The sequence below is a fragment of the Neobacillus sedimentimangrovi genome (genome assembly GCF_010614825.1).
In the GTDB taxonomy this organism is placed as follows: Bacteria; Bacillota; Bacilli; order Bacillales; family Cytobacillaceae; genus Neobacillus; species Neobacillus thermocopriae.
On record NZ_JAAFZF010000011.1, the window covers coordinates 1 to 57,671 of the forward strand.

The window sequence follows — 57,671 nt, forward strand, 5'->3', positions numbered from 1 at the left end:
TGAATGGAAAGCTTATGAATGGGGGAACAGTCGTAAAGGTTATTGGCGAATCTCAAAAAGTCCCATATTACACAGAACCCTTGGAAACTCCTATTGGAGTAACCAAGGGCTTAAAAGTCTACAGAAACGTTATGAATTCTTGCGTCATTTATCTTGATTGAACCGCCGTATACGGAACCGTACGTACGGTGGTGTGAGAGGACGGGGGTTAATCACCCCCTCCTACTCGATTTTTTAATGATGGCGATGATCCCCATTGTTCGATTTATCTTCTCTCGAATTTAAAATATTGAAAACAACCACTGTTTTATCCATTCACTTCATTAATGAATGCCTTTGAATTCCTTAGATACATTCTCTATTGGTTTCGTTTCCGCTTCGTTTTCACGAGTTGATAACTAATAAAGGCGACATAAAGCGGGATGGCGACGTAAATAAAATAAGGAAATCTTTGCGGTTCTTTTTTAATCACGAAGTAAATGGCTGTTGCTAAAAATATAGTAACAATGATTCCATATTTCGGAAGAGGAATTTCCTTTAAACTTGGTATTTTTAATGTACTGACCATTAAAAAACAAATGACAAAAAAGGCGATTGGCAAAATAATTTCAGGCATTTTTCCTTGAAATAACGTTAATAAGGTCAATAGCCCGCCACCCGCTGTAATCGGAACTCCAGTAAAATACTTGAGGGATGATTTAATGGCATTAATATTAAATCTGGCTAATCGATATGCCCCAAACAATGGAAACAATCCAGCCATTCCCATTCCAATAAGGCCGAATTGCGAGAAGTAAGAGTAATAAGCCATCATCGCTGGTGCCACTCCAAAGGTAACTATATCAGCAAGTGAATCTAGTTCTTTTCCCAGTTCACTTTCTACTTGAAGCATTCTTGCGATCCGACCATCCATACTATCCAGCATCATACCGATTAGAATCAGAATAGCCGCATTTCGATAATCCCCCTGGGCAGAATACATCACTGACAAAAAGCCAAAAAATAAATTTAAAAGTGTAAGTAAATTTGGTATCGCTTGTATAAAAATATGTATCACTCCAAAAATGACAAATTTTAGGAATAGAATTCCAGCAATCTTTATTTTAATACGAATAAGGAAGTTTGTCTTTTATTTTAGCGTATTTCCTTACAAAAAGTAGTAACAAATATAATATGGCCCAATGATATTGGGTCATTCTTCAAAGATGAATGTAATATAAAACAGACTGCCTATCATAAGCAGTCTGTGCAAAATTTCTTTCTCTTGTTTTAGGAAGCCATTGTATTTTTACTTGCTCCTTTTGATTTTTTATCCTTAGAGAAAATCCAACTCGCTGCTGCAATCCCTGCTAAAACCACATAGAAGATTACTTTCCAAGCGGTAGAATGAGCAAATTCTTCACTTAAGATTCCTAAAGAAGGATGGGAAAGAGTATAAACCGCAAGCTTGACACCAACCCAGCCGACTATCGCAAAGGCAGCAACTTCCATTCCCGGTTTCTTCTCTAATAGAGTAACAAAAAGGTTGGCTGCAAAACGCATAATGATTAAACCGATCATCCCACCAGCGAAGATGACTAAAAACTTCCCACCATCAAGTCCGCCAATGTTTGGAAGTGGAGTATCAGGAAGGACCACTGCCATTGCTACTGCTGCTAAAATCGAATCAACAGCAAAGGCAATATCTGCTAATTCCACCTTAAAAACCGTACGCCAAAACCCACCACTATTTTTAATTTTTACTTTTTCTTTCTCGCCTTTTCCTTTAACGATCTTCCGGAAAATATGGTTACCTGACATCCATAACAAATAGATGGCTCCAATGGCTTGAACTTGCCACACATCGACAAGATACGAAATGGCGAATAGTGAGGCAAAACGGAAAGCAAAGGCACCAGCTAATCCATAAAACAATGCCTTCTTTCTTTTCTCTACTGGAAGATGTTTCACCATGATCGCTAGAACTAAGGCATTGTCTGCAGCAAGTAATCCCTCTAATACGACTAATACAACCAAAACCCAAGCATACTCCATCAAAATTGATAATTCCATAGCCAATTCCCCCTATTATAAATAGTTTTTTAAAACTATTTCCTTGGGCTAGACCATTTTCAAAATCAAAAAGGCCTTTACCCATGATGGTAAAGGCCTTGATAAACAATAAAGACCTTTACCGTAAAAGTAAAGGTCTTGCTAACAACGTTGGATGTTGCCAATAAAGCCGGAGAATGAACTTCCCGAAATGACGACTTTATTGTAGCAGCTACTCCCCTTTATAAAGGAAATATTTTATTACTATTATTATATGTAAATCGATCCAAAATGGCAATACTCTTTTATCCTTTTTTCACTTACAAAACATTTCGGTTTCAGACAAAACTATAGACTGTAAACATCATCAAAGCTATATCTTTGTCACATTGATGGCCAATATTCTTAAACTATTCATCTTTCATTCATAAAATGGTCATATTTTCCCGTTATTCTATCATTAGGTTCATAAAAGAACCCTTCGACCTCCACCCCCTTTTATATAGATATTCGTTTAATTGCCCGGCATAAATGCCGGGTAAATTTTTTATGGAAAAAAATGAGTATACTTCCTTTCATCCATGTCAATAACAGTACTAATAAGGGATAAAGGGTGGTAGATACATGAAGGGAATTTATTTTATCAATGATCGAATTCAGTTGAATGGACTATCAATAGAAGAAAGCATTGCATTACAGGAAAACTCCATCAAACAATATATGACCAGCCGAAAAATCCAGAGCGTAAAATTAAACCCATATCAGTTAAACGATTATTATACCATTCCTCATGCACTATTATATGATTTAAAAAAAGATAAAATGATTTTCGATTGTTTCATCTATTATTCAGAACAAGTAATGGAAAAATTTATTTATACATATCCCGCAAAATGGCTTATTTTAAAAAGCTTTTTCAAAGAGATGATCTCCATTGAGAAACAAAATGATTTGAACATACAAAAAGTCATTTAATGAAGAGGTTGGAAATGAAAATCCGCTTATAGGAGGCGGATTTTCTGTATTTAAGGGGCTACTTGATCGATAAGACGTCCAAATCATACATTTTGTTTACGGCATGTGATTTTGTAAAAATCCCTTCCAACCCGCTGAGTGCTCAGTAAAACCATTGAAACCAAGACATTCATAGATTTTTTCCACATTAAAGCAAATGGTAAAGGTGTTGAACAATGATAAACTTTATCGGGATTACAGAAGCAAATACAATTGAAAAACATGATTCCATTGACCGAATAAATATCGAAAACTATCAATGGTTTTGGGTTGATTTTAATGAACCGACAATGGAAGAGACAACCCATTTAAGCAATACATTTCGATTTCACGTCCTTGCTATCGAGGATTGTTTAAATCAAACACTGCAAAGACCAAAACTTGATTATTACGATAATTACACATTTTTTATTACTCATACGGTTCGTGGTGGAGAATCAGAGGTTATTAAAGAAGAATTAGATTTTTTTATAAGTGAAAAATTTATGGTTACGTTTCATCTTCATCCATCCATTGAAGTTACAGAAGTATTTTCGAGACTAGCTATGCAAAAAGATGTTCAAAATATTACAACACAACATGTTTTTTATGAACTGCTAGATAAAATCGTCGACAATTATTTTCCCGTCATATACAAAATTGAGGATAAGCTTGATGAAATTGAAAACAATACCCTTAATAGACGAATGGATAATTTATTAAATGAACTATTTGAAACCAGATATTTATTATTAACTTTAATGCACTCCGTTCATCCAATGCGTGACCTATTATATCGAATGCTCAACTCCCAACATTTGAAAAGTATTATTAAAAAGAAAGAGTATTTCTCTGACATTTATGATCACTTGTTAAAATTATCGGACATGGTGATGTCAAATAGAGAAATTACTGCAGATATCAGAGATAATTATCTCTCACTTAATTCACACCAAACAAATAATGTCATGAAAGTTCTTACGATCATGACTTCTATTTTCGCCCCCTTAACTTTTGTGGCAGGGATCTTTGGTATGAATTTTCACAATATGCCTGAATTGGAATGGGAGTACGGATATCCATTTTCCCTTGTCTTGATGGGGTTAATTGGCTTAGGCATGCTCATTTGGTTTAAAAAGAAGAAGTGGTTTTAGACATTTCTCATTTTGGTAAAATCCTAGGAAATGAAAACCGTTTTTTCTTTACCAGTTTTGTCTAGCGATCCTAGTGACAAAAAGCTATAATAGACATGTCCGTTCAGTCATTGAAAGGAGATGTGTAGATGTTATCAAATATTGGTGTACCCGGATTAATATTAATCCTTGTGCTTGCTCTTATTATTTTTGGACCAAATAAACTTCCAGAAATCGGGCGTGCTTTTGGTAGATCCATTCGTGAATTTAAAAATGCAGCTGATGGAATTACCAATGATATTAAAAATGAGATCAAAGAAGAGATCAAAGAAGGTCACAAGGAAAAAGTGGAGTTAAAAAAATGAGGAATGAACAGAGCTGTTCAATAACAAAGGTTTCTGAACAGCTCCGTAGTTTTTCATCGTCTTGACTTATTCGCTAAAGCTTGAAATTGATTCTTTAATTTTTTACGTGCATCCTCATTGCGGAGCAAATAAGCGGCTCCAAGTGCCAAAGTGGCCATCATTAAATTTTTTCTAGCCATAAACAAATCCCCCCTTAACAGTTTCATCTCTATCTTACCCTTCTTTCATCTGTTTCACTCCATAAAAAAAAGCCAAGTCCCCAGTTTGAAAAGGGTATTCTTGGCAAAGTTCGTTCGATTCAAAGAGATTTTCTTTCATTTAATAAGATGAGTGAAAAGTCTAAAAAGTCTAGATAACCTGCGGAATCGTAGTCGATGGAGGAGTGCAAGCACTTAAAAAGCACTGCTCCTTTTTCAGAAAACAACTGAAAAGTTTCCCCAAAAAAACTTTTGGGCAACCTCCTATTGTTGAACCTCCTGATTATTTTCCAACATTTTTTTCAATTGTTGATTATGATCTTTAAACTGACCTAATAACTGATTTAAAAGAACTGGAACTTGTTTCTCATCTTTATTCTCTACGGCATTTTTTAAATCATGATACGTTTTCCAATGACCTGTCTTCTTCCCTTCATGAAGCTTATTAAAGAACTCCTCTTTGGTGATTTTCCCTTTTTCTAATTGTTTCTTTAATTGCTTCATTTTTTCAAATTTCTCTTTTCTCCATTTTTCACGTTTCTCCGCGTTTTCCGGGCTCATCCATTGTTCACGAAGGCCCTTGCTCTCTTTTAATACTTGCTGCCACTCTGCTTTCTTCTCAGGCGTATATTGATCAACCAAAGATAGAAGCTTTTGTTCCCTTTCCTCCATCTTTATTTTCCAATCTTTATGTCTTTCACCATGATGTTTACAAGGTTTTCCCTCACAATCAAAATGATTTTCCATCTTTTCCTTTTGACTGTCAGGCACTCCCTGGTTTGCAGCAGCGAAAATGGGTGTTGCTAAAAGGAATCCAATGGATAGAAGAAATATTTTTAGTTTCATGTTGATCTCCTTTCTTTTTGTTGTTAAATAAATCCAATTGCTTGATGAAGTTAGATTACCCAGTTTTTAAAAAATCATTTATCCATATTGTTATTATTTTCAAAAAAGCGCTATAGGCGGTCATATAATGGATAAAAGTTATCTTTTTTGGTGAAAATTAAGAGAAAACAGCTTCTACCTATATCCAATTGCAGTTATGATGGAAAAATAATTCACTTGTTTATTTTTGGCTAAATTAAAGTAAAAAAATTAGAACTTCCATTTTTCCGGAAGTTCTAATTAGTAATATTATCCCATTAAACCGCCCGTTACTGTAATTGTACCTATTCACAAATGAATATTGTAAATCCTACAATCAAATGCCACTTTTTTGAAATTCTTGTTTCGGTCGTAAACTCAATGCCACTTTTTAAGCCTATTTATACCAGAACACCAATTATGCTAAAAATACAACTAATTCCTAAAAAAGTTATTGCAAACTTCATTTTTTTCCTACTTTCATGTACTAATTCGTTTAAAAGCTTATCACCAATTTTTAGTTTCTTAAAATTATTCCATAACTGATAAAATGTGATAAGAGAAAGTATGACGAAAACAAACGATAAAATTGCTAAAAATATAGACCACTCCAATAAATACCCCTCCTAAAAGGTATTTCTTTTCGCCGATAAGTTGAATAAGCATTAGTGTTAATACTGCAAATTTAGGTTAACCTAAATGTATCATAAAGTTTCTGAATTCTGTAATAATTCTCCTCTAATAATCAAATCATTCATTGTTACTACACTTTCTTGGTGTTGGATATTTTTCAATGGCTGCAACACCATGAAGCGTTGTATCCATCCTTTTAGACGTCCATTCACGGCAGATTTTGGTAAAGCCAAATATTATGAATTTTACCATCTAGCTTGAAAGATAAAGATCAACAACTAACTTTCAGAGAGGCCATTTATTTAAACGGCGATGATACTTGAGAAGTTTCATACTTATGGGAATTGAATGGCAAAAAAATCGTCCAAAAGCGATGCTCTTGGACTTTTCATCTATTTTCTAAATCATATTCTCTTTTTCTATCATTGTATTTGAATGAAATTCTGCGATACTTTCCTTATTCACCGTCTTAGGTAGGAAAATAATAGCCGTAATTGCCATTAACGCTGTTCCCATTAAGAAGAAAGCTGGCATTAGTTTATTGCCCGTTGCGGTCTGTAGTGAAGTAATAATAAATGGTGCCCCGCCACCAAAAATCGCAGTTGAAATATTATAAGAAATACCATAAGCACTATTTCTTACTCGATCCGGAAACAGCAGTGGAAGTGTAGAAGGGAATACGCCAATGAATATGGAGACAATAATTCCTAAGGCAAAATATCCAACTAATGGACCTTCTTTAATTCCACTTGAAACGAAACCTATAATTGGAATGGCCGTTATGAGCGCTAATAGTGCTGACAATAACAGAAATGGCTTTTTCCCATATCGGTCACTCAGCTTCCCAAAAGTAGGAATAAGAATTAGCATGAAAACCATTCCCAATGTGGTAACGATTAATGAGTGAAGATTTGATAGTCCCACTTGTGTTTCAAAATAGGAAGGTAAATAGGTCAACAACGTATAATAAGCACCATTAGCAAAGGCAATACACAAAAATGAGAGCACTAACGGTTTCCGTGCCGTAGTGAACATTTCAAGCAACGGCTTTTCTGGCAAGTCATTTTCTTTTTTCATCTTAATAAATGTTGGTGTATCGTCCACTTTTGATCTAACATATATTCCTACTAATGCCAATGGTAATGAACAAATAAATGGAATCCTCCAACCCCATTCGTGCATCGCTTCTGGGCTTAATGTTACGGTTAGGATTACAACAAAGACAGAACCAATAATATACCCAAGTAGGGATCCAGCTTCTAGTAAACTCGTTAATAACCCACGGCGGGAATCGGGTGCAGCCTCGTTCATAAATACGGACGCTCCCACATATTCCCCTCCAGCCGCCAGTCCTTGAGCCATGCGCATAATAATCAATAAAATAGGAGCCGTGACACCAATGGATTCATAATTCGGAATGAACCCAATAATGGCTGTTGAACAGGACATTAATAGAATGGTAATTACCAAGATCTTTTTTCGGCCGAAACGATCACCGATTGAACCAAAAATCATGCCTCCCAACGGTCTGAAAAAGAACGAAATGGCGAAAACCGCAAAAGCATAGAGTAATGCTGCTGTACTGCTCCCATGTTCAAAAAACTGTGCACCGATAATTCCAGCAGTATAACTATAAATGCCGTACTCATACCATTCGACCAGATTGCCAATTGCCGTTGCTGAAGTAGCCTTCTTCATATATGCACCATCCCTTAATAGATTTCCCTAAACATATTCCTTCAAAATCAAGTCTCTTGGCATGCTTGCTAGTGTTTCACATCCATTTTCCGTAATTCTGATAGACTCGCTGACCTCAAAGCCGTAATTATCGAGCCACAGTCCTGGAATCAGATGAAAGGTCATATTTGGCTTTAAAATCGTTTTATCTCCTTTTCGAATGCTGACAGTGTGTTCACCCCAATCAGGCGGATAATTTAATCCCATGGAATAGCCAAGGCGGGATTCTTTCACAAAACCGCTTTTTGCGATCGTTTTCCTCCATGTCTCTTCAATTTCTTCACATGCAATACCGGGTGCAATCATATCCAAACAAGCATTAATCCCTTCAACAGCCACACTTGCAAGGGTTTTCAATTTTTCTGAAGGCTTTCCAATTTGAACGGTTCTTGCTAGTGGTGCATGATACCTTTTATAACAGCCTGCGAGTTCTAAAATGACCGCGTCTCCATCTTTATATCGCTCATCTGTCCAAGTTAAATGAGGAGTCGATGTCTTTTCTCCAGATGGAAGTAATGGAACGATGGAAGGATAATCTCCTCCAAATTCTTCTGTGCCGCTAATTTGTGTGTGAAAAATTTTGGCTGCCACATCACATTCACGGACTCCCTCATTAATCATCTCAATCCCCGCCTTCATTGCCTTCTCAGCAATGACAGCAGCACGTTTCATATATTCAATTTCTGTTTCTGATTTAATAAGGCGAACCCAGTTAACGAGCAATGTGGCATCCTTAAATACTGAATTCGGCATTGCTTTTTTTAATCGCTCCAAACATTTGGCTGTAAAATAATAGTTTTCCATTTCCACTCCAATGGAACGGTTATCTTGCCCGATCTCTTTTAGAAAAGCGGCTACAAAATCCATTGGATGCTTCGTTTCCGAATGAACATAATCATCTGGATATGGAATAATATTATCTCGGTAAATCCAAGTGGTAACCTTTGCGGCATTGGCATCCATCTCTCGTCCAATCCACATTGGTTGATCTTCATCAATGATCAGAATTAACATTTGATGAACATAAAACGACCAACCATTATATCCCGACAAGTAGTAAATATTGCCGGGATCTGTGATGAGTAGGACTTCGATTCCTTTCTCCATCATACGTTCTTTCGTTTTACGAATTCTTTCTTTGTATTCTAATGTGGAAAATGTCATATGCTATATCCTCCTTACCTTCCACCCATCACAAATTTACAATATAAACTTAATATTCAGAAAAATGATTTTATATTTATTGATTGGTTAGCTTGAAGCAGACCACCTTCGGTTCTGTCATTTCCTGAATCGCAAACTTAATTCCTTCTCTTCCTAATCCTGATTTTTTCACTCCGCCAAATGGCATTGCATCAATGCGATAGTCACTACTGTCATTAATCATAATGCCACCAACATCCAATTGCGATATGGCTTTCTGTGCTTTATCGATATCTTTCGTAAAAATGCCTGCTTGCAAACCATACTCTACACTGTTTGCTTTTTGAATGGCTTCGTCAAGATCGGAAATCGGATAAAGTAGGACAACTGGCCCAAAAATTTCTTCCTTCGCTAATTTGCATTCATCTGGTACATTGGTGAGAACGGTTGGTGAATAAAATGCCCCGTTTCGTTTACCGCCTGTTAGCAAAACGGCACCTTTTTCGATTGCTTCATTCACCATTTTTTCAACTCGTTTGGCTTCTTTTTCATTAATTAATGGCCCCATATCCGTTTCTCTCAATTGTTTGTCCCCAACGCGGTATTCTTGCGTTCGAGTTACAAAGGCATCCCGAAAATCGTCCCAAATTTTTTCTTGCACATAAATTCGCTGTACACCTAAACAATTCTGGCCTGCTGCCCAAAAAGCTCCAGAAATGCTTGATTCCACTGCATCCTCTAAATCTGCATCATCTAAAACAATAACCGGAGAATTAGAACCAAGTTCCATACTTATTTTCTTCAAACCAGCTTTACGAATAATGTTTTCTCCAGCTTCTACGCCACCTGTAAAAGAAATCATCCGAATGGCAGGATGGGTGACAAGAATATCACCAATTTCACTTCCGTGTCCTGTAATAACCGATAAAACTTTTGGAGGGAGACCAGCTTGTTCAAATGCTTCTGCTAACATCAAGGCACTTAAAGGTGTCACACTAGCCGGTTTTACGATAATGGCGTTTCCAGAAGCAATAGCAGGTCCTACCTTATGAGCAACAAGATTTAATGGATCGTTAAAAGGAGTAATGGCTGCAATAATGCCAATTGGAAAACGATAATAATAACCAACTCGGTTCTCGCTTCCAGGCATTTGATCAAATGAAATCGTTTCGCCTTGGATTCTTCTTGCTTCTTCGGCGCTAATTCGTAAAGTTTGAATACACCTTGCTGTTTCCTTTTCTGCCTCCCGGATGGTTTTACTGCCTTCCCTTGAAATCATATAAGCAAATTTCTCTTTATTTTCTTCAATATAATTTGCTGCAGATTGGATGATTCGAATTCTTTCATGCACTGGTATTGAAGCAGCAATCTTTGCCCCTTCTTTTGCTTCTTCAATGCACAAAATAGCGTCATCCTTTGAAGCAGCTGGAACAGTATCAATTAGACTATTATCTTGAGGATCGCGTACTTCTATTACCTCGTCACGTCCTACCCACTGGCCACCGAGCAGCATTTTTTGTCCTCTCATTTGAACTGTCATGCAAACTCCCACCCTTCATCATTAAACAGTAATTAGTTTTTGTTTACGGTTAATATGAATCAAGTCTATTAATAAAGAAAAACCTGTTTCTTTTTTTCCAGCTCCTGCACCACTTAATGTAACTGGACCAAGCAAATCACACTCATAAGTGATTGCATTGACCGCCCCGTCTATCGATGCAAGAGGATCGACTAAATCTACTTTTTCAGGCGCTACGGAAGCAACGATACGGTCATTTTCTTTTTTAATTTTCGCTAATAACTTCCATCTTTTCCCTTCGTCTTTCGCTTCTTTTATCTCTTTAAGTGTAATGTCAGTAATACCTTTACATGGTACATCTTCTACTTTTAGAGGAACACCCATGATATAGTTTGCTAGAATGACCACTTTATATCTAGCATCATATCCTTCTACATCACTCGTCGGATCAGCTTCGGCATATCCAAGCTGTTGTGCCTCTTTTAATGCCTCTTCATAAGAAATCCCTTCCTTCTCCATTTTCGTTAATATGTAATTGGTTGTTCCATTGAAAATCCCACGAATTTCATTAATTTCATTTCCTGCCAATGCTTCTACCGGCATTCTTAATGAAGGAGTTCCACTCATGACCGTCCCTTCAAATCCCCAATAAACTCCATGTTTTTTCGCAAGTTCTGATAGTTCCTTGCAAGCAAGTGCCACTGGGCCTTTATTTGTCATCACCACATTTTTTCTACTTTCAAATGCGGCTTTACAATGGTCAATCGCTGGTTGACCTGTTTTTACATCCGTATAAGAAACCTCAATGATTGTATCAGCATTCGTCTCTTTAATCGTTTTAAAACTGTCCCAACCAGTCACTAAACCAGGGACTTTAGGATAATTTTCTAAATTTCCGGTATCTTTTAATGTTTTTAATACGAGTTCTATATCAAGTCCATTCGGATGATAGATCGATCCTTTCATTAAATCAGAAATGGCTACCACAGTGGCTTCAAAACCTTCTTTTTGTTTCAATTCCTCTTTTTTCTCTAACAAGATCTCTGCCAATCCCTGTCCGACTACACCGAATCCGATAAATGCTAATTTATGAGACATTTGTATGTTCCTCCATCTTGTTATTATTCGTTGAGCGAGATTCGCTCTTAATGAAATTCACTGCCGTTTGTACCAAGATTGCCGATCCCATTGCCAGACAGTCTTCATCAATATCAAATATAGGTGTATGAAGACCCCGTTGTATTCCATCTTTTGGACCGCATCCAAGAAAGAACATAGCGCCTGGTATTTCTTGTGTTACATATCCAAAATCTTCTCCACCCATGCCAAATGGACGCTTAACGATTTGAAAACCAGAAAACATTTCTTCCATCGATTGAATGAAATAGTTATTGATCCTTGGGGCATTCTTTAATGCAGGTTCGCCTCTTTCCACCTCGAGCGAGTACTTTCCTCCCAATGGCTCAACAACAGATAGTGCATTTTTTAATTCTTGGCTTAATAAATCACGCATTTCAGGGGTATAGCTCCGGATCGTGCCTGAAATAAATACTTCATTTGGAATAATATTGCTGGCAGTTCCAGCGTGTATTTGCCCAATACTGATGACCCCTGCCTCTAGAGCTGGAATTTTCCGGGAAACAATTCCATTCAGAGCCTGCATAACAAGACCTAACATCCATATCGGATCTGTACCAAGCTCAGGATAAGCTCCATGTCCTCCTGTCCCAAAAATTTTGGCAGTAAAAACATCAACATTTGCCATGCTATAGCCATCGTTCACTTGTGCCTTTCCGACAGGTAGCCAAGGACAAACATGGAGGGCAATAGCAGCATCTACATGGTCATAGGCTCCAGCTTTTACCATGTAAGGGGAACCGGAAAGACCGTGTTCATCTGTACTTTCCTCCGCCGGTTGAAAAATGAATTTAACTGTTCCTTTTAACTCTCCTGATTGAAACTTTTCTGCCAAAACATGAGCGGCTCCCAATAAAATGGCTGTATGAGCATCATGGCCGCAGGCATGCATGATTCCTTCATTTTTCGATTTATATTCAACATTGTTTTCTTCTTTGATCGGAAGTGCATCCATATCGGCACGTAAAGCAATGACTGGACCTTCTCCGGAGGTTAAGGTAGCAACAACACTTGTTTCGACCCCAATGCCTGTTTCAACCTTTAACCCATCAATATTTTTTAATGTTTCGGCAACAAATTGGGAGGTCCCGAACTCTTGAAAACTGAGTTCGGGATGCTCGTGGAACCTGCGCCTCCATTCAACTAATTTTCCGGCGATTTTATTGGTTTGAATGATTGTAGGATGTTCGTTGTGTTCCTGCATCCGACCTAAACCTCCTTCACACAATAACTGGAGTTTATTTCACTTTTATGGCATCCTCAGCATGTTTAAATGCTTGCTCAAAATCTGCGATGATGTCTTCGATTTCCTCAATACCGCAAGAAACACGGATTAAACCTTCAGGAATTCCCATTGCAGCACGTTCTTCAGGAGTACATTCTACATGACTTGTTGTACGAGCTGGACCTACCGTTGTTTCGACTGCACCTAAATTCGCTGCACGATTGACAAACTGCAGTTTTGGAAGAAGATGACGAACGGTATCCATTCCACCCTTAACAGAGAAACTTAACATTCCACCAAAATTTTTCATTTGTTTTTTAGCAATTTCATGGTTCGGATGAGTTTCAAGTCCCGGATAATAAATGCCTTCTACGATATCTTTTGTTTGCAAATACTTAGCTAAAGCAAGCGCATTTTTACATTGCTGGCGAATACGAAGATGAAGCGTTTTCATTCCACGTAAGATTAAATAAGCGGCCATTGGATCCATTGTGGCTCCATTAATTTCACGATAATGATAAATTTTTTCTACCAATTCTTTGGAACCACATACGACACCGCCTAAAGCGTCCGCATGGCCTCCTAAAAATTTAGTTGCACTGTGAATAACCAAATCTGCTCCTAAGGCTAGCGGATTTTGATTCATTGGTGTAGCAAATGTGTTATCAACTACCACGAGAGCTCCTGCAGCATGGCCGGCCTTTGCCATTCGTTCAATGTCTGTAATTTTTACAGTAGGGTTTGTTGGAGTTTCCAAATATAAAATTTTGCAGCCTTTTGCTACTTCTCTTTCAATTTCCTCGTGATTGCCCGTCTCACATAAAACAACTTCAACTTCTTGGCGTGGTAAAAATTCTGTGAAAATTTTATTGGTTCCGCCATACGTATCTTTAATTGAAACAATTCGATCACCAGGCACTAAAAATGTAGATAGAGTATTGCTGATTGCTGCCATTCCTGTAGAAAAACTTGTTGCGGCTTCCGCACCCTCAAGGGTTTTGACTTTATCTTCAAATGCCTGAACGGTTGGATTCGTATTTCTTCCATAGATATGGCCTTTCTTATTTCCAATTGCCACTTCATACCATTCATCCATATCTTCATAGCCATAAGCCACACTCAATACTACTGGAACTTGGGTTGCCCCATGCACCAAATATTCTTTTTCTCCTGCCCAAACTGCTTTTGTTCCCATTTTTACTTGCGTCATCCTACTACACTCCTTGTTTAGTTATTTAGTAAAATAGGGCGATTTTCAATGATCAACCCTTTATTTCTTTTTTTCATTTCTTGATAAGCAAACAGCGCAATGGCTGTATCTTGGACGCCCGTCCCAGTCAAGTCGCAAACCGTTATTTGCTCATCATTTTGTCGACCTACAACTTTCTTTGAGGTCAGTTCTCCTAATTCAATGATGGGATATTGTTCTGTTAACAATCCTAATGCCATTGCATGTTGAAGTTCGCCTAAGCGGGCGCATTGAGAAATTTTGTCACATACTAAAATGTCTGCTTTTGCCAATACTTCCGCTTCCAATTCCTGCTTATGTTCCGCATCTGACCCCATTGCCGTAATATGAAGGCCAGGGTGTAGCCATTCAGCTTTAATAATAGGTTCTTTAGCAGGAGTGGTGGTAATGACGCTATCGCTATTTCTAACAACTGCTTCCGCGGTTTCCACCGGTTGGACTTCGACTCCCAATTCGTTTGCCATTTCAATAGCAAATGTTTTGGCATGATTAGAGGTTCTGCTGTAAACGAGTACCTTTTTAAACTCCCTTACAAGACGGAGAGCACGAAGTTGATATTTTGCCTGACTACCAGCACCAATTACACCAACCGTCTCAATATTTTCTTTGGAAAGGTATTTGGCAGCTACTGCACCTGCTGCTGCGGTACGGACATCGGTTAAATATCCATTATCCAAGAGAATCGCTTCTGGAATCCCTGTTTGAGTGCTGATTAAAATCATCATCCCGTTTCCACTTGGCAAACCTAGCTTATAATTATTGAAAAAGCCGGATGAGATTTTTATAGTAAACATCTCTTTCTTTTGTATGTAGGCTGTTTTTACATCGACTTCCCCATTTTGGTCCTCAATGTCCACTCTCATGATCGGCGGCATGACGACTTCATTTTTTGCTAATTGACTGAAAGCATTTTCTACCATATTTACAGCTTCTTCATTGAGTCCTACATATTGCCTTAATTCTTTTTCAGTAAAAAGGAGCATCATGTTCACCTCGCAAGGAAAAATTTTGTGATAAACGGATTCGTTTTCGTTTGCTAAGTCTTTTTATTTAATTTTTAGAATTTTTAATCTGTTTTCATTATAAAAAATGAATCTTCGCCTTTTCATCTGACATACTGTATGAAAGAAATAAAACATCTCTAGTCAATTTCATCAAAAGACTTTATGTACACAAAGAAAAAACCTGCTAAAGAAAAGGCTTTAGCAGGCTTTAAAACGTTTTTCATACTCTCAGACTAAGTTAATTTCCCATTTTCCAAGTTTTGATACATAAATCTAGTAAAAAAAGGTCGTCAGGATCAACAAGGGACAGCCCTGTTAATTCTTCAATTTTTCTTAAGCGGTAAAGCAAGGATTGTCTATGTAAAAACAAGGCCCTTGCTGTTTGGCTCACGTTTCCTTGATACCTCGTATATGTACTTATTGTATTAATTAAATCCAAATTCCGTTGTTCATTATATTCTACAAGCGGCTCAATGACTGACTTAATAATATCTTGCATCTCCGGATTTTGATATAGACTTAATAAAACACGGTCAATCCGAGTATTTTCATACATGACTCGATTTCCGATACCTTTTTTATTTCTGCTGATATTTAAGGCGATTTTTGCATTTTGATAACTTTCTTTAAATCCTGTAATATCCTCATTATAATTGCCGATTCCCCATGAAATGACTACTTTTGGAAGTAAGTTTCGTAATCGGCGATCGACGAGATCTAAGAAATTTGTAACGCTTTCATTTTTGCTATCTAACAAAATTTCGAGATAAATAAGTAGTTGATCGTCTTGTGAGGTAATCATTATTTGTTTATTTAAAGATTGGGCAGCATAGAAAATTTCTTCTTTTATGTAATGAATCATACTTTCATGCCATTGTTTATAAGTTTTCTCTTCCAATTTTCTTTTTTGGAAAAGCTCTCGCAAATTTTCTGGTGCCCCGATAATACAAATATAGGGAAGTGACAGATCATAACCAACGATTTCAGCCCTCGAATTTGCCTGCTCCCAAGATGTAAATTCCCCATTAATTAATTCATTAATAAACGAATCATGGACGATTTCTCTTGTTTCTTCCACGGCATTTTTCCTAGAAAACCAAAGGGCGATGGTTGTTGCGGCATGTTCCAAAACATTCACGATATAAGGTGTTAAAAAAGATTCCGTTGAAATATTGGCGGGTAAAATGACAAATAAATAGTCTTGTGTATCTGCAGAAACTTGAATCACTGGTAGCTGCAATATACAATATTCATCCATTTTAATCGTTTGGATTTTTTGGATCATTGGGTCATGGGAAGATATTGGAACTTTTTTTCTAGATGGGATCATCCCTTGAACGACATATTTCTTCCAATTTTCAAGAAGGTTAGGGGCCTCTATACTTTGCGCTTGGATCGTACCAATTTGGTCTGTGATGATAACGGGATAGCCTATTTTTTCAGTTAAATAGTTGGCAATACAAGTAAGCTCTGTTTCTTTTAAAATTAAATTTATGAGCTCTTGTTGTACTTTTTCCGATTTTCTACTGACTTTATGATAGAGATCATTTAACTTTAACATGACCTCTTCGATTACCGTTGAAAATCGAACTTCCCATGGTATTTCTATTAATATGAAATCATTCTTTTCTGCTCTTTCAATCACTTCTCGCGGGATATCAAATATATGGCGCCCCGTGGCGATAGCAAGGGCTGAGGCTTCGGAATCAATAATTTCTTGTACAAATTTTTCAAATTCCTCCAGATTCTGACCACAACCAATAGCAGTCGTTAAGACCAACTCATTTTTTCGAACAAAGTTTTCGACCGGTATTTCAATGACCGAAACCCATTCAACCTGCTTCTTCGTCACTAATTCTGCCCCTGCTAGTACTTTTGCTTCCTTCATGAGATCGAATTGTAAAATGTCCTGTATTAGTAAACTCATAGTGCCTCCCACGCCGGAAAAAATTTTTCTATTATTCTACCAAAATTAAATTATTCTGTAAAATAACCGATAATTACTGACCCATTTTTTATTTCAATTTTTTCAATTCTCCAAAATGTACAAATGTAATGACACAAAATTCCTACAATTTGTAGGATGAATATCTCAGTTTTGTTCAGTATGATTATGAAATAAATGAGGTTGGAGGGATAGCGATGCTACCGTTTGATGTAATAGAATACAAAGAACGGGTGAGAAAAGTTAAAGCAAGTATGGAAGAACAAGGATTGGAAGTATTATTAATTACAGATCCAGCAAATATGAATTATGTTTCAGGTTATGATGCATTGTCCTATTATGTGCCTCAAGGAGTCATTATTTCAACAGAACTGGAAGAACCAGTATGTATTGTTCGATTACAAGATTTATACTGTGCAACCGAAACAACATGGATGACACAAGAAAACGTTATCCCTTATCCGGATAAATATTTATGGGAACCTAAGAACCTTCATGTAATGGATTTTATAGGCGACTTTTTGAAAGAAAAAGGGTTACATAATAAAAAAATTGGCCTAGAAATGGATGCTTATTATTTTACGGCCCACTGGTATCATCGATTGGAAAAATGTTTGCCGGACGCCACTTTTATTGACGCAACCTCACTTGTCAATTGGGTAAGAGGGCAAAAATCCGTCCGTGAATTGGAATACATGCAGATTGCGGCTAGAATCGTGGAAAAGACAATGTATAATGCCATTGAAAAAATCATTCCTGGAGTACGGGAACGTGATGTGGCGGCTGGAGTTTATCATGACTTAGTCGAAGGTACAGGCGTGTATGGAGGTGAATATCCTTCCCTATCACCAATCATGCCTGCAGGGGAACGGACAGCAGGTGCCCACTTTTCGTGGACAACTGAAGGAAAATATCAAAGTAATCAGCTAGTTTATATGGAATTGTCCGGATGTTATAAACGATATCACGCACCTTTAACAAGAACCATTTATATTGGTGAACCTCCGGAAAAAGTGTTAGAAACAACAAAAATCGTTGTTGAGGGACTTAATACCGCACTAGCAGCAGTAAAACCCGGGGTAACATGTGAAGAGGTGGAACGAGCATGGCAAACAACCATCAATAAATATGGATTAGAAAAAGAATCAAGGATGGGGTACACAGTCGGTTTAAGCTATCCACCTGTATGGTCTGAAGACACGGCCTATTTCAAACCTGGTGAAAAGACTGTCTTAAAACCAAATTTGACCTTCCATATGATGCCTGGTATGTGGCTGGATGGATATGGTGTTGCCATCACTGAAACAATTAGAGTAACAGAAACTGGTTGTGAAACCATTACTCGATTCCCTCGAGAGTTATTTATAAAATAATGAACTTTAATAGAAAACCAGATACCCATCTTTTAGTAGGGTTTCTGGTTTTTTCGTTTTACCGATTGATTAAGTATTTTTGGATTAAATTCGAGAGTACGGATAGATCTACATTTTGGCCACTAATAATCACTGCGACATCACCGTCTTGATGAGGAATTTTCTTACCTAACACGGCGGCAATTCCTGTTGCTGCTGCCCCTTCCATGATAATTCGGTGTTTGTCCATCATAAATGCCATACTGTATCCGATCTCTTCTTCGGGAATAAGTAAACATTCGTCCATATATTTTTGGACCATCTGAAATGTGTATTGGTTATCAAGTCCGATTCCACCTAATAAACTATCCGCTAGTGTCTCACTTTCTTCCATCTCCACTGGTTTCCCAGCTTTTAAACTTTCATACATGACCGCTGAATTTTCCATTGAGACCCCTGTAACGCGAATCGCTTGATCATTGGATTTTAATGCCAATCCAATACCAGAGAGCAGTCCGCCACCTGAAAGTGGAACAATGACATCTGTCAGTTGAGGGAGATCTTCCAATAATTCCAATCCAATCGTCCCTTGCCCTGCAATGACATATGGATCATCAAATGGCTGAATGACGGTCAACCCTCTCTCCTTCTCAAGCTCATAACAGCGTATTCCAGCTTCATCTTGACTTTCTCCAACGATTTCAATTTTCGCACCTAACCTTTTTAATGAATCCACCTTTGCTTTAGGTACACGATTGGAGATACAAACTACTGCCTCAATCCCGAGCTTTTGGGCCACATAGGCTACAGCCATGCCATGGTTTCCTGTTGAAAAAGTAGCCACACCCAATCTTTTTTCTTCATCACTTAAACTAAGGATCTTATTGGCAGCCCCTCTTACTTTAAAAGCACCTATTTCATGAATGTTTTCAAGTTTCAAATACACATTACGTCCCAATTTTTCAGACAAAATAGAAGAATACAAGACAGGTGTTCGATTTACAATAGAATTGATTCTTTTTCTTGCATCCCAAACATCTCGTATCGTTACCTTTTTCTTTTGCAGTTTCGTTTGATACAAGAAACTCCCTCCTCCCTTTTAACGTTACCTATTTACATTTCATACTAAATTCTTACTCCAGTAAGATCAATTGCCAAAACTGTCTATAATAATTGGCCGCTTTTCATACAATTTTTGCAAGGAAGTCCGTACTACCTATCTCGTTTCTTTCTTCCTATCAAAATAATCAAACGCAAGTTGGCAAAACCATTGGGCTGCCTTAGGCAACACGCTTTCGTCAATTTGGAATCGAGGGTGGTGATGGGGATAGACAGGCTTGTTTGGAACTTGAGCACCTACAAAACAAAAAGCTCCTGGAATTTCCTTAAGATAATAAGAAAAATCCTCACCAGCCATGTTCGGTTTCATGATCCCTGTATTGTTACGTCCAAACACCTTTGCAGCCGTTTCTAAGATGAAATCGACTTCATTCTTGTGATTTTCGACTGGCGGATAGCCATATTGATAATCGAGATGAATTTTCGCTCCATATATGTTAGCAAAACCTGTTGTTAATTCTTTGAGCTTTTTATGCAGTGTTTCTCTTATCTCAGGTAAAAAACTGCGTACAGTTCCTTCTAAAACAGCTTTGTTCGCAATAATATTAAACGCCGTACCAGATGAAAATTTTCCAAAAGTAATGACCCCTGCTTCCAATGGATCGATTTGGCGGCTGATTATTTGCTGGGATGCCATCACGAGATGGGAGGCTAAGACAATTGAATCAATCGTTTTATGCGGCATCCCGCCATGTCCACCTTGCCCTTCTATTTCAATGATAAACCTATCTGCGGCAGCCATCATAGGACCGTAGCATGTTCGAAATGTCCCAGAAGGCAGCTCGGACCATAAATGTAATCCAAATATAGCCTCCACTCCTTCTAAGACACCTTCTTGAATCATCCCTTTGGCACCACCGGGATTTATTTCTTCTGCAGGCTGAAAAATGAATCGGACATTGCCTTTTAATCGTTCCCTCTGAAAAGATAATAATTTAGCTACTCCTAATAAAATGGCTGTATGTCCATCATGGCCACATGCATGCATAACCCCAGGAATTTTGGATGCAAAAGGCAAACCCGTTTCCTCTTGAATGGGCAATGCATCCATATCTGCTCGAAAGGCAATCATTGGTCCTGCTTCATCCACCATTAAATCGGCTGTCACTCCATACCCATTTACTTGTTCTCTCACCTTTAATCCACAAGCCCGTAAATATTCTGCCACTTTTTTGGATGTCTGCTCTTCCTTAAAAGAAAGTTCGGGATATTGGTGAAAATCCCGTCTAAGCTCAATCATTTCTTCTGTAACTTTTTTGTAAACACCATCCATCATCATTGAATTCACGTTGATCACCATCCATGATTGAAATTCGCTACTGAATCCTTTTAGGGGCTGGCACTAAATGCACCAGCCCCTACTCAATTTATTTATCCTGTAGCCACTTGATTCTCAGCCAATACTTTCTTAAATTCTTCGGTTAATAGTGGAACCACTTCAAATAAATCACCGACAATACCATAATCCGCAAATATATAGCGGTTTAATTCTTCATTTTCAACCAAAAATATACATGCATTAATTTCTCCACCGTTGGCAATTTTTCCTGCAACGGTTAATACTTCAATGAAACATTTCTGAGTTTTCCATTTTTTGTTTCAGCCAGCACCAGTACATTTTTCATCACTTCTCCTCCCTTTATATCACGTTCACTTCATGACGGAGCAGTTGGACTAATTCCTCTACCTGATTCGAAAGGTCCCCTTTAAGAATCCGACCTGATGGCTTTTTTTTTGGTAAATAGCAGTCAACTATTTTGGATAGTGCTTAATTTTAACTCCTAATGACCTTGCCGCATCTGCATAGGCCTGATTTGTAAGAACGGGATCGCTGTATCCACCTTCAGGCTCAAAGGCGAAAGCTCCAAACTGATCTGTATCTAGCTGTGTCCAAATTTCTTTCTTTACTTCTTCTTTTGAGACAATTCTCGTATTTACCCCGTTGCTTTACTGCATTTTCTACATTCTTTTTTAATGTTTTAATATATTCTTCAGTAACACCAAACATGTACCCTACTGGCTGATAGCCAACATCATTTCCCAAAATCTCTTTTGCATGTTTAAACGTTTCTAAACTTTGCACAGCCAACCTCGTTAAAATTAGATAACTATAGTGACCGCGAAGAACACCACTGGATTATCCCGTTGCTCCTGAACCTATTGCATTTTTCTCTAAAACTACAATGTTTTTTATTCCTCTTTTAGCAAGTTCATTGGTGTCTTTGCAGATATCTCAATGCCAAATAAAGGGAGAACAAAGTAAATCCAGAAAAATTGAACAAGTAAGGAAGTACCGCGGAAAATTTCGATATAAACTGTACTAATTCCTCGTATCACCATCCATTTTGATAGTTTTCCAAGTCCTGCGATAAATGCAATCAAAAACGTAAATAAAAGGGACCATACGAGAACTTGGATGGTTACCTTTGCTCCATCTAATAAAGATGGAATAAGTTCCAAATAGGTATTAATAGAAATCACATCCTTTTACAATAATTTGAATCTTTCAAATATTCTAATGTGAATATTTTAGTAAAACATGCCTAGATGAACAATGATTATTTTGTATAAAAATCTCAAAATTTTTTATCCATTTTGAACAAAAATATTTTCGGAAACCATAAAAAAACCCGATTCCTATTTGGAAATCGGGTTTCTACCTATTAAACTAAGCTTGCCATTGGTCCAAAGAATTCATAATGTATTTTATCTTCCGCTACACCAAGCTCTATTAAAAAGCTATTGATAGACTTCATGAATGGGACTGGGCCGCAGAAATAAAAATCGGCATCTTCGATTTCAACTTTCTCCTTCAGCCATTCACGAGTCACATAACCTTCCACATCAAATCGATTATTTTTTCGATCCTCTTCTGTTGGAGAATCATAGAAGAAATACGCAGTGACATTATCTAGTTTCGCCAATTCTTCTACTTCCTCCCTAAGTGCATGGACATTTCCATTTTGAGCAGCATGGATGAAAGTTACCTTTCTCTCAGGCTGGGTTTCTACGATCGTTTTTAACATACTCATCATCGGTGTTAATCCAACACCACCGCTTAGTAATACAACCGGTGTATCCTTCGACGTATCCAGTACAAAATCCCCTGCAGGTGCACTTACCTTTAAGATGTCACCCTCTTTTACATGGTCATGTAAATAATTAGATACAATACCGTCTGGAATATCAGAGCCTGTTTCTCGTTTTACACTGATTCGATAGTAATCTTTTCCTGGGGCATCTGATAAACTATATTGACGGATATGAGTATACTCTTCCCCATCGATGTCTAACATAATACTAATATACTGCCCTGGTTGGAAAGTAGCTATTTCCTTTTGATCCTCTGGTTTTAGATAGAAGGAAGTAATAACATCGCTTTCCACTACTTTTCGGTCGACGACGAAATTGCGGAATCCATCCCATCCACCTTTTTGATTGGCTGCTTGATCATACATTTCAGCTTCTACACTAATAAATACATCAGCAATAACTTGATAAGCTTTTTCCCAAGCATCGATGATTTCATCTGTTGCCGCATCACCTAATACATCCTTGATAGCTAAAAGCAAATGCTTTCCTACAATCGGATAATGTTCTGGCTTAATACCAAGGCTACGGTGTTTATGAGCAATTTGTTTGACAACTGGAAGAATGGCCTCAAGATTATCAATATACATAGCAGCAGCATATACCGTACTAGCTAATGCTTTTTGCTGTCTACCTTGTTTTTGGTTCACGTGGTTAAAAATATTTAATAATTCAGGATGGTTTCCAAACATGAGCTGATAGAATCTTGTCGTAATCGCTTCACCATGTTTTTCAAGTACAGGAACGGTAGATTTAATTATTTCAATTGTTTTTGGATCTAACATAATTGACACTCCTTGTGCTTTCTACTATTTTCATAGTGATTATATGATAAGAACCACAAATAATAAGTGATTTAAATCACACTTTGCTATTTTATCTGACTTTTAGTCTGATCAAATATTTGGTGTTAACTACCTCTCTAATTCCCTCTCTAAAAAAAATTTAAAGTAGCAAAAGAAAGGGGCTGTCTAAAAAGTCCATTTAAGAGAAAAATGAACCCAAATTAAAAACCCAAGAATGTTGATTTAACAGCATTCTTGGGTTTTGCTTTTATAAAGATTTCGGCTGAAATACCACTTTCCGGACAGCCCCTTTTTGTTCGTTTCGAAATTTTACTTCCTATTGTCTCTATTTTTTTAGCGTCAATGATTAGAAAAACTCTGGTTTATAGATGAATCCAATACCTTTTTAAGATCGTTCCATCTTCTTTCATAAAATCTGTATCTGGAATCCCCCCATTTTTCAAAATAGTTTTTTCTGAACCTATATTTTTGGCATCACAGACTAAAAGTACTTTTTCTAAAGCTAATTCTTTTGCTTTTTCCAAAGATAAAGATAAAAGTTTTGTCGCATATCCTTTTCGCCTCTCAGATGGGCGAATTCCATAACCAATATGTCCTCCAGAATTGAATAAGCTTTCTGTTAGTTGATGACGAATATTAACGACACCAATCACTTTTTTGTTTTCATTCACTAACCAGAAAGTAGAAGATGGAACCCAATTGGAAGGAATATTTTTTCCCTGTTCGGAATCAAGTAAAAACTGAATCATAGCTTGAAAATTGGAACGGTCTTCACTTATCACCCATGGAATCATCACCTCCCCACTTTCTTTCCATTCTTTATAAAATGCTAGATATTCAGATTCATAATCCATCGATGGTCGAATGAGAAATAATTGCTCCATTAAAGATCACCTTCTAAAATTTCATATAAAATATTGTTATTCGCTATGACGGAAAAAAATCCTGTACAAATTACCGAAATGAAAGGAACAACGAAAAAATGTCAGAAGAGTGATCAATATTTATTGGACGAGAAAATAGAGGTTGATTGTAAATAGAAAATGAGAGTATCTCCTATATTTACTCTAAACCTTATGTGTTGATTTTTTTAAAGACACTTCCCTTTCCAATGTCATAGTAAAATTCATCAATAATATCCAATTCAACGTCAAAAAAAATGCTGAGCCCTATTAGGTCATTTTTAGTACCTTTTGGGTCAGCATTTTTTCATTCATTACGCTAGTTATGCTCCTAGCCTTCGTCTATACAATTTTAATACGCTTTTGCCCAATAAACCATTTTGTCAGCGTCTTTTCCACAGCAGACACATTGGTCAGATAATTTTTCTTGTTCGAAAGGAATACAACGTGAAGTAGCTCCTGTTTCTTCCTTAATTTTTTCTTCACAAGCCAACTCGCCACACCACATAGCCTTAATGAAGCCTGGTTTTGATTCCAGTGTTTCCTTTAATTCATCTAGTGTGTAAGCAACCGAAGTTCTTTCTTCACGATGCTTAAGAGCCTTATTATACAAATTGGATTGAATCTCATCTAATAGAGAAACAAGCTGTTCTTCTAATTGATCCATTGGAACAACCACTTTTTCTAACGTATCCCTGCGAACCAATACCACTTGTTTGTTTTCAATATCTTTTGGTCCAACCTCTAAGCGAACTGGAATTCCCTTCATTTCATACTCATTAAATTTCCAGCCTGGCTTTTTGTCACTAGCATCGATATCAACACGTGCCACTTTCGCTAATGAATTTTTCAAATCATAAGCAAAATCAAGTACTCCTTCTTTATGTTGAGCAATTGGAACAATCATTACTTGAATTGGTGCTGCTTTTGGCGGAATCACTAAGCCTCGGTCGTCACCGTGAACCATGATTAAAGCACCGATTACGCGAGTTGTGAAGCCCCATGAAGTTTGATGTACATATTGAAGCTTCCCGTCTTTGTCTGTGTACTGGATACCAAACGCTTCAGCAAAACCTGTACCAAAATGGTGAGAAGTTCCGGACTGCAATGCTTTACCATCATGCATTAAGCTTTCAACTGTGAACGTCGCTTTTGCTCCAGCAAATTTTTCCTTTTCCGTTTTTTGTCCTTTTACTACTGGAATCGCCAGAACGTTTTCAAGTACATCGGCATAAACGTTTAGCATGCGAATCGTTTCTTCCATCGCCTCTTCGTCGGTCGCATGTGCCGTATGTCCTTCCTGCCATAAGAACTCCAATGTACGTAAGAATGGACGAGTTGTTTTCTCCCAACGGACAACATTGGCCCATTGATTATACAATTTAGGCAGGTCTCTATACGAATGGATAATATTTTTATAATGCTCACAGAATAAAACTTCTGAAGTTGGACGGACAACGAGTCGTTCAGCTAATGGTTCGGAACCACCTTGGGTTACCCATGCCACTTCAGGAGCAAATCCTTCCACATGGTCTTTTTCTTTTTGAAGTAAGCTTTCAGGAATAAATAATGGCATGTAGACATTTTCATGCCCTGTTTCTTTAATGCGGCGGTCTAATTCATTCTTAATATTTTCCCATAAAGCATAACCATATGGACGAATAATCATGGAACCGCGTACACTAGAATAATCAATTAAATCTGCTTTTGTGACAACATCTGTATACCACTGTGCGAAGTCTTCATCCATTGCTGTTATATCTTTTACAAATTCCTTAGCCATTTTGACACCTCATTTTTTGTTTCTTTTAGATTTAGCTCAAATTGCGTAGCGCTTCTGCTACAACATATAAAAAGACCTTGATCCTAAAAAGGGACCAAGGTCTGGCGGTACCACCCTAAATTCATAAAGCTTACACTTTACACACTTGGCATGATAACGGATTGGATCCGCTTGTATCTTCAAATTACTATCCGATACAGAACTCAGAGGCAGGTTCAAATGAGTATCTTAAGAAACCTCCCACCAAATGGTTTCCTCTCTTGGTAAGATGCCTTCATTTTACTAATCCTCGTCATTGTTTCAACATTATTTTTGAAAAAATTATATATTTCCCAATACGAAAAGTCAATTGCTATAGAGGAATATTTTTCTTTTACTACCATCATTATTATCCAAATAAGAAATGGTTCATACATCTTTCCTCCATCCAATCGATCAGATAAAATGCTTTTAATAATATTTCATGGGAGGGCTTGCATGAGCGAAAAAGAAAAAAACGATTTCGATAAGGAAGAAGAGAAACAAATTCTACTGGATTATTTGCGCATGCAAAATGAAGCCTTAAAACGCATCTACAAAAAGGTACTGGAAAAAGAGGAAGATAAATAAATGTTTTATTCAAAACCAATTAGCAAGCCTTCATCACTGGCTTGTTTTTTATTGGATAAAATTAGAATTTTGATAATTGACACTATTTTCACTTTGATTTATAGTTTAACAGGTGAATAGTTCAACAATTTAACTAATTTATTGAAAAGGGGTGTTCCATTGGATGTACAAACCATTCAAAAATTAATCGACCGCTATATTAGTCTCTCCTTTCAGGTTCATAAAAAAGCGGAGAATTTAATCAAATGTCAACTTGGGAATGAATTAACCAATGATCAACATTATGTATTAAGATACATTTTCCAGTCCGGAGAATGTACTTCCACCGAATTAGCGGAAGTATTTGAAGTGAATAAAAGCGCTATTACGGCCATCATTAACCGGATGACGGACAGAGGCCTGATCAAAAGAACACGGAATGAAAATGATCGGAGAGTCGTTTACTTAACATTAACAGTAGAAGGAAAAGAGCTTTATCAAAAGGCACAGGAAAAGATCCATCAACTAGTTGAGTCCATCATCACCCAATTTGACGAAGCCGAAATCACTCAATTTATCTATACTTATGAAAAATTAGCCCAAGTGTTAGAAGACAAGAAAAACGAGGAACTGGAGGAATAAACTCATGAGAGCGATAATTAGAGGCAAATGGTTCGTTCTTATCGCATGGATTGTTGTGATTGTGGGGTTATTCATGGCAGCTCCTAATATGGAAACGCTTGTCCGGGAAAAGGGACAGATTTCGGTACCAGATGGATATTCTTCCACCCTAGCTGAAAAAATTCTGAAAGATGTCCAATCATCTGAAAATAAGGGCAGTAACCTTCAAACCGCGCTCGTTTTCCATAGTGACAAAAAGCTGACAGAGAATGATTATGACAAGGCAGAAAAAGCGGTAAAAGAACTGGAAAAACAAAAAGATAAACTAGGAATTACAGAGATCCTCACCCATTTTCAACAGGAAGAATTAAAGGATCAACTTGTATCAAAGGATGGCAAAACGATCCTTGTCTCTCTTCAGGTAACCTCCAATGGGCGAGAAGCAAAAGAAATAGTCAAAGACCTAAATGAGGCCATTAAAGATTACGACATTGATCATTATTTTACTGGAAGCTGGATCATTAGCGAAGATCTCGTTACGAACTCTCAAGAAGGAGTAAAAAAGACGGAAGGGATTACCATCATATTCATTCTGTTCGTTTTATTGCTTGTCTTCCGCTCAGTTATTGCTCCCATTATTCCATTAATTACCGTCGGTTTTAGTTATTTAGCGGCCCAATCCATTGTTGCGATTTTAGTAGATAAAGTCGATTTCCCTCTTTCGACTTTTACTCAAATTTTTTTAGTCGCTGTCCTCTTCGGGATCGGAACCGATTATTGTATTTTGCTGTTAAGCCGATTTAAAGAAGAGCTCTCGAAAAATGAAAGTATAACGGAAGCGATCATCACAACCTACCGAACTGCTGGAAAAACTGTATTTTTTAGTGGTATTGCCGTTTTAATCGGATTTGCTTCTATTGGCTTTTCTACCTTCCAGTTATTCAAATCTGCGGCAGCGGTTGCAGTTGGAGTAGCACTTCTATTACTTGCACTCGTTACCATCGTTCCGTTTTTCATGGCCGTTCTCGGTCAAAAATTGTTCTTTCCATCTAAAGGAAAATTAGAACATGCAGATAATAAACTTTGGGGATATATAGGCAATTTCTCGCTCAAACGACCTTTAATTGCGTTTCTATTAGTTGCGGCTGTTTCGGTCCCCTTCTTAGTAACCTATAAAGGCCAATTATCATTTAACTCACTAGAAGAAATTGGGGATGAATATTCTTCCATCAAAGGATTTAACATCATTTCGGATTCATTTGGACCTGGCGATTCCATGCCAACACAAATTGTCATTAAAAATGATGATGAAATGAATACTTCTGAATACATGGCCATCACTGAAAATATTAGTCAAGAATTGGAAAAAATTGATAGCGTGAAAACCGTTCGTTCCCTTACCCGCCCTACTGGCGACCCGATTGATGAAATGTATATTTCCAAACAGGTTGAATCCTTAAATGATGGTTTAGACCAAGGAAATGAAGGGATTAAACAGATACGTGATGGCTTGGCTGAAGCAAGCAATCAAATGAAAGCTAATCAGCCAAAAATGAAAGAAGCCACAAACGGGATAAACCAATTAATTTCAGGCACTACCCAACTTAAAGAAGGTTTATCAGAAGTGCAAGGCTATCTAGCAGATATACAAAATGGGTTGATCCAAAGTTCAAGTGGAACGAGCCAATTAAAAGCAGGATTTGGAGAAATCAAGGCTGCTTCTCAACAAATTCTAGATGGAAGCAAAAAATTACAAGAAGGATATCAACAGACAGGAGAAGGCATTCAATTACTGAAAACGCAATATGAAGGTGTTGCAGAAAAAGTAGAACAATTACATCAAAGCCTAGCTGCTTTAGACTCTCGTTTTGCAAATCTGGAATCAGAGTACCCAGACATTGTGAATAGCCAAAACTATCAAACCATTAAAATGACTATTATTGGAGTACCAGGTAATTCTGATTTACCTGGAGCACAAGCAGGAGTAAAACAACTTGCAGAAGGCCTAAGAATGTTAAATTCACAGTTGGAAACTGTACAAAATGGCATTGCTACTGCCAATCGTGAATTTTCTAAACTGACTTCCGGTCATCAACAATTAATTACGGAAATGGAGAAGTTTGTTCATGGACTAGAAGAACTTGAGAAAGGCCTCGAGACTATGGGTAAAGGCCAAGGGGAAATTGTCTCTAATATGCCACAATTCACTGAAGGTTTAGACGACGTGAAGATGGGCCAACAAGAACTTCTTACAGGTTTTGAATCTATGGGCAGCCAAATCACCCAGTTATCTGATGGCTTATCCCAGAGTGTTAATGGGTTAAATCAAGTTTCTGATGGATTAAACTCTGCCCAAGATTATTTGACAGACGTTTCTAAGCAGGAGCGAAATGGTTTTTATCTTCCTGAAGAAATGCTAAATAACGAGGACTTTAAGCAAGTTTTCGATGCCTATCTATCTAAAGACCGAAAAGTGATGACGGTAGATGTTATTTTTAATAAAAACCCTTATTCTAATGATGCCATCGATCGCATCTCCGATATAAAGGAAGCAGTGAAAAGGGCTGTAAAGGATACGAAGTTAGAAAATGCCAAAGTGGCTATCGGCGGTGTATCCAGTATGCATAATGATCTTGATACAATCTCCAAAGAAGATTATTCAAGAACCGTTGTGTTAATGCTTGCAGGGATTTTCCTTATTTTAATTGTTTTACTTCGCTCCCTCATCATGCCGATTTATTTAATTGGATCATTAATCCTAACCTACTATACATCCATGTCAATTTCAGAAGTCATATTTGTTAATTGGTTGGGATATACGGGTATTAGCTGGGCCGTACCATTTTTTGCATTTGTGATTTTAGTAGCACTGGGTATTGACTATAGTATCTTCTTAATGGACCGTTTTAATGAATATCGGGATCTACCTGTAGAACAAGCGATTTTAGAATCAATGAAAAAGATGGGCTCTGTCATTATATCAGCAGCCGTCATTTTAGGTGGAACCTTTGCGGCCATGATGCCATCTGGAGTATTATCATTACTTCAAATTGCTACTATTCTCTTAATTGGTCTGGCTTTATATGCTTTAATCGTTCTTCCTTTATTTGTTCCAGTCATGGTAAAAACCTTTGGTAAAGCCAACTGGTGGCCATTTGTAAAGTAAGAGTTTTAAATTTATAAAATTACTAGGAACGGATTATAGTAGTTAAAGACCGGCTCATTCATGAACTGCACCCCAATTGTTAGACACAACTACCAATTGGAGGTGCATTTTTTTCTATGACTAAGTATTCGTTTGAATTAAAATTACAGGCAGTATTGGATTATTTAAAAGGGAGAGATTCATTCAAAACAGTTGCCAACCGTTTCAATGTCAGCCTGACCCCTTTAAAAAACTGGGTGGCCCATTACCGAGAAAACGGTGAAGCTGGTTTAATTTCCAACTATACAAATTATGACTTTCAGTTTAAAATGGACGTGCTAAATTATATGAACGAATTTGGAGCGTCACTAACACAAACTGCGGCTGTGTATAATATTTCTTCCCCTTCACCGAACAAGACAAAGCACAAATAATATATGAGTTAAGGCATGAATTTAAGGTGATAGAGTTAGTTAAAATCGCTGGGATTCCACGTAGCACTTATTATTATTGGGTGAAACAAATGGATCGACCAGATAAGTACAGAGAAGTAAAGGAGTTAATTAAGCAGATATTTGAAGAACATCAGGGACGTTATGGATACCGTCGTATTGCCTTAGAATTACGTAATAAGGGGTACATAATTAATCATAAAACAGTGCGTCGCCTAATGAATGATCTAGGTTTAAAGTGTCTAGTACGGATGAAAAAATATCGATCATACCGAGGAAAAGTGGGCAAAACCGCACCTAATATCTTACAACGAGATTTCCATGCATCTAAACCTAACGAAAAGTGGGTAACAGATGTGACAGAATTCCACCTACATGGGGAAAAGATATATTTGTCGCCGATTCTCGATTTATATAATGGAGAGGTTATTGCTTTTAATATAGAACAACGCCCTGTATATTCACTTGTTTCAAAAATGCTAAACCAAGGCTTTGAGCGATTAAACGAAGGAGACACTCCCATCCTCCATTCTGATCAAGGGTGGCATTATCAGATGGAGCAGTATCAAAGTGCATTAAAAGAACATGGAATCATTCAAAGTATGTCTCGTAAGGGGAATTGCCTGGATAATGCAGTCATGGAGAACTTCTTTGGCTTATTAAAATCTGAATTACTTTATTTAAAAGAATTTGAGAGTATGAAGCATTTCAAAGTAGAGTTAGAGAAATACATTCATTACTATAACCACAAACGGATTAAGGAAAAATTAAAAGGCATGAGTCCGGTGCAATATCGAACTATGCCAAAATAGCTGCCTAAACCCTCGTGTCTAATTTTTTGGGTTCAGTTCATCATCGAGCCGGTCTTTTTTTATTAAGTTCGAATTTGCGAAAAGTTTTTGCTATCACCCTATGACGAGACGCTTTTGCTCTCTTCCCTACAATCAGTCACGATCGATACGCCTTTCGGTTCATCGTGTTCTTTATCTCAGACGGAGAACGCCTTTCGGTTCATCGTGTTCTTTATCTCAGACGGAGAACTCGTGGTCATACGACGCTGATCAGGTTGTTTGCGCTTTTCTTGTTATTTCATTATATATATGTTTACCTATTCTGCTTATGACTTGTCTGGCTTCATACGGATCTGGAAGCTGGTCGGTTAATACTGCCACATAGGCAGTTTTACTTCCCGCTTTTATGATGGCACAATCATTTTCAACATTTGACAAACTGCCCGTTTTGTTGGCTGTAAATACCTTATCCGTATTTATCATGGCGAGAAGTTTGTCATGGAACTGTTGAAAATGCAGGATATCTAGTGCCATTCTTCGGCTATTAGCAGATAGGAAATCCTCTTCATGAATGATCTTTAAACATTTCACCATATCACTTGGACTCGTAACATTATCCAAACCTTTTTCCTTGGCGGCAAAGTCCATCATTTTCCGTTGAAGTCTTGTTGAATGAAGTCCAATTTCTTCCATCGTCTGATTAATTTGATCCATTCCAACGATATTTATGAGCATATTCGTAGCTGTATTATCAGAAACGGTGATCATTAAGGTCATAAGGTCTTTAATGGTCAAAGAGAGATTTGTAGAAAGGGCTTGAAGCACACCAGAGCCGCCTGCCCTGTCCGTAATCTTTATGAATTCATCTAAATCTATTTTTCCAAGTTCGCTTTGTTTCAGGCACTCGATTAAAATAGGGACTTTAATGACACTTGCGGAAGGGAACACTTCACCACTATGAAACTCGTATCGTTCATATTCTATTTCGATAGCCACTCCCACTCTTCCCTTAAAGTCCACTAAGTCTTTGGTTATTTTTTCTTTTAAATTCATCTTTACTTCCTCGTTACAGCCACTTGAGAATAATTTGGATCCCAAGTCTTATTTTTTTCATAAAGATGGCAAGCCACATAATGGTTATTCCCCATTTCTTTCCAAGCAGGTTTTTCGGTTGCACAAATATCCATTGCCACTGGACAGCGCGTTCTAAACACACAACCGCTTGGCGGGTTAATCGGACTTGGTAGCTCTCCCTTTAAAATGATCCGTTCACGCTGGTCTTCCACATCCGGATCAGGAATCGGGATTGCCGATAAGAGTGCTTGAGTATAAGGGTGCATTGGATTTCGATACAGTTCACTGCTTGAAGTAAGCTCAACCATCTGTCCTAAATACATAACCCCTATTCTATCGCTTATTTGTTTCACCATTGATAAATCATGAGCAATAAACAAATAAGTCAATCCCTTTTCCCTTTGAAGCCGCTTCAACAAATTGACTACCTGAGCTTGGACAGACACATCTAATGCAGAAATTGGTTCATCTGCAATAATAAATTCGGGGTCCAAAGCGAGCGCACGGGCGATGCCGATTCTTTGCCGTTGACCGCCGCTGAATTCATGTGGATAGCGATTGGCATGATCCTTATGTAGACCAACATCCTCTAATAACTGGTATACTCGTTGTAAGCGTTCTTGTTTATTCGGAAATAATCCATGAACTTCCATTGGCTCGGAAATAATTTCACTGACTGTCGATCTTGGGTTTAATGATGCGTAAGGGTCTTGAAAAATCATTTGCATTTGCCGATGAAAGGAAAACCGTTCTTTTTTCGTAAGAGTATGAACATTTTTTCCATTAAAAATGACTTCTCCATCCGTTCGATCATAAAGACTGATGATTGTTCTACCTGCTGTAGATTTTCCACAACCAGACTCCCCGACAATACCAAATGTTTCTCCTTTATAGATGTGAAAAGATATCCCATCCACTGCCTTTAATATTTCATTTTTCCCTAAATGAAAATGCTTCTTCAAATTCGTTACTTTCAATAAAACTTCCTTTTCCATATTACTCCCCCGTCTCTTGCCAATAGCGTCGTGCTGCACATAATTCTTTTTCATAGATGGTTCCAGCTAGTGGTATGATTTCAATTGATTTTCCTGTGTTTGGGGAATGAAGAAGCTTCCCTTCTCCGTAGTAAATTCCTACATGATGGATTCTCCCTTTCCCTTCCTCATAGGCAAAAAACAGTAAATCACCTGGTTCAAGATTGGATAAAGGAATTACTTTACCAGCCATTGCTTGATCAGAAGCATCTCGAGGAATGGTATAACCATTTGCTTTACACATCGAATAACTGAACCCAGAGCAATCATACCCATAACTACTCATGCCTCCCCATAGGTATGGAAGACCGAGAAATTGTTTGCCGCAAGCAACAATGTCGCTGCCTGTTCCTTGAAATCTAGCTGTTAAAGATTCATATACGACCACTTGTTTCTTGTCCAATATCCCCGTACCCTCAGGTGTTTGAACGATGACTTGTTGATCGTTTTCCCATAATAACGGGAGAACCGTCTGGTAAGAGAGTTCCATTTTTTGTGATAATCGAGCTTTCGGTTTATTGACCACCACAACCGGTCCTGTATCCAAATTCCAATTTTCTGGTCGTTTTTTCAACTGACATGTTGGGATCCAGCCTGGGTATCCTAATTCATTTTTCGAGGAAGGCTGCTCAGGTACAATAATATGAGCCCAACCATTCTTTTCTTCAATGACCAATACCTCCTGGCCGAATAAAACTTGAGTTTGCACTAGATTGTCTTCACATAATCCTAATCTTTTTTCATAGGATAATTTTGATAACCAATGGTCGATTTGTACTGGATTTGTAATGGCATCCACATCGATTTCTCTCGCTGAATCGTAATGGGTCCAGACTGTTGCAACCGATACATTGACGAGCCGTTTATCCATTTGAACCCCCTCCTTCTATCTCTACATTTTTGATCCCAAGACCTGCTTCATCTGAAAAAGTGATAAACCTTCCTTGATAATGGATGCCACCTTCCACTATATCTTTCGCCAACATTAGAGGAGCATCAAAATCAAATCGTGTAATATTTTTCTTACTAGCGGCAAAATGGGCGGCAGCTGTGATTCCGAGACGAGTTTCAATCATGCTTCCTACCATGCATTCCACTCCACATGTTTCTGCCATTTGATTGATGATCTGTGCTTGGTAAATACCTCCGGCCTTCATCAGCTTAATATTAATCAAGTCAGCACTTCTTGTTTTCAATACTTGAAATGCCTGTTTTGGTGTAAAAACACTTTCATCTGCCATGATCAAGGTATCCACATGATCAGTCACCTGTTTTAACCCCTCTAAATCATCTGCTTTAACAGGCTGCTCCACCAACTCGATTTCGAGTCCGCTTTCTTCCATTTTCCGAATCGCACGTATGGCATCCTTAGCCGTCCAGCCTTGATTGGCATCGAGACGGATTTTAATTTTGTGACCAACCCGTTTTCTAATTTCTCGAATTCTATCAAGATCCTTTGAAATATCGTCTTTTCCCACTTTCACCTTTAGTACATTAAAGCCTTGTTGAATATAAGATACAGCGTCCTCTGACATTTCTTTCGGATCATTTACACTTACGGTGAAATCCGTCTCAATTTTACTCTTATGTCCACCAAGGAATTGATAGAGAGGCAGGCGGCAATATTGGGAAATACAGTCATATATGGCCATGTCGATGGCGGCCTTAGCACTTGAATTGCCAATGAGAATGGTTTTAAGTTCCTGAAAAATCGACTCATAGTTTAATAGATTTTTCTTTTCTAAAAATGGCTTGATGACATGTTGGATCGCTGATTCAATCGATTGTAGACTATCACCTGTAATGACAATGGTCGGAGGGGCTTCCCCCCAACCGATTATCCCATTATCACAGATCATTTTTACAATAATAGATTCTGCTGTCGTCACCGTTCTAAGAGCGGTTTTGAATGGTTTAACAAGAGGTACAGCTACTCTATAAGTTTCAATTTTTTCCACTTTCATTTGTATCCGTCCTTCACAGGATGCCGCTTTCGACAACCAGTCTTTTTTCGAATGTATCCATTTCTGCATGAACCCCTAAAGGGATGGCAATATGTGGGTTACAATGCCCAATTTGGAATCCTCCGATTGCAGGCTTATTGGCTAATTTCATATAATGATGGATTACTTCATCAAGCGATAAAGATAGCTCTCTTTGAGGAGTACAATCACAAAAATCACCAATGATCATTCCGTTTGCCTCATGTAGTTTTCCAGCCAAATAAAGCTGATTCAACATTCGGTCCACCGCACGTGGTTCCTCATTAATATCCTCAATAAATAGCAACTTTCCTTTAGTATCAATCTCAAATGGTGTACCCAATGTGCTTACTAAGAGGGAAAGATTGCCGCCAATGATTGGCCCACTGGCTTTCCCTTCAACCAACACTTTTAATGGGGATAATTGTTCCGTATAGTCTAGCTTTCGTTGCTCAAATAATTGGAGAAATCCATCTTTAGAAAGCGGGTGTGTATCTTCTTTACCAATATCCGACCCAAGCATAGGTCCGTGAAAGGTTACGAGTCTTGTTTTCTGATAGATGGCCGTATGTAAAAACGTTATATCACTGTATCCCCAAAATATTTTTGGATTTTTCTTAATGATTTCGAAATCTATCTTTTTAGCCAATCTACCTGTGCCGTATCCCCCACAGGCACAAATAATGGCCTTTACTTCATGATCTAAAAACATTTCATGTAAATCTTCTACTCTTTCTTCGTCGGTACCAGCCAAATACCCATTAATGTTCTTAACGCTTTTTCCTATTTTTATTTTTAAACCTAAACTTTTTAAAAAATGAATTCCCCGCTCAAGATTTTCTAAATTGGGCGGACTTGCCGGGGCAATAATTCCAACGAGATCTCCCTTTTTCAACCGACTTGGCTTAACTATACACATGAAAAAACCCCTTTTCATCTTTTGATCAGATAAGCGCAAGCCCCTACTCAGCGGATATGACCTATAATCTCTCCAATTGATTCTAAAATGAAGTGTGAAAGTGTCTTGTCGCTAGGTTACTTACGCATTACCTATCTCCATGCTGAAAAAATATTTTCTTAACTTAGGAGAAAAGGAATGTTCCTTATGAACATCCCTTTTACTAGTTTATTTTTTATCCGCCCATTTTAATTCTAAATATCCAACTGGATGACGAACGATACCTGTTACATCTTTATTTTGTAAATATACTTGATTGTAGAAATGGATTGGGATGATTGGCGCTTCATCCATTAAGATCTTTTCTGCTTTATACATCATTTCGTAACGTTTATTCTCATCTTTTTCCATCTTTGCATCTTTAATCAATTGATCAAATTCAGCATTGCTCCAACCGGTACGGTTCATCGGTGAGCCTGTAACAAAGTTCTCTAAGAAGTTAATTGGGTCAGCATAATCAGCTAGGAAAGAACTGCGTGACAACTGGAATTTTAATGCTTTTTGTTCAGAGGCAAATACACTGCTTTCCATATTGGCCAGCTTTACATCCACCCCTAAATTTTCTTTAAACATTTGTTGAAGAGCTTCAGCAATTTTCTTATGAGATTCCAATGTATTATAAGTTAAAGTAACTTCAGGGAGTTTCGTGTATCCTTCTTCTTCCATTCCTTTTTTCAGAAGTTCTTTTGCTTTTTCCACATCCGTTTTTATTAAATCTCCATTCGTTTCACGGAAGTCCTTGCCAGAAGGATCTTTAAATCCATATGAAACAAATCCATAAGCAGGCTTTTCTTTATTTTTTGTAACAAGTTCAACCATTTGTTTTTGGTCAACAGCTAAGGCAAATGCTTTACGAATGTTTTTATTTTGGAATGGCTCCATTGTTACATTAAAACGATAGAAGTATTGACCAGCTTGGTCTTCTATATTGACATTTCCTTCAGCAAATAACTTGTCAGCAAGCTCTGCCGGTACGTCAGATGTGTCCAACTCCCCTGTTGTATACATTTGATATTCCGTATTTGGATCGCTAACCATTGCCCAATGTACTTTATCCAGCTTGACATTTTTCGCATCCCAATACTGGTCGTTCTTAACCATTGTAAAATCACTGTCATGATTCCATTCAGCCATTTTAAATGGGCCATTTGAAACAAATGTATCGGCTTCGGCAAACCATTCTGGATTTTCTTTCGCCACTTTTTCATTAATTGGGAAGAAACATGGGTTTGAAATGACACTTAAGAAATACGCTTGTGGGCTTGTTAGTGTGACTTCAAATGTTTTTTCATCGACTGCTTTCACTTTTACATCTTCTGCAGTACCAGTACCCGTATTGAAGGCTTCTCCACCTTCAATGAAATACGCTAAGAAGGCTGCTGGAGAACCCGTATTTGGATCCAATAATCTCTTCCATGCGTAGACGAAATCATTGGCCGTTACATCATCACCATTGGACCATTTCGCCTCTTTTCGAATATGGAAAGTATAGGTTTTTCCATCTTCAGAAACATCCCATTTTTCAGCTATGGCAGGCTGTGGCTCATGATTTTCATCCAATCGGGTTAAACCTTCCATCAGATTGTTTAGCGCATTCCAAGAAACCGCATCGAAACCGATTGGTGGATCAAAAGAGGTTGGTTCTTGACCATTATTTAAATACAAAACCTTTTCACTCTTTTTCTTTCCATCTTTCCCTTCCTTCTGGGGCTCGCTTCCAGCATCTTTGTTTGCTGTACAAGCAACAAGAGCAAACACCATCATGACAACGGCTACAAGTGAAATAAACTTTTTCATCATTTTCCCCCTTTTTAAAAGTTATGTTAATGATTGGATGATACCAATGCTTTTGCCCGTTCGTCTTGAAGCCAGCAATTCACGTAATGGTGATGACTTAAGCTAGTTTCAAACGGGTACACTCTTTCACAAACCTCCATCGCATATGGGCAACGAGCTGCAAAAGCACAGCCTTTTGGTGGTGAAAATAAATCTGGAGGTGTTCCCGGGATTGGAACAAGCTCAGCACCTTCCGCATCCAAGCGCGGAACTGATTGAAGTAATCCTTTTGTGTAAGGATGTTGCGGTTGGTAAAAGATCTCCCTTCTTGTCCCAATTTCGACAATCCTGCCTGCATACATGACGGCAATTCGATCGGCCACTTGGGCTACTACTCCCAAATCATGGGTAATCAATATGATGGATACTCCGGTTTTCTTCTGAATATCGCGGAACAATTCCAATATTTGTGCTTGAATCGTCACATCAAGAGCTGTTGTCGGTTCATCAGCAATTAAGACATCTGGCTGACATACGAGTGCCATCGCAATCACAATTCGCTGCCTCATTCCACCACTAAATTGGTGTGGATATTGTTTCAGTCTAATTTCCGGATTTGGAATTCCAACGAGATGGAGCATTTCAAGCGCTGCTTTCTTTGCCTGTTCCCTGGAAATATTCTCATGTTGCAGAATACCTTCCATGATTTGCTCACCGATCGTAATGGTTGGGTTTAATGCCGTCATTGGATCTTGGAAAATCATCGATATATTGGCTCCGCGGATTTTCCTTAATTCTGGTTCTTTTAATTGAATTAAATCTATCCCTTTTAAAAGAATTTGTCCGCTTTTGATTTTTCCCGGTGGCTCTGGAATCAGCCTCATGATACTTTGCGAGGTGACGCTTTTTCCACAGCCGGATTCACCAACAATGGCTAGCGTTTCACCCCTATGTAAATCAAAGCTGACTCCCCGGACAGCCTGTACGACACCTCCATAGGTTGTAAAGCTGACATGAAGGTCTTTTACTTGAAGAATTTTTTCCATGCTGCTACCTCCTTAATTTCGGATCCAAGGCGTCCTGCAGCCCATCACCTAATACATTAAATGCAAACATCGTTAATGAGATGAACAAGGTCGGGAAGAACAACCTCCACCAATATCCTGATAGAATCGTAGATAATCCGTCATTAGCCATCACTCCCCAGCTTGCATGCGGCGCTTGGATTCCAAGTCCAATAAAACTTAAAAAGGCTTCAGCAAAAATGGCGGACGGTATAGTTAACGTCATTTGGACAATAATGGGTCCCATTGTATTAGGAAGCAAATTTTTTCGAATGATCCTTGATGTTTTCGTTCCAAATGTTTTGGAGGCAAGAACAAATTCATAATTTTTGATTTGCAGCACTTGTCCTCGAACAATCCTTGCCATCCCCACCCATCCTGTGATCGAGAGGGCTAGAATAATCGTGGTTAAACCTGGACCAATGACAACCATGACAAGAATGACAACTAGTAAATAAGGAAGTCCATAAAGGATTTCCACAAATCTCATCATGAAGTTATCAATCCGTCCTCCCTTATAACCGGCAATGCCGCCATAAACCACCCCAATAATAAAATCAATCAACGCCGCCATGATACCGACAAATAAAGAGATCCGAGCCCCATAGCATGTTCGTGTAAAAACATCGCGACCTAGATCATCGGTCCCAAACCAATATTTGCTTGAAGGAGGCAAATTTTGTTCTGTTAATCTTTGTGTTTCCACGGAATGGGGAGATAACATAGGTCCGAAAATAGCCATGAGGGCCAATGCAATTAAAAAAAACAATCCAGCCATGGCCAACTTGTTTTTTAACAGTCGATGCCATGAGTCTTTCCAGTAAGATAAACTGGGTCGAACTACAGATTCTGACTCGAGTTTGCTTTTGTTGATTGGAACAAACCATTCATCTGGAATCTCAGGCGAAATATTTCGTGTTTCTTGTTTCCGTAATTCCATTATTTCGCCTCCTTTTTATGAAGCTTGATACGTGGATCTAAAAATCCATAGGCTAAGTCGACTAAGAACAACATAACAATTAAAATAGCACTGTAGAAAACAGTTGTTCCCATGATAACCGGATAATCACGATTATTAATACTGTCAACAAAATACTTTCCCATCCCAGGGATCGCGAATATTTTCTCAATGACAAACGTTCCGGTGAGGATGCTCGCTGCTAAAGATCCTAACACAGTAACGACAGGTAACAGGGCGTTTCGTAAAGCGTGCTTAAAGACAATTTTTACAGGTGAGAGCCCTTTCGCTTTCGCAGTCTTAATATAGTCCTGAGTGAGAACCTCGAGCATACTTGTTCTCGTAAGTCGTGCGATGATCGCCATTGGACCGGTTGCCAATGCCAAGATCGGCAAAACCATATGCTTCGGACTCGCCCAGGTAGCCACTGGAAAGATAGGGATGTTTACCGCCAGCTGTTGAATTAATAAGGTAGCCATTACAAAGTTTGGTATTGAAATTCCAAGGACGGCAATGGTCATGGCTAGATAATCAATAATGCCGTTATGTCGAAGGGCAGCTAATACGCCAAGAGTAATACCGGATATAATAGCTAAGATAAGTGTATAAAGGCCAAGTTCAAATGAAACCGGAAATCCTCGCCCTAGTAAGTCATTGACCGTCTGAGACGATTTCTTGATGGAAGGACCAAGATCGAATTGCACGAGTGATTTTAAATAATTCCCATATTGGACGAATAATGGTTTGTCCAATTGATAATAGGCTTCCAGGTTTTTTTGAATGGCTTCATTTGTCGTTCTTTCTTCATTAAAAGGAGATCCTGGCACCGAATGCATTAAAAAAAAGGTTCCAGTAATAATCAGCCATAATGTAATAATCATGGCAACCAAACGTTTAATAAAATAGCTATTCATGTCGTCCACTTCCTAACAGAAAGTTGTTCTCATCGCTAATTCGACCATCACCAACATCGCCTGATAGGCTTCCAATATATCTTTTGCCTGAAAGCGGACCATCGTGGTGTTTGGAACGATTTCTGCCCCTGGCATTAATGCCGCCCATTCTGCTTCACCAAAATTAGTAAATTCAATACTTAAAAGTGGTCGTTCAGGGGGTGTAAGCGGTTTTACTAAATGACGGTTTTTAATTGCCTGAGCTGTTTTTTCTCTGAGAAGTTGTCCAGCCTTGGCTGGGGTTAATGACTTGGCAGCAGACCGAGAAATTGCTTCTTTTACCACTGCTGTCGTCACATTAGGGATTAGTTGTTCTGCCTCTTTGGCCGCCCAATCATCACCGGCAACCATGATAACAGGCACACCAAAATATCCCGCTACATAGGCATTCAATCCAAGCTCCCCAATCGGAACATCATTTATGTACATGTTGCGAACACCAAAAATCATCGAATGTGTCATTACGCCTTTTTGTCCGGCCCGCGCATGATAACCTGTAAAAATCGCACCATCAAATGTTCCATCCAATCCTTGGACCATTGAAAATGGCTTTACATCCCCACTAATTAGCTGTGTTTCTGGATGAAGACGTTCAATTAATAAATTGTTCATCTTAGAGTGGCTGTCATTTACGATAACTTCCTTCGCGCCCAATTCAAAAGCGGTGGATATCACCTCATTGGCCTCATCAGTCATAATCATTCTACTGCGTTCATAATTATGCTTACTAGAGTCTACATGAGTATGGTCCACTAGCCCGGTAATCCCTTCCATATCCACCGAGATATAAATTTTCATTCCTTTCCTCCTCTCATTTATTTCTATTTTCTAAATATTATAGACTATTTTACTATATTATTCAAATTTTTCCTAAGATTTTATTTTAAATGAATTTTCAGAAATATATTAATCTACCTTTTTGGTCAATTAGACCTCATAAAGTGAGGAATGTAAAAACCTTTCAATGCTTTTAGGAAAGGCTTCACAAAGAATTGCGAAGTTTAAAACTCATCCAAGTCCTTCGCGTTAACCTAAAATTTTTCGAATTATAAGTAAAAATGCCTCCGTCCAATCGTTGGATAGAGGCATTTCAAATTATTTCCATATACGTTTATTTTCCACTCGTTTTGTCAATCCGATGGCATCTAATTTTTCTAAAAACGGAATCATGTATTTCCTTGAGAGTTGTAGTATTTCCTTTGCTTCACCTACTTCAAACTCTGGTCCTGTCCGACTTTTTAGTGTTGCGATGGCTTGACTAAATATCTCTTCATGATAGGCAAATGGGTCTTCCTGCATAATGATAAGTTTTTGTTCTTCCAAGAAGCGTCGCAAATCATGTTCCATCCGTTCTGGAATCCCTGCAGCAGTTAAATAGTCCTTAAATGGTCGGACCTTTAACCCATCCTTTTTTAGTTCCTCGAGCAATTGATTTGTCCGTTTTGACCAATTTTGAGGTATATGAGGAGTAAAGGTCGCAATGGATACATATTGTTCTTTCCGGTTTAATTCTAGGTTAGAAATTCCATTATCTATCGCAAATTCAAGTAATGGAATTGGGTAACGTTTCTGCATGGATTGCAGTAGCTCTGCCTTATTCATCCCTGTTTTCAAGGGAAATTTTTGATGGTAATCCTGTAATCGATCATAAAGATCTTCTTTGATTGAATATACAACCTGCCAAAGGGTATATTCTCTTTCATTATGTAAAATGAAATCTTTATCTGTTTTTAAATGTGCGTTTATTGTTTCTTCATCTAGTGCTGTCCGTTTGATTAATTCTGGTAACGACAGACTTTTTGCTTCTAAAAGGGCACTAGTTATTCGTTCCTTCGGAGCTCCCACTTTTTTCTTCTCAAGTTCTTCAATGGTTTGATTTCCAAATCGATATTTATTCCCTCTTGGATCAATGACCCAGCCCCCTCCTAGCGTCTCTACTGGAGTGGGTCTCCGCAAAATAAAGCGGTCTCCTCGTTTCGTTAGAATTTCTTCCTCAAGCCGAAGCTGGCAAAGAATTTCACCATTCTCTTCTATTACTTCGTTTCGGTCAAAAAAAACAATACGCCCCATTACTTCTGCAGTACCAATATGAAGCTTGACTGGCATTCTCTGTTTTATTGGGTGTTGCAACTTATCGACGATCCTGATCGCGACATCGATGATTTTCGTAACGATAAAGTGTTCTGAAGAAACGAGGACATCGCCACGCTCGAGTTCTTCTTTAGAGACACCTGAAAGATTAATAGCTGCTCTCTGCCCTGCGAAGGCCTTTTGTGCCGGTTGATGATGCACTTGGATTTGACGTGCCTTGACTTCCAATCCCTTAGGTAGGATTGTTAGTGTCTGTCCTTCTTTTACCGTACCTTCGTAAACAGTACCTCGAACAACCGTCCCCTGACCTTTAACAGTAAATACTTGGTCAATAGGGAGTCGAAAAGCCCCTCTTACATCACGCATGTCTTGGTCCTTTAAAGTGCGAATGATGAGTTGTTTCAGTTCCTCTATTCCTTTTTTAGAAAGGCTATCAACAAGAACAAATGGCGCATCCTCAAATACGGTACCCGTTAACTCTTTAGCAATATCTTCTTTTACTAGCTCCATCCAATCCTCATCTACCCGGTCGATTTTCGTTATAGCAACGATCCCATTTTTCACACCGAGGAATTTTAAAATATCTAGATGCTCCTTCGTTTGCGGCATGACTCCTTCATCTGCTGCCACGACAAGCACCACTAAATCGATTCCAGCAACTCCGGCAATCATTTGCCGAATAAAACGTTCATGTCCAGGAACATCTATCACAGATATTTGAATTTCATCATCTTCATATAATGGAGCAAATCCAAGTTCAATGGAGATTTGCCGTTCTTTTTCTTCCTTTAGACGGTCTGTATCAACATTGGTTAAGGCTTTGGTGAGGGTGGTTTTTCCATGATCGATATGCCCCGCCATACCAATAGTAAAATATCTTTTTTCCAAACGTGCCACCTTCTTAAACATCTTCTCCTTTAATGTAGCTTGAATGGGAGGATCGTTCAAGCCAGAAGAATATCAAAAGGAAACAGGGTGAGTACAAAGATGCACTCTACTAGCAATTTATCAAAAAAAGCGGCTGTCCGGAAAGTGGTATTTCAGCCGAAATCTTTATAAAAGCAAAACCCAAGAATGCTGTTAAATCAACATTCTTGGGTTTTTAATTTGGGTTCATTTTTCTCTTAAATGGACTTTTTAGACAGCCCCGATCAATTTGTAAACACAAATTCTGTTTTACTACCCGTTTGTCCAGCGATCACCTCAAGTCTAGCATCGATTCGTTCTTTTAATTCCGGAACGTGAGAGATAATTCCGACCAAACGGCCGCTACTTTGAATATCCATTAACGCTTCAATGGCTTGTTCCAATGACTCTGGATCAAGGGTACCAAATCCTTCATCGATAAACATGGTTTCTAATGATACACCACCCGCATAATTTTGGACGACATCTGCTAAACCCAATGCGAGTGATAAGGATGCCTTAAAGCTTTCACCACCTGATAATGTTTTCACATGGCGATTTTGACCGGTATATTGATCGAACACTAATAATTCCAATCCACTTTGTACATTCCCTTTCGCACGGTCTTTTTTCCTGATAAGCTGGTACCTTCCTGAGGTCATTTTCCGTAAGCGATGATTGGCTTCATGTAATATATCATCTAAAAATGCTGCTAGCACATATCGTTCAAAGGTAATCCGGAAATGATTTTGTCCTCTTGTAATCTCGTAAAGATGGCCTATTAAGCTATATCGTTCTTCTAAAACTTTCATGCTTGCATTCAAGTTCTCGATACGAGAATAAATTTCTTCATTATCCCTTTTCTTAACAAAAAGGGTTGTCCATTGTTGATTTAATGCTTCCATTTCCGCTTGAAGATTAGCCAATTTTCGTTTTCCCTCTTCTATATCTGGTTTTTTCACATTGGCAAGCTGTTCTGTCATCTCACTCAAACGGTCAGAAACAGAACGTAATTCTTCCCGATACGTGCGAATTTCATTTTCAAGGGTTTGGATTTCACTTTCTGAGAGTTTAGAAGAAGCATAATTACTATAATTCTCAAATCCTTGCTCTGAAAGCATATTCTTAAAGATTTCTCGTTCTGCTTTCAATTCTTGCTGTTTTTCATGAAAGTTCTTTTCAGCGTCAGTAAATCTCGCTAATTCTGCCGCTAATTTCTCATTCGCGTTCTGAAGTCCCTTTTGTACATCCTCGAATTGTTTGATTAATGTTTCATATTTTCGTTTGGATTGAGCCAGAGCCTTTTCATATTCAGCTTCAGAACGAAGATTTTCTGGTATGACGTTCATCATCCTTGAAAGGTTTGTTCTTTTTTCCGTAAATTGTACCGTCAAATCAGTCACTTGTGCTGTCAATTGCTGCTTTGTGATTTGACCGTCTTGGATTTCCCTTTCACATTTCTCGATTTCCGTTTTTATTCTGTCTAATTGCTTGATTTGTTCAGCTAATTTTTTCTGCACAACAAGGAGGTTATTTTTCTCTGAAGCGATTTGCATCTTCAAGTTTGGCAATTCGCTTTCTGTAAAATCTACTTTAAAGGTACGAATTTCCTGCAATTTTTCCTCTAGTGCTTCCCGGTCCGTTTTCTCGGCTGACTGACATTGATAAAGCCTTGCTTCATCTGTCGATTTTTCTTGCTCCCATTTTAAAACCTGAGCCTTGGCAGCTTTCATGTCTTCCTCAGATGGAACCTTTCCTGCCTGCTCTATGGCCGGTGATGGATGGTGCTCAGACCCACATACAGGACATGGGTTCCCCTCCTGAAGTTTGGACGCTAAAATGGAGGCTTGGCCATGAAGCCATTTTTGCTCGAGATCGATCACTAAGGCCTTTGCATCATTTAAATTTCTCACAGTATTTTCATAACGCCCTGTAATTTCCTCAAGATTTTGCTTCGATTTTTTGTATCGATTAAGTAATACTTCATATTTTTCAAGACGGTCAAACTCTGATTGCCATTTTTCAAGTTGTTGTTCATTTCGAACATAGGTAAGCTGGCCTTTTTCAATTTCCTCTTTTTGATTCTGGAGGTGTTTGAATCGCTTTTCAAGTTGTTCAAGGTTTGTTTCTGATTGCGACAGATTCACTTTTGCTTCATGTAAGGCGGCCTCTACATTTGCCTTCTCTTTAACCAAGGCAGAAAAAGAGTACACATCCTCTTTCATATGTATGAGCCTGTTCACCTCAGCAAGAGCTGCTTGTCGTTCATCTTCCCGTTCTTGTTCCTGCTTCAAAAGAAGTTCATAATGATTTTTCTGGCTTTTAGCTAACTCAATTTCCTTTTGTATTGATGAAACCAAACTGCCTAGACGATCTGATTCTCCTTTCAATCTGTGGCAAAGTTCTTCTTGCTTCGCCAATAGGGCCGCTTTTTGTGCCAGTTGAATTTGCTTTTCTTTACCGGAAAAAGTATCTTTCTGGGATTCAAGCCAAGTTTTTCGTTGCCTTAATTCCTCTTTCTTTTGCAACTGTTTGAGAATTTCTTCCGCTTCAAAAAGTTGTGCCTTTAAACGGTCTTGTTCATTTTCCTTCTCTTTCAGTTGAGCATTTAGCTGTTCCAATTGTTCTCCCATGGCGGCAATTTCTTCTTTCAGAAGCGGTAGGATCAACGTGTCATTGTCACTTTCTTCCTCCAAGTATCTTTTCAGTTCTTCATTTGTCACCGCCTGAATTCGGCGAAGTGCTTCATTTCTTGCCTTCACCTGGTCCTCAACCGATTTCTTCAATTCCGTTGCTTCTTCCTTCAGTCTTTCTTCTATCCTTTTATATAACTGAGTATGGAAAAGTCGTTGGAGTATGGCTTCTTTATCCTTACTATCAGCAATTAATAGTTTACGAAATTCCCCTTGGGGAATCATGAGAATTTGCCTAAACTGGTTGGCATCAATCAACATGATTTCCTTAATTTTTTCCTCTACATCATGAATCTTTGAAGCTAGGAGCTGTTTTTCCCCATTTGGACCTAAAACATATAATTCCGCTTTTGCCCCAATTTGTGTATAACCATCCCCTTTTTCCTTCTTTTTTAATTGTTGAGGTGAGCGAGTAATAAAGTACACCTTATTTCTTAAGGAAAATTCTAGAGAAACTTCTGTCATCAGATCGTCGCTAGCAAACTGGCTTCGAAGTTCAGGGCCATTTCGGTCTTCACCACTTGCTTTACCATAAATGGCATAGCTAATCGCATCAAAAATGGTTGTTTTACCGGAGCCAGTTTTTCCAGAGATAACGAACATGGTTCTGTTTCCAAGCCTGGTGAAATCAATCGTCTCTGTTTTGGCATACGGGCCAAACGCTTTCATCGTCAATTTTAATGGTCTCACCTTTCTTCCGCCCCTTTCAGAACCTTTTCAATGATTTCGGCCATGGCTTCTTTTTTTTCAAGCGTAAATTCAGCGGTAGTCATTTCCATATAAAATTGTTCAAATAATTCGATTTCCGATTTTTTCTTACTATGAATGACTTGGTAAGAGTCTTTTTTTCTTACATCCGTTAAATCAATTTTCTTTTCCAGATGCAAAACGTTCGGATAAACTTGGCGCAGTTTATTCATTGGGTCGATCAATGCCCCTTCATCGAGCAACGTGATTTTTAAATAATCATGTGTTCGTTCCTTTTCATAAAATTGGGGATCCAGCAACTCTTCTAAATATCCTTCAATTTCCCGCATATCGTAAGTAGGGTTGAGCGAGCGATATCGATGTGAAAAATTTCCTTTTTCATCCATTTCAATAATAGATATCGACTTTTTTTGTTTCGCTTCAGAAAAAGAATATTTTAGTAGAGATCCGGAATATTTCACTTTGGAATGATGGATCGCGTCAGGGCTATGGAGGTGACCAAGGGCTGTATAGGAAAATGGCTCGAACAATTCAACACCGACACAACCAGACCCGCCAACAGATAATACCCTTTCAGAATCCGACGTTTTTCCTCCCAAAACGAAGGCATGTCCAATGAAGACATTCGGTTCATTGGGATTTAATGTTTCTTCGATTTTTCCAATCAACGCCTTCATCGCATCTTGATGGGAGTGAATGGATTCATCCTCTAAAAGCTGGCGGACAACGCCCGGTTCTGCATAAGGAACCATATAAAAATTAATTCCCTGAATTTGAATGGGAGTAAAGCTGTTCGTTAATTTTCCAGCTAAATAAAATTGACTGTGTTTGTACCAGGAGCTTCCAAATGATAAGCGCTCGGCACTGTCATGATTCCCAGCAATCGCAATTACCGGTGTTTTTAGTTCAACATTGATTTTAAAGAGGATTTCATCTAGTAATTCCACCGCATCAGTCGGCGGGACAGAACGATCATAAAGGTCCCCTGCGATAATAACAGCATCCGGTTTCTCTTCTGCAACGATATCAACAAATTGATGAAGTACTTCCCGCTGGCTCTCCGTCATGTAAACACCGTGAACTAACTTTCCGAGGTGCCAGTCGGCCGTATGGATAAATTTCATCTACTGCACTCCTTCTCAAGTACTGCGTTTTCATTACTACTATTATAGCAAAATACTATTGGCTTCGGCCTTGGATTGGTTGACAGTTTTTGATCTTAGATAGGGGAATTGTTCTTGAATTGCTGGGGTGGCTCTTGGATTAGTCGGTGTACCCGTTCGGATCATAAAGTGGCTCTTGGATTCACCAGATTTTCTCTTTTTACTATCAGTTTCAGTATCCATTTTTTGGACAAATTAAAAACAGTCCGGCAAAAATACCGGACTGTTATCGTCATATTAGAAATTATTTCTTCACTACGTTAGCAGCTTGAGGTCCACGAGCTCCTTCTACAACATCGAAAGAAACTTCTTGACCTTCTTCTAAAGTTTTAAAACCTTCAGTTTGGATTGCAGAGTAATGAACGAATACATCGTTTCCGTCTTCTCCTTCGATGAATCCAAAACCTTTTTCTGAGTTAAACCATTTTACCTTACCGTTTTTCATAAAAAAAATCCTCCTATTGGCTCGAATACAAGCCATGTGTAAAATTCACCAAATTACACCGAAGATAGCTTTACTTTCATTTCCTTATCCAAACCTTGTTTAAAACTTTAGACAAGCTTCTTTCATAAATCTATTCTCGTGCAACGGCTGATTCCAATGTAACATGAATACAATAGAATGTCAAGGAATACTAAGACAATATCATGTGACATCATTCTACATCATCGATACAGGAATTTTTTTAAAACAAGATCCATTACTGCTACTGTGACACTATTGTCCCCTTCCATCTTAATGAATCATGTCTAATTTTATAGAATTTTTTCTATTTCTTTCTATATATACTGATAAGTTCACACTCCATAAAGAATAGCACTTTTTCTTTAAATCCTTTACAATGAATTTGATTGTTTATTTTGTAAATAGTGGAGGGTTTGTTATGAATAACCATGAAATTGATTATAAGATTTATGGCGATGACATGCAATTCGTTGAAGTAGAACTTGACCCGAACGAAACCGTTATCGCTGAAGCAGGAAGTTTCATGATGATGGAAGATGATATTAAAATGGAAACGATTTTTGGTGATGGATCTAATAATGGCGGAGGTCTAATGGGAAAGCTTTTCACAGCTGGAAAGCGTGTTCTTACAGGTGAAAGCTTATTTATGACCACCTTCACGAATGTAGGTTCAAGCAAGAGACATGTGTCATTTGCCTCTCCCTACCCTGGAAAAATCATTCCGATGGATTTAAGTGAACTTGGAGGAAAAATTATCTGTCAGAAAGATGCTTTTCTGGCAGCAGCAAAAGGGGTACAGGTTGGTATTGAATTCCAAAGAAAAATTGGTGTAGGCTTCTTTGGTGGCGAAGGTTTTATCATGCAGAAACTTGAAGGAGATGGAATGGCCTTCATCCATGCAGGTGGAACCATTATGAAGAAAGATCTTCTTCCTGGCCAAACCTTACGGGTTGATACTGGATGTTTAGTTGCCATGACTCGTGATGTAGATTATAGCATTGAGTTTGTAAAAGGAATAAAAACAGCATTATTCGGTGGGGAAGGTTTATTTTTCGCGACATTAAGAGGTCCTGGTTCCGTTTGGATACAGTCGCTCCCATTCAGTAGATTGGCTAGCCGCGTATTTGCTGCTGCACCACATCGCGGTGGTGCGAAAGATGAAGGTAGCATCGCACGAGGAATTTTTGATATGTTCAATGGGGATTAATCTTCCTAATGAAAGGAAGGCTGGTCCATATGGTCCTTACGACCTTTTCGGGCTCAGCCTTTTTTTCTAAAGTTCGATTGGGGATTTTTTCTATTCATATAGGAAGTAAAGTCCTAGAACATAAGTCAACAGACAAAATGTTCCGTATAAATAAAAAGGAAGATCTTTAGAATCCTCTTTTTTCATTAGCACTTTTATTCTCCTTGTCTTTTACTCTACTAACGATTCTTCCTTTAGAATTATTGATCTATGTCATTTCCTTACCATCTCCCAAATCAGGTATTTTTTATAAAAAAAACGTTTGGTGAACATTCACCAAACGTCTAAAATATATTAAATTATCATTCTCTTATTATCCTGAAGCTGTAGTTCTTGTGGTTCTACTCCCTCTTTTTCACGGTTCTTTTTAATTCGTAAATGGTAAATTAAATAGCAACCAAGAACAAATGGTACACCCAAATATAAGGCTAGGCGCTGTTCTGAATCAAATGCCAGACTTACTAAAACCGTAATGTTTAAGGTTAAGGCGATAATTGGTAATACCGGGAAAAATGGCGTTCTGAACTTGAGGTCCTCCACTTTTCCACCTTCTCGAATAAACTTTCTTCGGAAAGCAATTTGTGAAGCTGTGATAGCGATCCACCCTACTTGGGCCCCTAATCCTGCTACAGAAAGAAGCCAAACAAATACAGTTTCCTCTGCAAAAAATCCAGATAATAAGGATAATAACGAAATTCCTAGAGTGATCAATAATGCATTAATAGGAACCCCACGTTTATTTACTTTTGTTAAAACCTGACTTGCCATTTTTTCTTTTGACATGGCATACAACATACGTGTTGCTGCATAAAGTCCAGAGTTTCCGACAGATAATAAAGCCGTTAAAATAACAAAGTTCATAATATCTGCTGCGTATGGAATACCAATACTATCAAATACTACGACAAATGGGCTCTCGATGACACCTGCCTTGTCCATCGGAATTAAGCCCGCTACAACGAAGATCGCCAACACGAAAAAGACCAGTGTACGCCATACCGTTTGTTTAATTGATCTTGGAATGGTTTTTTCGGGTTCTTCACTCTCTCCTGCAGCGATACCGATTAATTCCGTTCCTTGGAATGAAAAGTTAACAGCTATCATCGTGATAATTAAGGCAGTAAGTCCATTTGGCAATAAACCATGTTCTAAAAAGTTTGACAACATTGGAGCTTCCTCGGTGCCTTTCATATCAATGAGACCAAACATGGCTGCCCCGCCCAACACGATAAATAAAAGAATGGCCATTACCTTAATACTTGAAAACCAAAACTCTGCTTCTCCAAAAGCTTTGGCTGAAAGTGCATTTAGTGAAAATAGCACAACGGCAAAGATTGCACTCCAGATCCATGTTGGTACATCTGGAAACCATCTACCCATAAGCTGTCCTGCTGCTAAAAACTCTAATGCGACTGTCACAGACCAGCCAAACCAATAAAGCCAGCCTAGTGCAAATCCAGTGCCAGGACCGATAAATTTGGTTGTGTACGTTTGGAATGATCCGGAAACAGGCATGGCTACCGCCAATTCACCGAGGCATAGCATCGTGAAAAACATGATCATTCCACCAACCAAATAGGAAATAATGGCTCCAGTTGGGCCAGCCTCACTAATTGTATAACCCGATCCTAAGAACAATCCCGAACCAATAACGCCGCCAAGTGAAATCATAAATAGATGCCGGGTCTTCATGGACCTACGTAGTTCATTTGATTTGTGGTTATCGTGTAATTGCATAAATTTCCCCCTTAACACCTTTAAGTATGCGCTTTCATTCCCATGCAATTAGTAAGGGAATGAGAAATTTGTTGTTTTTTCTCATTCCTTGTCTAAGGAAATAGTAAATGAATCACTAAAAAAACGCAATAAATAATCTTTCCTCAGTTTAAACTATTTGCACATTTTCAAATAATGCAAGTTTTGTGCCAAAGTACCCAAGTCCTTTTTTGGCCATTCTTCCATTTGGACAGCAAAAATTTTTTGCCTTTTTTAAGAGATTTGGACGTAAAACGCAAAAATTCATAACATTTGTATAAATCCATATTTTGTTAAGAGGTTTGTCTTTGCAGTTGAAAGCATAATTTTTCCATTTGACATACATACTATAAAAAAACAATGAGGTGAAAATAATGGGATTGCTCAATGCTTTTCATCAGTGGAGGGAATCACGATACCAGAATCATCTCTCCAGAATGAGAAATCAGGGGAAATGCCCTGATTGTTACGGACGAGGATTCACCGTATATCCATATAACGAATTTTCCTATTATAACTCTTTTGAATGTCCAAGTTGTCAAGGAAGCGGCAATTATATAGATTGGGAACAATTACAATAGCCAATTATGTATTCCTGTTTCTAAATTAGGGGGTGTGCAAAATGACAGTTATCGTTTACCAGACATTTGTCATACGACAGGAACACTTTAAAGAAGCCATAGAAAATTTAAGAAAGATAAAAAAATTTAGAATGGAAAATTACAATCATAAGGTTGAAATCCTAACACCCGTCTCAGGTCACGATCATACGTATGCCCTTCTTTCTACTTATGAAGGATTGGCAGAAATGGAACTGCAAAACAAAAAGATGTTTGACAATGAAGAATATCTGGAACTCATCGGCCCATTTTTCCTAGAGCATATTGTTGAGGGAAGTATGTATACACAAATTTATCGTACCCTTAACGATCAACCAAGCGGTGAGAAAAAAAGTGAAAAATAAAAACTGATTCTTATGTCAATTGAACAATGCAACGAGGTCCTATCAATTAAAAAATAAAAGAGGCAGATTCGAAATGACCCCCGTAAAGGAGTCAGGAATCCCCTCTTTTTTCTATTCCTTATTCTTATTCTTCAAAACCTACCATGAATTCATCCGGATTTGGACCAACACGTTCATCCTTATTTAAACTAGCAATTTTCTCCATATCTTCTTGTGATAATTCAAAATCGAAAATATTGGCATTTTCAATAATTCGTTGTTCTTTGATCGATTTTGGAATGGTCACTACTTTTGTCTGAAGATCCCAGCGTAAAATGACTTGTGCCGTTGTTTTACCATATTTTTCAGCAATCTCAGTTAATGTAGGCTCTTGAAGTAATTGTCCCTGTTTTAGTGGAGACCATGCTTCCAGCTGAATTCCTTCTTTTTGACAAAAAGCAAGGAGTTCTTTTTGTTGAAGGTGTGGGTGGTATTCCACTTGGTTAACCATTGGTTTAATTTCTGCATCTTTTAGCAATTCTTCTAGATGGTGGATTTGGAAATTGCTCACTCCAATGGCACGGACACGACCTTCTTTGTATAGTTTTTCAAGTGCTTTCCAAGTTTCTTTGTATTTATCCTTTCCAGGCCAGTGGATTAAGTATAAATCCAAGTATTCAAGACCTAGCTTCTTAAGGCTAGTTTCGTATGCTTGAAGTGTGGATTCATAGCCTTGATCAGAATTCCATACTTTGGAAGTAATAAACAATTCTTCCCGAGGAACACCTGATTCTCTGATCGCTTGCCCTACTCCCTCTTCATTTTCGTAAATCGCAGCCGTATCAATGCTCCGGTAGCCATTTTTTATAGCTGCTTTAACAGATTCAATGACTTCTGAACCTTCTTTTACTTTATATACCCCAAGGCCGAACCAAGGCATTTCCACTCCGTTATGTAATCGTGTTGTTGATTTTAAGCTTGTTGGCATGCTAACCTCTCCCTTCATTCATACATTTTCGCTTTATCCTTAAAAAGCTACAATTGCATTTTACCTGATGAGGTTGAATATTTCCAATTTCATGCAATGGAAAATGAAAATTCTTCAATTAAATTATAGATATACTAAAATATTGGAGTAAGGATAGTTATGGAAGATAATACTTACATCATTTTTTATTGTTTGCTTAAATCTTTAATTTACAAAGTATGAATGGGTTTAATAAGGTCTTTATAATATGGTGACCAATTTAAATATTTTATGTAGACCTTTACTACACCAAAGAATTTTTTATTCTATTAATTGGAACAGTTTAGTTAAAAAAATTAAGCCTGAATGGCAAGCTCTTTTCATTTCATTATTTACCTACTGTATCAAAAAAACTTTATAACCATCGGTGAAGGATAGTCGGTAAGATATAATAAGTATTACTTTAATTAATGAAAAAATGTAGATAACTGATTTAACTTCAATTAAAGAGTAACGGGATTTATTCCATATCCTCTTTAGATTGCTTTGTATTACTTTCAATTTCAATGTTCCTACCCTCAATTTCATTATCCCATCCAAATTCTTCGTTAATTTCTTTTGCTAATTCATCTAAGAATTCATCTGATAATAACGGTTTTTTCCCTTCAAACATTCCATTTCTCCTTATAAATAAATTTAATGATTGGACTCCTTATCTAGATAACATTTCCTTTTTTTGAGGTATTAAACTTTCATACAAAATTATTATTTACTTTTTAAAATCAGAGGAGTATGATTATCACAGTTTCAAATTTCTAAATCGCTGAAACCATTAGGTGCGGGGGAACCATTTTTATGGATTATTTCTTAATCCAAGGGGTGAATCCAATTTTGGTAGGGCTACTCATTTGGTCCGAATCCGACAGCTAACCTCGTAAGCGTTCAATGAGAAGGAAGGTGGAACTTGTGAGACAAAAAAGATAATGTCTACAAGTCTATTTAGCTATGGCTTGTGGGCATTTTTTATTATTAACTGGTAAAAAAGTCCACTCGTCAAGATATTTCCATTTCCAACAGGGCAAAATACACATTAATAATTAAACGGCGGGTGAATTGTCATGATTTTTGCATTAAAAAGATTTTTAATTGGACGCCCATTAAAATCAACAGAATTAGGAGAACAAAAACTTAGCAAAACGAAAGCATTAGCGATTCTTTCTTCAGATGCTCTTTCTTCCGTTGCCTATGGTCCGGAGCAAATATTGATTGTCCTTTTTACTCTAGGTGCGGCAGCCTTTTGGTATTCAATACCTATTGCAGTTGGAGTTCTGATTTTATTAACAGCCTTGATTTTGTCGTATCGACAAATTATTTTTGCTTATCCTCAAGGTGGAGGAGCTTATGTAGTTTCTAAGAATAATCTTGGTGTCAATCCGGGGTTAATCGCAGGAGGCTCCCTATTGGTCGACTATATCTTAACGGTTGCAGTAAGCGTCTCAGCAGGGACAGATGCCATAACGTCAGCTTTTCCTGCTTTACATTCTTATAAAGTGGTCATAGCCATCTTATTTGTTATTTTTCTTACCATCTTAAATTTAAGAGGAGTAACTGAATCTGCTTCCATTTTAGCATATCCTGTTTACTTATTTGTTCTAGCTTTATTTATATTAATAGGAGTAGGGGTATTTCATATTCTTACAGGTTCCGTTTCAAATGAATTACACACACCTATTGGTACACCAGTTACAGGAATTAGTCTTTTTTTACTTCTAAAAGCATTCGCCTCAGGGAGTTCTGCATTAACTGGAGTTGAGGCTATATCAAATGCAATTCCAAACTTTAAAAGTCCAGCTCCCAAAAATGCGGCAAAAACATTGTTAATGATGGGAGTTTTACTTGCACTTCTATTTTCGGGAATCGTTTTTTTAGCTTACTATTATGGAATTACACCTAAAACTGAAGTTACAGTTGTTTCACAAATAGCTGAAAAAACCTTTGGAAGGAATATGATGTATTTCTTTATACAAGGAACGACAGCATTAATTTTAATTTTAGCTGCTAATACTGGCTTTACTGCCTTTCCTTTACTAGCGGTTAATCTTGCTAAAGATAAATTTATTCCAAGGATGTTTACGATAAGAGGAGACCGTCTAGGATATTCCAATGGGATTCTCTTCCTCGCAATAAGTTCAATTGTCCTTATTATTGCGTTTAACGGTCAAACAGAACATCTGATTCCATTATATGCAGTAGGTGTATTTATTCCATTTACATTGTCACAAACCGGAATGGTGGTAAAGTGGATTCGTGAAAAACCTAATGGATGGCTTCCAAAATTGATAATTAATGCAACAGGAGCTACAATCAGCTTAATTGTCACATTGATGTTCTTTTTAACAAAGTTTAGCCAGGTATGGCCGGTCTTAATTTTTATTCCAGTAATGATTGTTTTGTTCCATCGAATTAAGAATCACTATGATGCCGTAGGGGAACAACTTCGAATATCCAAAGATGAAAAAGTAGAACCGATTGAAGGTCACGTCATTATTGTACCTGTTGCTGGTATTACACGAGTAGTAGAGAATTCATTAAATTATGCTAAATCTCTTTCTGCCAATCAGATTATTGCCGTTTATGTATCTTTCGAAAGAGAAGATGCAAAGATATTCGAAGAAAAGTGGAAAAAGTGGCAACCCGATGTTAGACTTGTTACTCTACACTCACAGTATAGAAGTATCATCCAACCACTTACGAAGTTTATTGATATCATTCAGCATAAAGCAAGTGAAGCTAAATTTGGTGTAACAATAGTTATCCCACAATTTCTACCTAAAAAAGGATGGCATAATATCCTTCATAACCAAACTAGTTTATTAATTCGTGCCTATCTTTTATTTAGAAGAGATATTATTATTACAACCGTTCCATTCCACTTAAAGAAATAAAAATAAAGGGATTTTATAAAAAGAAGTTGGAATGAAAGAATTTTAATGAAAGAAAAACCCGAACCATTATGTAAAACTCAAAGATAGAGTTTTAAAATAGTTCGGGTTTTTAAATAGACTTTATATTCATATTCGTGTATTTTTTCTATGTCATTCTGATGCCTT

The 57,671-nt window shown here is 37.9% G+C and carries 48 protein-coding genes, 3 pseudogenes, 1 riboswitch and 1 other annotated feature (1 of these 53 running past the window's edge); of the genes and pseudogenes, 12 read left to right on the forward strand and 39 right to left on the reverse strand.

The genetic code is table 11. The features are described 5' to 3' along the window. Positions 1–157 (forward strand): annotated as a pseudogene (locus GZA11_RS16630) (group II intron reverse transcriptase/maturase); the annotation flags it as partial. Positions 158–358: 201 nt separating this feature from the next. Here the strand turns inward: GZA11_RS16630 and pssA are convergent. Together pssA and GZA11_RS05965 are read right to left on the reverse strand one after the other, a co-directional pair. After that, a complete protein-coding gene (gene pssA / locus GZA11_RS05960) occupies positions 359–1,048 on the reverse strand; it encodes a CDP-diacylglycerol--serine O-phosphatidyltransferase (protein ID WP_374717838.1) in 690 nt (229 codons plus the stop codon). Positions 1,049–1,269: 221 nt separating this feature from the next. Further along, positions 1,270–2,052: a TerC family protein gene (locus GZA11_RS05965; protein WP_038534884.1), complete on the reverse strand. Its 783-nt coding sequence runs from the start codon at positions 2,050–2,052 to the stop codon at positions 1,270–1,272. A 603-nt stretch (positions 2,053–2,655) separates the two neighbouring features. On the opposite strand from GZA11_RS05965, the gene GZA11_RS05970 reads away from it, so the two are divergent. The 3 genes from GZA11_RS05970 to tatA all read left to right on the forward strand — a co-directional run bounded on the left by GZA11_RS05970 (position 2,656) and on the right by tatA (position 4,522). After that, the gene (locus GZA11_RS05970; RefSeq protein WP_038534882.1) at positions 2,656–3,006 is read left to right on the forward strand and encodes a hypothetical protein; all 351 of its coding nucleotides are present in this window, start codon (positions 2,656–2,658) and stop codon (positions 3,004–3,006) included. 215 nt (positions 3,007–3,221) lie between these two features. Next, complete coding sequence (corA, locus tag GZA11_RS05975) at positions 3,222–4,178, forward strand: magnesium/cobalt transporter CorA (protein WP_038534880.1); 957 nt, start codon at positions 3,222–3,224, stop codon at positions 4,176–4,178. A gap of 128 nt (positions 4,179–4,306) precedes the next feature. Continuing rightward, a complete protein-coding gene (tatA, locus tag GZA11_RS05980) occupies positions 4,307–4,522 on the forward strand; it encodes a twin-arginine translocase TatA/TatE family subunit (RefSeq protein ID WP_038534878.1) in 216 nt (71 codons plus the stop codon). A gap of 53 nt (positions 4,523–4,575) precedes the next feature. Here the strand turns inward: tatA and GZA11_RS16875 are convergent, their stop codons facing one another. The 11 genes and pseudogenes from GZA11_RS16875 to GZA11_RS06025 all read right to left on the reverse strand — a co-directional run bounded on the left by GZA11_RS16875 (position 4,576) and on the right by GZA11_RS06025 (position 17,157). Next, positions 4,576–4,701: a hypothetical protein gene (locus tag GZA11_RS16875; protein ID WP_268926756.1), complete on the reverse strand. Its 126-nt coding sequence runs from the start codon at positions 4,699–4,701 to the stop codon at positions 4,576–4,578. Between the two features lie 282 nt (positions 4,702–4,983). Continuing rightward, positions 4,984–5,565 (reverse strand): hypothetical protein, encoded by a 582-nt coding sequence (locus tag GZA11_RS05985; protein WP_163183199.1) that lies wholly within the window; start codon positions 5,563–5,565, stop codon positions 4,984–4,986. A gap of 703 nt (positions 5,566–6,268) precedes the next feature. After that, positions 6,269–6,478 (reverse strand): annotated as a pseudogene (locus GZA11_RS16635) (IS1595 family transposase); the annotation flags it as partial. Positions 6,479–6,615: 137 nt separating this feature from the next. Further along, positions 6,616–7,914, reverse strand: a complete 1,299-nt coding sequence (locus GZA11_RS05990; protein WP_163183200.1) for an MFS transporter — start codon at positions 7,912–7,914, stop codon at positions 6,616–6,618. A gap of 27 nt (positions 7,915–7,941) precedes the next feature. Beyond that, positions 7,942–9,117: a M24 family metallopeptidase gene (locus GZA11_RS05995; RefSeq protein WP_163183201.1), complete on the reverse strand. Its 1,176-nt coding sequence runs from the start codon at positions 9,115–9,117 to the stop codon at positions 7,942–7,944. A 76-nt stretch (positions 9,118–9,193) separates the two neighbouring features. Further along, entirely contained in the window at positions 9,194–10,636 is a 1,443-nt protein-coding gene (locus GZA11_RS06000) for an aldehyde dehydrogenase family protein (RefSeq protein WP_163183202.1), read from the reverse strand. A gap of 21 nt (positions 10,637–10,657) precedes the next feature. Next, the gene (locus GZA11_RS06005; protein WP_163183203.1) at positions 10,658–11,713 is read right to left on the reverse strand and encodes a homoserine dehydrogenase; all 1,056 of its coding nucleotides are present in this window, start codon (positions 11,711–11,713) and stop codon (positions 10,658–10,660) included. Beyond that, positions 11,703–12,956 carry a M20 metallopeptidase family protein gene (locus tag GZA11_RS06010; RefSeq protein WP_163183204.1) on the reverse strand — a complete coding sequence of 418 codons (1,254 nt, stop codon included), beginning with the start codon at positions 12,954–12,956 and terminating at the stop codon, positions 11,703–11,705. The genes GZA11_RS06005 and GZA11_RS06010 overlap by 11 nt, the downstream gene beginning before the upstream one ends. A 34-nt stretch (positions 12,957–12,990) precedes the next feature. Further along, on the reverse strand, positions 12,991–14,187 hold the full coding sequence (locus GZA11_RS06015; protein WP_163183205.1) for a cystathionine gamma-synthase family protein: 1,197 nt from the start codon (positions 14,185–14,187) through the stop codon (positions 12,991–12,993). A gap of 17 nt (positions 14,188–14,204) precedes the next feature. Then, positions 14,205–15,209 (reverse strand): cyclodeaminase, encoded by a 1,005-nt coding sequence (locus GZA11_RS06020; RefSeq protein ID WP_163183206.1) that lies wholly within the window; start codon positions 15,207–15,209, stop codon positions 14,205–14,207. 259 nt (positions 15,210–15,468) lie between these two features. After that, complete coding sequence (locus GZA11_RS06025; RefSeq protein ID WP_163183207.1) at positions 15,469–17,157, reverse strand: PucR family transcriptional regulator; 1,689 nt, start codon at positions 17,155–17,157, stop codon at positions 15,469–15,471. Between the two features lie 215 nt (positions 17,158–17,372). Here GZA11_RS06025 and GZA11_RS06030 point away from each other — a divergent pair, with 215 nt between their 5' ends. Then, complete coding sequence (locus tag GZA11_RS06030) at positions 17,373–18,548, forward strand: M24 family metallopeptidase (RefSeq protein ID WP_163183208.1); 1,176 nt, start codon at positions 17,373–17,375, stop codon at positions 18,546–18,548. A gap of 58 nt (positions 18,549–18,606) precedes the next feature. On the opposite strand, the gene eutB is transcribed toward GZA11_RS06030, so the two are convergent. From eutB to proS, 8 genes are all read right to left on the reverse strand, one after another. Further along, positions 18,607–19,608 carry a hydroxyectoine utilization dehydratase EutB gene (gene eutB, locus GZA11_RS06035; RefSeq protein ID WP_163183209.1) on the reverse strand — a complete coding sequence of 334 codons (1,002 nt, stop codon included), beginning with the start codon at positions 19,606–19,608 and terminating at the stop codon, positions 18,607–18,609. 135 nt (positions 19,609–19,743) lie between these two features. Next, positions 19,744–20,925: a M20 metallopeptidase family protein gene (locus GZA11_RS06040; protein WP_235924885.1), complete on the reverse strand. Its 1,182-nt coding sequence runs from the start codon at positions 20,923–20,925 to the stop codon at positions 19,744–19,746. A 92-nt stretch (positions 20,926–21,017) separates the two neighbouring features. Then, positions 21,018–21,152, reverse strand: coding sequence for a hypothetical protein (locus GZA11_RS16880; protein ID WP_268926758.1), 135 nt, complete (start codon positions 21,150–21,152; stop codon positions 21,018–21,020). Between the two features lie 343 nt (positions 21,153–21,495). Then, positions 21,496–21,729, reverse strand: coding sequence for a hypothetical protein (locus GZA11_RS16640; protein ID WP_235924883.1), 234 nt, complete (start codon positions 21,727–21,729; stop codon positions 21,496–21,498). A 107-nt stretch (positions 21,730–21,836) separates the two neighbouring features. Continuing rightward, the gene (locus GZA11_RS06050; RefSeq protein WP_163183210.1) at positions 21,837–22,127 is read right to left on the reverse strand and encodes an ABC transporter permease subunit; all 291 of its coding nucleotides are present in this window, start codon (positions 22,125–22,127) and stop codon (positions 21,837–21,839) included. Positions 22,128–22,309: 182 nt separating this feature from the next. Next, positions 22,310–23,521 (reverse strand): NO-inducible flavohemoprotein, encoded by a 1,212-nt coding sequence (gene hmpA, locus GZA11_RS06055; RefSeq protein WP_163183211.1) that lies wholly within the window; start codon positions 23,519–23,521, stop codon positions 22,310–22,312. Between the two features lie 383 nt (positions 23,522–23,904). Then, complete coding sequence (locus tag GZA11_RS06060) at positions 23,905–24,426, reverse strand: GNAT family N-acetyltransferase (protein WP_038541533.1); 522 nt, start codon at positions 24,424–24,426, stop codon at positions 23,905–23,907. A gap of 370 nt (positions 24,427–24,796) precedes the next feature. Next, positions 24,797–26,227: a proline--tRNA ligase gene (proS, locus tag GZA11_RS06065; RefSeq protein ID WP_038541530.1), complete on the reverse strand. Its 1,431-nt coding sequence runs from the start codon at positions 26,225–26,227 to the stop codon at positions 24,797–24,799. A gap of 86 nt (positions 26,228–26,313) precedes the next feature. Then, positions 26,314–26,532: a binding site (T-box leader), on the reverse strand. A 172-nt stretch (positions 26,533–26,704) separates the two neighbouring features. Here proS and GZA11_RS16885 point away from each other — a divergent pair. The 4 genes and pseudogenes from GZA11_RS16885 (at position 26,705) to GZA11_RS06080 (ending at position 31,845) form a co-directional block, all read left to right on the forward strand. Continuing rightward, positions 26,705–26,836 (forward strand): hypothetical protein, encoded by a 132-nt coding sequence (locus GZA11_RS16885; protein ID WP_268926757.1) that lies wholly within the window; start codon positions 26,705–26,707, stop codon positions 26,834–26,836. Positions 26,837–26,995: 159 nt separating this feature from the next. Beyond that, the gene (locus GZA11_RS06070) at positions 26,996–27,457 is read left to right on the forward strand and encodes a MarR family winged helix-turn-helix transcriptional regulator (protein ID WP_038541524.1); all 462 of its coding nucleotides are present in this window, start codon (positions 26,996–26,998) and stop codon (positions 27,455–27,457) included. A gap of 4 nt (positions 27,458–27,461) precedes the next feature. Further along, entirely contained in the window at positions 27,462–30,602 is a 3,141-nt protein-coding gene (locus tag GZA11_RS06075) for an MMPL family transporter (RefSeq protein ID WP_163183212.1), read from the forward strand. Positions 30,603–30,718: 116 nt separating this feature from the next. Then, positions 30,719–31,845 (forward strand): annotated as a pseudogene (locus GZA11_RS06080) (IS3 family transposase). 249 nt (positions 31,846–32,094) lie between these two features. On the opposite strand, the gene GZA11_RS06085 reads toward GZA11_RS06080, so the two are convergent. The 14 genes from GZA11_RS06085 to GZA11_RS06150 form a co-directional block, all read right to left on the reverse strand. Continuing rightward, positions 32,095–32,877 (reverse strand): serine hydrolase, encoded by a 783-nt coding sequence (locus tag GZA11_RS06085; protein WP_038541518.1) that lies wholly within the window; start codon positions 32,875–32,877, stop codon positions 32,095–32,097. Between the two features lie 2 nt (positions 32,878–32,879). After that, the gene (locus GZA11_RS06090; protein WP_038541515.1) at positions 32,880–33,893 is read right to left on the reverse strand and encodes an ABC transporter ATP-binding protein; all 1,014 of its coding nucleotides are present in this window, start codon (positions 33,891–33,893) and stop codon (positions 32,880–32,882) included. A gap of 1 nt (position 33,894) precedes the next feature. After that, the gene (locus GZA11_RS06095; protein ID WP_163183213.1) at positions 33,895–34,803 is read right to left on the reverse strand and encodes a C40 family peptidase; all 909 of its coding nucleotides are present in this window, start codon (positions 34,801–34,803) and stop codon (positions 33,895–33,897) included. Further along, positions 34,796–35,896 (reverse strand): dipeptide epimerase, encoded by a 1,101-nt coding sequence (locus tag GZA11_RS06100; RefSeq protein WP_163183214.1) that lies wholly within the window; start codon positions 35,894–35,896, stop codon positions 34,796–34,798. The genes GZA11_RS06095 and GZA11_RS06100 overlap by 8 nt, the downstream gene beginning before the upstream one ends. A gap of 13 nt (positions 35,897–35,909) precedes the next feature. Next, the gene (locus GZA11_RS06105) at positions 35,910–36,833 is read right to left on the reverse strand and encodes a S66 peptidase family protein (RefSeq protein ID WP_163183215.1); all 924 of its coding nucleotides are present in this window, start codon (positions 36,831–36,833) and stop codon (positions 35,910–35,912) included. A gap of 207 nt (positions 36,834–37,040) precedes the next feature. Further along, a complete protein-coding gene (locus tag GZA11_RS06110; RefSeq protein WP_038541502.1) occupies positions 37,041–38,669 on the reverse strand; it encodes a peptide ABC transporter substrate-binding protein in 1,629 nt (542 codons plus the stop codon). Positions 38,670–38,695: 26 nt separating this feature from the next. Beyond that, positions 38,696–39,694 (reverse strand): ABC transporter ATP-binding protein, encoded by a 999-nt coding sequence (locus tag GZA11_RS06115; protein ID WP_163183216.1) that lies wholly within the window; start codon positions 39,692–39,694, stop codon positions 38,696–38,698. 4 nt (positions 39,695–39,698) lie between these two features. Continuing rightward, positions 39,699–40,652, reverse strand: coding sequence for an ABC transporter permease (locus tag GZA11_RS06120; protein WP_163183217.1), 954 nt, complete (start codon positions 40,650–40,652; stop codon positions 39,699–39,701). Further along, positions 40,652–41,584, reverse strand: a complete 933-nt coding sequence (locus GZA11_RS06125; RefSeq protein ID WP_038541493.1) for an ABC transporter permease — start codon at positions 41,582–41,584, stop codon at positions 40,652–40,654. Before GZA11_RS06125 ends, GZA11_RS06120 begins: the two co-directional genes overlap by 1 nt. Positions 41,585–41,596: 12 nt before the next feature. After that, positions 41,597–42,421, reverse strand: a complete 825-nt coding sequence (locus GZA11_RS06130; RefSeq protein WP_163183218.1) for a M55 family metallopeptidase — start codon at positions 42,419–42,421, stop codon at positions 41,597–41,599. 297 nt (positions 42,422–42,718) lie between these two features. Beyond that, entirely contained in the window at positions 42,719–44,623 is a 1,905-nt protein-coding gene (selB, locus tag GZA11_RS06135) for a selenocysteine-specific translation elongation factor (protein ID WP_163183219.1), read from the reverse strand. Between the two features lie 242 nt (positions 44,624–44,865). Then, the gene (locus tag GZA11_RS06140) at positions 44,866–48,003 is read right to left on the reverse strand and encodes an AAA family ATPase (RefSeq protein ID WP_163183220.1); all 3,138 of its coding nucleotides are present in this window, start codon (positions 48,001–48,003) and stop codon (positions 44,866–44,868) included. Beyond that, positions 48,000–49,145, reverse strand: coding sequence for an exonuclease SbcCD subunit D (locus tag GZA11_RS06145; RefSeq protein ID WP_038541484.1), 1,146 nt, complete (start codon positions 49,143–49,145; stop codon positions 48,000–48,002). Before GZA11_RS06145 ends, GZA11_RS06140 begins: the two co-directional genes overlap by 4 nt. Positions 49,146–49,428: 283 nt before the next feature. Beyond that, positions 49,429–49,629, reverse strand: a complete 201-nt coding sequence (locus tag GZA11_RS06150; RefSeq protein ID WP_038541481.1) for a cold-shock protein — start codon at positions 49,627–49,629, stop codon at positions 49,429–49,431. Positions 49,630–50,068: 439 nt separating this feature from the next. On the opposite strand from GZA11_RS06150, the gene GZA11_RS06155 reads away from it, so the two are divergent. Then, entirely contained in the window at positions 50,069–50,857 is a 789-nt protein-coding gene (locus GZA11_RS06155; protein ID WP_038541478.1) for a TIGR00266 family protein, read from the forward strand. 333 nt (positions 50,858–51,190) lie between these two features. Here the strand turns inward: GZA11_RS06155 and GZA11_RS06160 are convergent, their stop codons facing one another. Then, positions 51,191–52,633 carry an amino acid permease gene (locus tag GZA11_RS06160; RefSeq protein ID WP_038541476.1) on the reverse strand — a complete coding sequence of 481 codons (1,443 nt, stop codon included), beginning with the start codon at positions 52,631–52,633 and terminating at the stop codon, positions 51,191–51,193. A 640-nt stretch (positions 52,634–53,273) separates the two neighbouring features. Here GZA11_RS06160 and GZA11_RS06165 point away from each other — a divergent pair. Further along, complete coding sequence (locus GZA11_RS06165) at positions 53,274–53,615, forward strand: hypothetical protein (RefSeq protein WP_038541474.1); 342 nt, start codon at positions 53,274–53,276, stop codon at positions 53,613–53,615. 124 nt (positions 53,616–53,739) lie between these two features. On the opposite strand, the gene GZA11_RS06170 is transcribed toward GZA11_RS06165, so the two are convergent. Together GZA11_RS06170 and GZA11_RS16645 are read right to left on the reverse strand one after the other, a co-directional pair. Then, positions 53,740–54,582, reverse strand: a complete 843-nt coding sequence (locus tag GZA11_RS06170) for an aldo/keto reductase (protein ID WP_038541472.1) — start codon at positions 54,580–54,582, stop codon at positions 53,740–53,742. A gap of 499 nt (positions 54,583–55,081) precedes the next feature. Next, positions 55,082–55,234 (reverse strand): hypothetical protein, encoded by a 153-nt coding sequence (locus tag GZA11_RS16645; RefSeq protein ID WP_235212148.1) that lies wholly within the window; start codon positions 55,232–55,234, stop codon positions 55,082–55,084. A gap of 138 nt (positions 55,235–55,372) precedes the next feature. Further along, positions 55,373–55,518: riboswitch (cyclic di-AMP (ydaO/yuaA leader) on the forward strand. A 161-nt stretch (positions 55,519–55,679) separates the two neighbouring features. Here GZA11_RS16645 and GZA11_RS06180 point away from each other — a divergent pair. Then, positions 55,680–57,506, forward strand: coding sequence for an APC family permease (locus GZA11_RS06180; RefSeq protein ID WP_163183221.1), 1,827 nt, complete (start codon positions 55,680–55,682; stop codon positions 57,504–57,506). A gap of 150 nt (positions 57,507–57,656) precedes the next feature. On the opposite strand, the gene GZA11_RS06185 is transcribed toward GZA11_RS06180, so the two are convergent. Next, positions 57,657–57,671: the final stretch of a sirohydrochlorin chelatase gene (locus GZA11_RS06185; RefSeq protein ID WP_038541467.1), read on the reverse strand. The gene runs 708 nt beyond the window's last position; only the last 15 of its 723 coding nucleotides appear in the window; its start codon lies beyond the right edge, outside the window — the gene reads right to left on this strand; it ends in the stop codon at positions 57,657–57,659.

Coding starts and splice junctions, on each gene's coding strand:
- GZA11_RS05965 (WP_038534884.1), bottom strand. CDS start 2,052: ATGGAATTATCAATTTTGATGGAGTATGCTTGGGTTTTGGTTGTATTA.
- GZA11_RS05970 (WP_038534882.1), top strand. CDS start 2,656: ATGAAGGGAATTTATTTTATCAATGATCGAATTCAGTTGAATGGACTA.
- corA (WP_038534880.1), top strand. CDS start 3,222: ATGATAAACTTTATCGGGATTACAGAAGCAAATACAATTGAAAAACAT.
- tatA (WP_038534878.1), top strand. CDS start 4,307: ATGTTATCAAATATTGGTGTACCCGGATTAATATTAATCCTTGTGCTT.
- GZA11_RS16875 (WP_268926756.1), bottom strand. CDS start 4,701: ATGGCTAGAAAAAATTTAATGATGGCCACTTTGGCACTTGGAGCCGCT.
- GZA11_RS05985 (WP_163183199.1), bottom strand. CDS start 5,565: ATGAAACTAAAAATATTTCTTCTATCCATTGGATTCCTTTTAGCAACA.
- GZA11_RS05990 (WP_163183200.1), bottom strand. CDS start 7,914: ATGAAGAAGGCTACTTCAGCAACGGCAATTGGCAATCTGGTCGAATGG.
- GZA11_RS05995 (WP_163183201.1), bottom strand. CDS start 9,117: ATGACATTTTCCACATTAGAATACAAAGAAAGAATTCGTAAAACGAAA.
- GZA11_RS06000 (WP_163183202.1), bottom strand. CDS start 10,636: ATGACAGTTCAAATGAGAGGACAAAAAATGCTGCTCGGTGGCCAGTGG.
- GZA11_RS06005 (WP_163183203.1), bottom strand. CDS start 11,713: ATGTCTCATAAATTAGCATTTATCGGATTCGGTGTAGTCGGACAGGGA.
- GZA11_RS06010 (WP_163183204.1), bottom strand. CDS start 12,956: ATGCAGGAACACAACGAACATCCTACAATCATTCAAACCAATAAAATC.
- GZA11_RS06015 (WP_163183205.1), bottom strand. CDS start 14,187: ATGACGCAAGTAAAAATGGGAACAAAAGCAGTTTGGGCAGGAGAAAAA.
- GZA11_RS06020 (WP_163183206.1), bottom strand. CDS start 15,209: ATGCTCCTTTTTACTGAAAAAGAATTAAGGCAATATGTAGGACTCAAT.
- GZA11_RS06025 (WP_163183207.1), bottom strand. CDS start 17,157: ATGAGTTTACTAATACAGGACATTTTACAATTCGATCTCATGAAGGAA.
- GZA11_RS06030 (WP_163183208.1), top strand. CDS start 17,373: ATGCTACCGTTTGATGTAATAGAATACAAAGAACGGGTGAGAAAAGTT.
- GZA11_RS06040 (WP_235924885.1), bottom strand. CDS start 20,925: ATGATGATGGATGGTGTTTACAAAAAAGTTACAGAAGAAATGATTGAG.
- hmpA (WP_163183211.1), bottom strand. CDS start 23,521: ATGTTAGATCCAAAAACAATTGAAATAATTAAATCTACCGTTCCTGTA.
- GZA11_RS06060 (WP_038541533.1), bottom strand. CDS start 24,426: ATGGAGCAATTATTTCTCATTCGACCATCGATGGATTATGAATCTGAA.
- proS (WP_038541530.1), bottom strand. CDS start 26,227: ATGGCTAAGGAATTTGTAAAAGATATAACAGCAATGGATGAAGACTTC.
- GZA11_RS16885 (WP_268926757.1), top strand. CDS start 26,705: ATGAGCGAAAAAGAAAAAAACGATTTCGATAAGGAAGAAGAGAAACAA.
- GZA11_RS06075 (WP_163183212.1), top strand. CDS start 27,462: ATGAGAGCGATAATTAGAGGCAAATGGTTCGTTCTTATCGCATGGATT.
- GZA11_RS06085 (WP_038541518.1), bottom strand. CDS start 32,877: ATGAATTTAAAAGAAAAAATAACCAAAGACTTAGTGGACTTTAAGGGA.
- GZA11_RS06090 (WP_038541515.1), bottom strand. CDS start 33,893: ATGGAAAAGGAAGTTTTATTGAAAGTAACGAATTTGAAGAAGCATTTT.
- GZA11_RS06095 (WP_163183213.1), bottom strand. CDS start 34,803: ATGGATAAACGGCTCGTCAATGTATCGGTTGCAACAGTCTGGACCCAT.
- GZA11_RS06100 (WP_163183214.1), bottom strand. CDS start 35,896: ATGAAAGTGGAAAAAATTGAAACTTATAGAGTAGCTGTACCTCTTGTT.
- GZA11_RS06105 (WP_163183215.1), bottom strand. CDS start 36,833: ATGTGTATAGTTAAGCCAAGTCGGTTGAAAAAGGGAGATCTCGTTGGA.
- GZA11_RS06110 (WP_038541502.1), bottom strand. CDS start 38,669: ATGAAAAAGTTTATTTCACTTGTAGCCGTTGTCATGATGGTGTTTGCT.
- GZA11_RS06115 (WP_163183216.1), bottom strand. CDS start 39,694: ATGGAAAAAATTCTTCAAGTAAAAGACCTTCATGTCAGCTTTACAACC.
- GZA11_RS06120 (WP_163183217.1), bottom strand. CDS start 40,652: ATGGAATTACGGAAACAAGAAACACGAAATATTTCGCCTGAGATTCCA.
- GZA11_RS06125 (WP_038541493.1), bottom strand. CDS start 41,584: ATGAATAGCTATTTTATTAAACGTTTGGTTGCCATGATTATTACATTA.
- GZA11_RS06130 (WP_163183218.1), bottom strand. CDS start 42,421: ATGAAAATTTATATCTCGGTGGATATGGAAGGGATTACCGGGCTAGTG.
- selB (WP_163183219.1), bottom strand. CDS start 44,623: ATGTTTAAGAAGGTGGCACGTTTGGAAAAAAGATATTTTACTATTGGT.
- GZA11_RS06145 (WP_038541484.1), bottom strand. CDS start 49,145: ATGAAATTTATCCATACGGCCGACTGGCACCTCGGAAAGTTAGTTCAC.
- GZA11_RS06150 (WP_038541481.1), bottom strand. CDS start 49,629: ATGAAAAACGGTAAGGTAAAATGGTTTAACTCAGAAAAAGGTTTTGGA.
- GZA11_RS06155 (WP_038541478.1), top strand. CDS start 50,069: ATGAATAACCATGAAATTGATTATAAGATTTATGGCGATGACATGCAA.
- GZA11_RS06160 (WP_038541476.1), bottom strand. CDS start 52,633: ATGCAATTACACGATAACCACAAATCAAATGAACTACGTAGGTCCATG.
- GZA11_RS06165 (WP_038541474.1), top strand. CDS start 53,274: ATGACAGTTATCGTTTACCAGACATTTGTCATACGACAGGAACACTTT.
- GZA11_RS06170 (WP_038541472.1), bottom strand. CDS start 54,582: ATGCCAACAAGCTTAAAATCAACAACACGATTACATAACGGAGTGGAA.
- GZA11_RS16645 (WP_235212148.1), bottom strand. CDS start 55,234: ATGTTTGAAGGGAAAAAACCGTTATTATCAGATGAATTCTTAGATGAA.
- GZA11_RS06180 (WP_163183221.1), top strand. CDS start 55,680: ATGATTTTTGCATTAAAAAGATTTTTAATTGGACGCCCATTAAAATCA.